31 protein-coding genes and 2 pseudogenes (1 of these 33 only partly in view) are annotated in these 57,671 nt (G+C 72.6%); 11 read left to right on the top strand and 22 right to left on the bottom strand.

Annotated features, from left to right (window positions below; translation table 11 throughout):
* The 7 genes from ACRAS8_RS07580 to ACRAS8_RS07550 all read right to left on the bottom strand — a co-directional run.
* Positions 1–3,222: the 5' portion of an amino acid adenylation domain-containing protein gene (locus tag ACRAS8_RS07580; RefSeq protein ID WP_438485065.1), read on the bottom strand. Its footprint begins 30 nt before the window's first position; only the first 3,222 of its 3,252 coding nucleotides appear in the window; it begins with the start codon at positions 3,220–3,222; its stop codon lies beyond the left edge, outside the window.
* 15 nt (positions 3,223–3,237) lie between these two features.
* Positions 3,238–12,060 carry an amino acid adenylation domain-containing protein gene (locus tag ACRAS8_RS07575; RefSeq protein WP_438485064.1) on the bottom strand — a complete coding sequence of 2,941 codons (8,823 nt, stop codon included), beginning with the start codon at positions 12,058–12,060 and terminating at the stop codon, positions 3,238–3,240.
* A 57-nt stretch (positions 12,061–12,117) separates the two neighbouring features.
* The gene (locus tag ACRAS8_RS07570; RefSeq protein ID WP_438485063.1) at positions 12,118–20,250 is read right to left on the bottom strand and encodes a condensation domain-containing protein; all 8,133 of its coding nucleotides are present in this window, start codon (positions 20,248–20,250) and stop codon (positions 12,118–12,120) included.
* Positions 20,247–24,731: a MupA/Atu3671 family FMN-dependent luciferase-like monooxygenase gene (locus tag ACRAS8_RS07565; RefSeq protein WP_438485062.1), complete on the bottom strand. Its 4,485-nt coding sequence runs from the start codon at positions 24,729–24,731 to the stop codon at positions 20,247–20,249. Before ACRAS8_RS07565 ends, ACRAS8_RS07570 begins: the two co-directional genes overlap by 4 nt.
* Positions 24,732–24,759: 28 nt before the next feature.
* On the bottom strand, positions 24,760–26,772 hold the full coding sequence (locus ACRAS8_RS07560) for an AMP-binding protein (protein ID WP_438485060.1): 2,013 nt from the start codon (positions 26,770–26,772) through the stop codon (positions 24,760–24,762).
* A gap of 49 nt (positions 26,773–26,821) precedes the next feature.
* Complete coding sequence (locus ACRAS8_RS07555; protein WP_438485059.1) at positions 26,822–27,064, bottom strand: MbtH family protein; 243 nt, start codon at positions 27,062–27,064, stop codon at positions 26,822–26,824.
* 456 nt (positions 27,065–27,520) lie between these two features.
* The gene (locus ACRAS8_RS07550; protein ID WP_438485057.1) at positions 27,521–28,102 is read right to left on the bottom strand and encodes a response regulator transcription factor; all 582 of its coding nucleotides are present in this window, start codon (positions 28,100–28,102) and stop codon (positions 27,521–27,523) included.
* Between the two features lie 192 nt (positions 28,103–28,294).
* Here ACRAS8_RS07550 and ACRAS8_RS07545 point away from each other — a divergent pair, with 192 nt between their 5' ends.
* Positions 28,295–30,955, top strand: coding sequence for a penicillin acylase family protein (locus tag ACRAS8_RS07545; RefSeq protein ID WP_438485055.1), 2,661 nt, complete (start codon positions 28,295–28,297; stop codon positions 30,953–30,955).
* Positions 30,956–31,057: 102 nt separating this feature from the next.
* Complete coding sequence (locus ACRAS8_RS07540) at positions 31,058–32,608, top strand: MFS transporter (protein ID WP_438485053.1); 1,551 nt, start codon at positions 31,058–31,060, stop codon at positions 32,606–32,608.
* Positions 32,609–32,633: 25 nt separating this feature from the next.
* Here the strand turns inward: ACRAS8_RS07540 and ACRAS8_RS07535 are convergent.
* A pseudogene (locus ACRAS8_RS07535) lies at positions 32,634–32,729 on the bottom strand (peptidyl-tRNA hydrolase); the annotation flags it as partial.
* 32 nt (positions 32,730–32,761) lie between these two features.
* On the opposite strand from ACRAS8_RS07535, the pseudogene ACRAS8_RS07530 reads away from it, so the two are divergent.
* The 3 genes and pseudogenes from ACRAS8_RS07530 to ACRAS8_RS07520 all read left to right on the top strand — a co-directional run.
* Positions 32,762–32,926, top strand: a pseudogene (locus tag ACRAS8_RS07530) (macro domain-containing protein); the annotation flags it as partial.
* Positions 32,927–33,138: 212 nt separating this feature from the next.
* Entirely contained in the window at positions 33,139–34,611 is a 1,473-nt protein-coding gene (locus tag ACRAS8_RS07525; protein ID WP_438485051.1) for an AlkA N-terminal domain-containing protein, read from the top strand.
* Between the two features lie 8 nt (positions 34,612–34,619).
* Complete coding sequence (locus tag ACRAS8_RS07520) at positions 34,620–35,204, top strand: methylated-DNA--[protein]-cysteine S-methyltransferase (protein WP_438485049.1); 585 nt, start codon at positions 34,620–34,622, stop codon at positions 35,202–35,204.
* Positions 35,205–35,390: 186 nt separating this feature from the next.
* Here the strand turns inward: ACRAS8_RS07520 and ACRAS8_RS07515 are convergent, their stop codons facing one another.
* Positions 35,391–36,050 (bottom strand): TetR/AcrR family transcriptional regulator, encoded by a 660-nt coding sequence (locus tag ACRAS8_RS07515; RefSeq protein ID WP_438485048.1) that lies wholly within the window; start codon positions 36,048–36,050, stop codon positions 35,391–35,393.
* Between the two features lie 137 nt (positions 36,051–36,187).
* Between ACRAS8_RS07515 and ACRAS8_RS07510 the strand changes: the two genes are divergently transcribed.
* Positions 36,188–36,823 carry an NAD(P)-dependent oxidoreductase gene (locus ACRAS8_RS07510; RefSeq protein WP_438485046.1) on the top strand — a complete coding sequence of 212 codons (636 nt, stop codon included), beginning with the start codon at positions 36,188–36,190 and terminating at the stop codon, positions 36,821–36,823.
* Positions 36,824–37,134: 311 nt separating this feature from the next.
* Here ACRAS8_RS07510 and ACRAS8_RS07505 read toward each other — a convergent pair whose 3' ends face one another.
* Both ACRAS8_RS07505 and ACRAS8_RS07500 read right to left on the bottom strand, forming a co-directional pair.
* Positions 37,135–37,950, bottom strand: a complete 816-nt coding sequence (locus ACRAS8_RS07505; protein ID WP_438485045.1) for a nucleotidyltransferase domain-containing protein — start codon at positions 37,948–37,950, stop codon at positions 37,135–37,137.
* 125 nt (positions 37,951–38,075) lie between these two features.
* The gene (locus tag ACRAS8_RS07500; RefSeq protein ID WP_438485043.1) at positions 38,076–38,573 is read right to left on the bottom strand and encodes an NUDIX domain-containing protein; all 498 of its coding nucleotides are present in this window, start codon (positions 38,571–38,573) and stop codon (positions 38,076–38,078) included.
* Between the two features lie 335 nt (positions 38,574–38,908).
* On the opposite strand from ACRAS8_RS07500, the gene ACRAS8_RS07495 reads away from it, so the two are divergent.
* Entirely contained in the window at positions 38,909–40,033 is a 1,125-nt protein-coding gene (locus ACRAS8_RS07495; protein ID WP_438490373.1) for a glycerate kinase, read from the top strand.
* A gap of 181 nt (positions 40,034–40,214) precedes the next feature.
* Here the strand turns inward: ACRAS8_RS07495 and pssA are convergent, their stop codons facing one another.
* From pssA to ACRAS8_RS07450, 9 genes are all read right to left on the bottom strand, one after another.
* Positions 40,215–41,075, bottom strand: coding sequence for a CDP-diacylglycerol--serine O-phosphatidyltransferase (gene pssA / locus ACRAS8_RS07490; protein WP_018537480.1), 861 nt, complete (start codon positions 41,073–41,075; stop codon positions 40,215–40,217).
* Positions 41,062–41,709, bottom strand: a complete 648-nt coding sequence (locus ACRAS8_RS07485; protein WP_026247163.1) for a phosphatidylserine decarboxylase — start codon at positions 41,707–41,709, stop codon at positions 41,062–41,064. Before ACRAS8_RS07485 ends, pssA begins: the two co-directional genes overlap by 14 nt.
* Before the next feature lie 170 nt (positions 41,710–41,879).
* Positions 41,880–43,085, bottom strand: coding sequence for an acyl-CoA dehydrogenase family protein (locus ACRAS8_RS07480; RefSeq protein WP_438485040.1), 1,206 nt, complete (start codon positions 43,083–43,085; stop codon positions 41,880–41,882).
* Between the two features lie 4 nt (positions 43,086–43,089).
* The gene (locus ACRAS8_RS07475) at positions 43,090–43,614 is read right to left on the bottom strand and encodes a MaoC family dehydratase (protein ID WP_438490372.1); all 525 of its coding nucleotides are present in this window, start codon (positions 43,612–43,614) and stop codon (positions 43,090–43,092) included.
* 136 nt (positions 43,615–43,750) lie between these two features.
* Entirely contained in the window at positions 43,751–45,763 is a 2,013-nt protein-coding gene (locus ACRAS8_RS07470) for a protein meaA (protein ID WP_438485038.1), read from the bottom strand.
* A 13-nt stretch (positions 45,764–45,776) separates the two neighbouring features.
* Positions 45,777–47,147: a crotonyl-CoA carboxylase/reductase gene (ccrA, locus tag ACRAS8_RS07465; protein ID WP_438485036.1), complete on the bottom strand. Its 1,371-nt coding sequence runs from the start codon at positions 47,145–47,147 to the stop codon at positions 45,777–45,779.
* A gap of 428 nt (positions 47,148–47,575) precedes the next feature.
* Positions 47,576–50,068 (bottom strand): AAA family ATPase, encoded by a 2,493-nt coding sequence (locus ACRAS8_RS07460; protein WP_438485034.1) that lies wholly within the window; start codon positions 50,066–50,068, stop codon positions 47,576–47,578.
* Positions 50,069–50,147: 79 nt separating this feature from the next.
* The gene (locus ACRAS8_RS07455; protein WP_438485032.1) at positions 50,148–50,963 is read right to left on the bottom strand and encodes a TetR family transcriptional regulator; all 816 of its coding nucleotides are present in this window, start codon (positions 50,961–50,963) and stop codon (positions 50,148–50,150) included.
* 145 nt (positions 50,964–51,108) lie between these two features.
* Positions 51,109–52,971, bottom strand: coding sequence for a 3-hydroxyacyl-CoA dehydrogenase family protein (locus tag ACRAS8_RS07450; RefSeq protein ID WP_438485030.1), 1,863 nt, complete (start codon positions 52,969–52,971; stop codon positions 51,109–51,111).
* 443 nt (positions 52,972–53,414) lie between these two features.
* On the opposite strand from ACRAS8_RS07450, the gene ACRAS8_RS07445 reads away from it, so the two are divergent.
* Positions 53,415–54,095: a HEAT repeat domain-containing protein gene (locus tag ACRAS8_RS07445; RefSeq protein WP_438485028.1), complete on the top strand. Its 681-nt coding sequence runs from the start codon at positions 53,415–53,417 to the stop codon at positions 54,093–54,095.
* A 49-nt stretch (positions 54,096–54,144) separates the two neighbouring features.
* Here ACRAS8_RS07445 and ACRAS8_RS07440 read toward each other — a convergent pair whose 3' ends face one another.
* Positions 54,145–54,429, bottom strand: coding sequence for a hypothetical protein (locus ACRAS8_RS07440; RefSeq protein ID WP_438485026.1), 285 nt, complete (start codon positions 54,427–54,429; stop codon positions 54,145–54,147).
* A gap of 300 nt (positions 54,430–54,729) precedes the next feature.
* On the opposite strand from ACRAS8_RS07440, the gene ACRAS8_RS07435 reads away from it, so the two are divergent.
* Positions 54,730–55,521: an SDR family NAD(P)-dependent oxidoreductase gene (locus tag ACRAS8_RS07435; RefSeq protein WP_438485024.1), complete on the top strand. Its 792-nt coding sequence runs from the start codon at positions 54,730–54,732 to the stop codon at positions 55,519–55,521.
* 80 nt (positions 55,522–55,601) lie between these two features.
* Entirely contained in the window at positions 55,602–55,970 is a 369-nt protein-coding gene (locus tag ACRAS8_RS07430; RefSeq protein ID WP_438485022.1) for a MerR family transcriptional regulator, read from the top strand.
* A gap of 26 nt (positions 55,971–55,996) precedes the next feature.
* Here ACRAS8_RS07430 and ACRAS8_RS07425 read toward each other — a convergent pair whose 3' ends face one another.
* Positions 55,997–57,034 carry an Rv2578c family radical SAM protein gene (locus tag ACRAS8_RS07425; protein ID WP_438485020.1) on the bottom strand — a complete coding sequence of 346 codons (1,038 nt, stop codon included), beginning with the start codon at positions 57,032–57,034 and terminating at the stop codon, positions 55,997–55,999.
* A gap of 175 nt (positions 57,035–57,209) precedes the next feature.
* Here ACRAS8_RS07425 and ACRAS8_RS07420 point away from each other — a divergent pair, with 175 nt between their 5' ends.
* A complete protein-coding gene (locus ACRAS8_RS07420) occupies positions 57,210–57,653 on the top strand; it encodes an SRPBCC family protein (protein WP_438485018.1) in 444 nt (147 codons plus the stop codon).
* The last annotated feature ends 18 nt before the right edge of the window (positions 57,654–57,671 follow it).

The raw sequence follows: 57,671 nt of genomic DNA, 5'->3' as shown, positions 1-57,671 counted from the left end.
CCGATCGAGCCGGCTCCGTACGGAGCCGAATGCCGGTGTGTTCTCTGCTTCGGTGAGGTGCCGGGCGAGGGCGGAAATGGTGGGGTGCTGGTAGAGGTCGGTCATCACGACCTTGCCCGGGAAGGCGGCCTTCACCCGGCCGAAGACCCGGGCGAGCAGGAGGGAGTCGCCGCCGAGGTCGAAGAAGCCCTCATCCGTTCCCGGTCGTTCGACGCCCAGGATCTCCGACCAGATCGCCGCGATCGTCTTCTCGGCCGCGGTCCTCGGCGCGCGGTGGGTGCGCCGTGCCCGCGCCGGTTCGGGGGAGGGCAGCGCCGCCCAGTCGACCTTGCCGTTGGGGGTGAGCGGAACGGTGGGCAGGGCGACGAAGGCCGCGGGGACCATGTAGTCGGGAAGCGTCGCCCGCAGCGCCCGCGCCGCCTCGCCGCCGTCGAGGGCCTCGGCGCCCTCGGTCACGACGTAGCCGACCAGGCGTCTGGTACCGGGCTGGTCCTCGCGGACGACCGCGACGGCCTCGCGCACGCCGGGAAGCCTGCGAAGCGCGGCCTCGATCTCGCCCAACTCGATGCGGAACCCGCGCAGCTTCACCTGGCGGTCGTTGCGGCCGAGGTAGTCCAGTTCACCGTGCGGGAGCCAGCGCGCCAGGTCTCCGGTACGGAACAGCCGCCCGCCGGGCCGCGACCCGTACGGATCGGGGACGAAGCGCTCGGCGGTCAGCGACGGCCGGGCGTGGTAGCCCTGGGCGACGCCCTCGCCCCCGAGGTACAGCTCGCCCACGATGCCGACGGGCACGGGGTTCATGTGGTCGTCCAGAACGTACGCCTGGGAGCCGGTGACGGCCCGTCCGATGAGCGGTTTGCCGCCGCTTTCGGGGACCAGGGCGAACGTCGAGTACACCGTGTCCTCGGAAGGGCCGTACAGGTCGTAGACCTTGCGGACGCCGTCGTGCGCGTAGAGCCGGTCCGCCAGGTCGCGCGGGAGCGGCTCACCGGCGAGGTTGACCACCCGCACCCGCGACGGCAGCTCGCCCAGGCGCAGCAGGGTGTCGATCGCGGAGGGGACGGTGTTCACCAGGGTCACGCTCTCCCTGGCCGGCAGCGACGGCAGCAGCAGGGCGTTGCCGGCGAGGACGACGGTGGCGCCTACCGACAGCGGCAGGAAGAGTTCGAACACCGAGAGGTCGAAGCAGATCGAGGTGGAGGCGAGCGTGCCCGCGAGCTCCTCGCGCGAGAAGACGCCCTGCGCCCAGCTCAGCAGGGCGACGACGTTCCCGTGGGTGATCCGTACGCCCTTGGGCCGGCCCGTCGACCCCGAGGTGTAGATCACCAGCGCGACGGACTGGTCGTGGAGCGGCGGGCCGGCCAGAGCGCTCGGGACGCCCGCCTCCTGGGGGACGCCGTCCGCATCGTCCGCGTCGACCAGCAGCAGCCGGGCCGAGGAGCGGGCCAGCACCTCGCGCGTCGTCTCCTGCGCGAGCACGACCACCGGCGCAGCGTCGCCGAGGATCTGCTCGATGCGCGAGAGTGGATACGCCGGGTCGAGCGGTACGTAGGCGGCGCCCGCCTTCAGCGTGGCCAGCAGCGCCGCGGGCAGGTCGGCCTCGCGGTCCAGGCAGACGCCCACGAACGCGCCGGGTGTCACGCCGGCCCGGCGCAGCTGTGCCGCGAGGTGCTCGGCACGGGCGTCCAGCTCCCGGTACGTCAGCCGGTCCTCGCCGGCGATCAGCGCCGTCGCGTCGGGTGTCCGTGCCGCCTGGGCCTCGAACAGCTGGTGCACGCCGCGTGGGTGGGATCGCGCGGCGGGTGTGCCACCCGTTCCGGCGGGCTCCTGCTTCCCGGCGGTGTTTCCGGCGGTGTTCCAGTCGACGAGCACGCGCCGGCGCTCGTCCTCCGTGAGGACCGGCAGATCGCGGATCCTGCCGGGTGCGTCGGCGAGACCGGTGAGGAGCACCTCGTAGTGGTCGAGCATCCGCGCGACGGTGTCCGCGTCGAACCGGTCCTCGTCGTAGGCGATCTGCACCGTCATCGGGTCACCGGGGGCGACGGTGAGGGTGAGGGGGAAGCTCGTCTGCTCCGCCATGCGAATGTTCTCGACCTCGAACACTCCGGTGACCGAGCCCAGTTCGGCGTCGAGTGGGAAGTTCTCGAACGCCACCAGCGACTCGAAGAGCGGAACGTCGCCGGGTAGCCGGGCCCAGCGCCGGATCCGGGAGAGCGGGGCGTAGCCGAACTCCTCGCGCTCGACCTGCGCGGACTGGAGCGCCCGCAGCCAGTCCGCGACCGGTGCCTCGTCGTCGACGTGGACCGGTGCGGGAAGGGTGTTCAGGAAGGGACCGACCATGGCCTCCACACCGGGGAGGGACGGCGGCCGCCCGGACGCGATCATCCCGAACAGAACGTGCGGCTCGCCTCCGTAACGGCGTAACAGGAGGGCCCAGGCGCCCTGGGCGTAGATGCTCAGGGTGAGGCGTTCGCGTCTGGCCGCGGCCTGGAGGGCGGCCGTGGTCCGGGCCGGCAGGGCAACTCGCCGCTTGGCGACGGTGCGCGGCGCCGGGTAGCCGGCCGCCGGCGGACGCCCGACCCCCAGCGGGGTGGGCCCTTGTACTCCGGCGAGTGCGCCGCGCCAGTACTCCTCGGCCTTGGCCTCGTCCTGGTCGCGCAGCCACGCGATGTACTCGCGGTACTGGGTGGCCGGGCCGGGCGGCACCGTCCCGCCCCCGGCGCGGCGCCGGTAGCCGGCCAGGACCTCGCCCATGACGACCGGCATGGACCAGCCGTCGGACACCGCGTGGTGGCGGGTCCACAGAAACCGGTGGCACCGGTCGGAGAGCCGGATCAGGACGCATCGCATCAGCGGTGCGCGCGCTGGGTCGAAGTCGGTGGCGCGGTCGTCCGCCAGCAGCGCCTCGAAGCGGTCCTGCTGCTCCGGGGCCGGGAGGGCCGACCAGTCCTCCTCACGCCATGGGAGCTGCACGCCGCGCCGCACGACCTGGAGGGGCTGGTCGTGGTCGACGTGCGCGAAGAGGGTGCGGTGGATCGCATGCCGCGCGATCACGTCGTCCCAGGCGGCGCGCAGCACCCCGGTGTCGAGGCGGCCGCGGATGTCGAAGGACAGTTGCAGGACGTAGACGCCGCTGCCCGGCGCGAGCTGGGAGTTGAGCAGCATCGCCTGCTGGAGCGGAGAGGCCGGGTAGATGGCCTCGATGTCACGGGTGGTGTTCATCGTGTCCCTTGGTTCCTAGCCCTCAAGTTCCTCGAAGAGGTCGGCCAGCTCCTGTTGCGTGAGGTCGACGTCGGGGAAGTCGGACGGGTCGAGCCGCATCTGTCCCGCCCGGCAGTCGTCGAGGATCTGCCGGACGGCGGCGGTGAACCGGGCCGCAAGGGCCTCGATCGTCCGCGCGTCGTGCACGGCTTCGCCGTAGGTGAACTCGGCGCGCAGGCGCCCGTCCGCGACGATCGCGTTGATGTTCAGCAGGTGCCTGCGGCGCTGTGCCGGGCCGTGCGAGGCGCCGACCGGGTCGTCCGAGAGCGTGAAGAGCGCCCCAGGCACGTGCGAGGCGTCGGCCTGCCCCAGGTAGTTGAAGACGATCTCGGCCTGCCGGCCGTCGCCCAGGCGGGCGCGCACCGCCCCGTCGGAGCTGAGGTAGCGCAGCAGTCCGTAGCCGATGCCGCGCCGGGGGACGTTCCTGACCTGTTCCTTCACGGCGGGCAGGGCCTCAGCCCCGCCGGTCGGCGGCACGTCGAGGCGCAGCGGGTACATCGCCGTGAACCAGCCGACGGTGCGCGAGATGTCCACGTCGTCGAAGAGCTCCTCGCGGCCGTGTCCCTCGATGTCGACGAGCAGGGCGCCGGGGCCGGTCCACGGGGCGCAGGCCGTGGCCAGGGCGCTCAGCAGCACCTCGTGCACGTCGGCCCGGTGGGTGGCGTGCACGTCCCGCACCAGCGTCGTGGTCTCCTCGCGGGTCAGCTCCGCGAGGACGGTGCGGGCGCCCGCCTCGGTGTTGTCGCCGTCGTGATCCCGGGGCAGCGGCACGACAGGGGGCGCCATCTGCCCTGCCCAGTAGTCCAGTTCGGCCCGGGTCGGTTCGGCGTCGGCGTGCTCGGTGAGCCGGTTGATCCATTCCTTGTACGAGGTGGTCTTCGGCGGAAGGTGGACGTCACGGCCGGCGCGCAAGGCCTCGTAGGTGCGCTGGAGGTCTTCCATGAGGATGCGCCAGGAGACGCCGTCCACGGCCGTGTGGTGGATGACGGTATAGAGCTGGTCCGCCCGCTGCCCGCCGTGGTCGAGGTAGACCATGCGCAGCAGAGGCCCGTCCGTGAGGTCGAGGGAGCGCTGGGCGCGGTCCTGCACGGTCGCGACGGCGCCGGCCCGGGCGGCCGGCTCCAGGCCGGCCAGGTCGAGGCGTTCGACGGGGACGCTGTCCTCGTCGGGCGGGCCCGTCCGCTGGCGGCGTCCGTCCGGGCCGTCGGTGAAGCGGTTGCGGAGGGCGTCGTGGTGGCGTACGACGGCGTCGCGGGCCCGGGCCAGCACGTCGAGGTCGAGCGCTCCGGCGGTGATGTCGACGAGCACGGCCTGGTTGTAGTGGTGCGCGTCGGCGAGCCGCTGCTCGAAGAACCAGTGCTGGATGGGGGCCAGGCCCGCTTCGCCGAGGACCAGCCCCTGCTCGGCGGTCGGCCCGGCGGCCTCCTTGGCGACCGCGGCGAGCCCGGCGAGCGTCTGGTGCCGGAAGAGGTCGCGGGCGGACAGGGAGATCCCGGCCTGCTTGGCGCGCGAGACCATCTGGATCGCGACGATCGAGTCGCCGCCGAGGGCGAAGAAGTTGTCGTCGGTGCCGACCCGGTCCAGCCGCAGCAGTTCGCCCCAGATCGCCGCGAGCCGCTGCTCGGTCGGGGTCCGCGGCGCCACGTAGGAGCCGGCGGGCGCGGTCTCGGTACCAGGGGCGGGGAGGGCCTTACGGTCCACCTTGCCGCTGGGCAGCAGCGGCATCGCGGTGAGCTCGACGAACAGCGCGGGGACCATGTAGCGGGGCAGCCGCGCCGTCAGGTGGTCGCGCACTCGGGCGACGTCGAACTCCCGTTCCGGGACGACATGGGCCACCAGGCGCCTGCCGCCGTGCCCGTCGTCGTCCGCGACGACCGCGCACGCCGCCACGCCCGGGGCGTCGGCGAGCACCGCTTCGACCTCGCCCAGCTCCACCCGGAAGCCGTGCACCTTCACCTGGTGGTCGCGGCGGCCGATGAACTCCAGTGTGCCGTCGGGCCGGTAGCGCACGATGTCGCCCGTCCGGTACATGCGCCCGGGCCCGTCCGGCCCGTCCGGTGCGTACGGGTCGGTGACGAACCGTTCGGCGGTCAGCTCGGGCCGGTGCAGGTAGCCGCTCGCCACGCCGTCCCCCGCGAGGCACAGCTCACCGGGGACGCCGATCGGCACGGGGCGCAGCCGCTCGTCCAGGACGTAGGCCCGGGTGTTCGACAGCGGACGGCCGATCGCGTGGCCGGGGCCGGTCACCGGGTGGCTGGTGGACCAGATCGTCGCCTCGGTCGGGCCGTAGACGTTCAGGACCCGGCCTCCGACGGCGGTGGACAGCGTGCCGGCCAGCGCGGGCGGCAGGGCCTCGCCGCCGACGAGCATCCACGCGAGGCCGCGGAGCGCGGCGCGGGCCTCGTCGTCGGTGGTCAGCAGCGCCGCGAGCGAGGGGGTGCACTGGAGGTGGGTGACGCCGTGCGCGGCGATGAGCCCGGCGAGGTCCTCCCGGCCCGTTCCCTCCGCCGTCGCATTGGCCAACTGCCGCAGCCTGTCGAGGTGTTCGAGGCTCGCCAGCACCTCGTCGGTTCCGACGCCGAAGTCGATCAGGCAGGCGATCTCGTCCACCCCGCTCTCCCGCAGCCGGTCGACGAGGACGGCGCACTGCTCGGGGGTGCCGAAGAGGCCGCTGGTGTCGTAGTAGCGGTCGAAGGCGTGGTCCAGGAGCGAGTCGAGGTCACGCTCGTCGAAGTCCTCCAGCTCCAGGCCGCGGGAGCGCGCGACGGGCCGGACCAGCTCGGTCGACTCGCGCAGGTAGTTCTTGAACGGTTCGCGCACCGTCCGCCGGACGTGGTCCTCGGCGTCTGCGACGAAGGTGTGCAGCATCAGCGTGACGTGGCCCTCGCCGGGGTGTCCGGCCTCCCGCCAGGCGGTGCGGTAGACCTCGACGGACGCGGCGAGTTCCTCGGCCGACTGCCCGAGGAGGTGGGTGAGCAGGTGGGCGCCGACGGCACCGGCCCGGCGGAAGGTGTCCGGGTTGCCCGCCGCGGTGATCCACACCGGCAGTTCGGGCTGTACCGGGCGCGGCAGGGTGCGCACCTCGATGTCCTGGCCGGTGCCCGAGGTCATACGGACCGCCTCGCCGCGCCACAGCCTGCGGACGACGTCGAGATCGCGGAACATGATGTCCCTGCGGTCTGCGAACTTCTCCGGCGCGAGCGCGAAGTCGTGTGGCTGCCAGCCCGAGGCGAGGGAGAGCCCGACCCGCCCGCCGGAGAGGTTGTCGATCATCGCCCAGTCCTCGGCGACCCGGACGGGGTGGTGCAGCGGCAGGACGAGGCTGCCGGTGCGGATGCCGATGCGGCGGGTGGTGGCGGCCAGCGCCGCGGCGGTCACGGTCGGGTTGGGGTACAGCCCGCCGAAGGTTCCGAAGTGCCGCTCGGGCGTCCACACGGCGGCGAACCCGTGCTCGTCGGCCCAGCGGGCGCCCTCCAGCAGCAGCCGGTATTTGTCGCCGCCGCGCTCTCCGGCGTCGCTGGCGAAGTAGAAGAGGCTGAAGTCGACGGGCCGGGTGGCGGCCGGCTTCCGGGCGCCGCTGAGCACCAGGTCCTCGCCAGCGAGCACGACCTTGAAGCCGCGGGTGAGGGTCCACAGCAGCTCCAGGACGGAGATGTCGAAGGTGTAGTGCGTCACCGCCAGCCAGGTGCCCGGCGTGCCGTCGCCGAACCGGTCGTCCATGGCGGCGAAGAAGGAGGCCAGATTGCGGTGGGCGACGACGACGCCCTTGGGGCGCCCGGTGGAACCCGAGGTGTAGATCACGTATGCGGGGTGCTCCGGGGCGGTGGTGCGCTCCGGCGCCGCCCCGGCCGAAGCCCCGGCCGGCGTCGCGACCGCCGCTGCGTCCGTCCCGGGATCGACGAGCTCGACTCCGTCGGGCAGTTCCGCCGCGCGGGCACCGGGCGCGATCACATGGCGCAACCGCGCGTCCTCGATCATGTACCCGACCCTGGCGGCGGGGGCGTGCGGGTCCAGCGGAACGTACGCGGCACCCGCCTTGAGGACGGCGAGCATGGCGACGACCATCCCGGCCGACCGCTCCAGCCACAGGCCGACGAGGGCGCCCTCGGCCACGCCCCGCGCACGCAGCCCGTGCGCCAACCGGTTGGCCGCGTCGTCCAGTTCGCGGTAGGTGAAGGCCCGGTCGCCGCAGACCAGCGCCGTGGCGTCGGGGCACTTCTCGACCCGCTCCTCGAAGGCGTCGGCCACGAGCGGGGCGCCGGGCCGGGGCACATGGCCCTCGTTCCAGCGCGTCAGCAGCAGCTCCCGCTCCTCCTCCGTCAGGTAGCCGAGCTCGCCGACCCTGGCCGCCGGGTCGCGGACGATCGCCCGCAGCAGCTCGGTGTAGTGGCCGGCCAGCCGCCGGATGGTCTCGGCGTCGAAGAGGTCGGTGCGGTATTCGATGCGCCCGGTGATGCCGTCGGGACCGTCGAGCAGGTCGAGGGTGAGGTCGTACTTGGCGACGGCGCCGGGCAGGGGCAGCGGCTCGATGCCCAGCCCGTCCATGTCCAGGCCCGCGCCGGGTTCGGTCTGGTAGACGAACAGGGTCTGGAACAGCGGGGTGTGCCCGGGGTCACGGGGCGGGTTGAGGGCCTCGACCAGGCGCTCGAAGGGCAGGTCCTGGTGGGCCTGCGCGGCCAGGGTCGTCTCCCGCACCCGGGCGAGGAGTTCGTCGAAGGAAGGGTCGCCGGACAGGTCGGTGCGGATGACCAGGGCGTTGAAGAAACAGCCGATGAGGTCCTGCACCTCGGCGCGGGTGCGGTTGGCGACGGGCGTGCCGACCGCGATGTCCTGCTGCCCGGTGTAGCGCGCCAGCAGCACGTCGAACGCGGCAAGTAGCGCCATGAACATCGTCGACTGCCGCTCGCCGGCGAGCGCGCGCAGCGCGTCAGCGGTCTCCCGGTCGAGGGTGAGCGGCTCGGTGGCGCCCGCCACCTGCTGGACGGCGGGACGCGGCCGGTCGGTCGGCAGTTCCAGCAGGGCCGGAAGGTCGCGCAGCTGGCCGGTCCAGTACTCCAGCTGCGGGCGGATCTCCTCCCCTTCGAGCCACGCGTTCTGCCAGGAGGCGAAGTCGGCGTACTGGAGGGGGAGTTCGGGGAGCTGGGACGGCCGGCCGGCGCGGAAGTCCGTGTACAGCGTCACGACCTCCCGCCAGAGCACGGCGGTCGACCATCCGTCGGAGACGATGTGGTGCAGACACAGCAGCAGGACGTGTTCCTCGTCGCCGACGCGCAGCACCTCGGCGCGGAACAGCGCGTCCCGCTCCAGGTCGAACGTGCGAGCCGCGAAAGCCAGGGCCCGGGGCAGCACGTCCGCCGCGGCCACGTCCGCCACCGGCACGTCCAGGTCGAAGGGCTCCCGGACGATCTGCATCGGTACGGCGTCCACGCTCACCACGTTGGTGCGCAGGGCCTCGTGGCGGCGGACGACCTCGCGCAGCGCACGGACCAGCACCGCGACGTCCAGCGCACCCGTCAGGCGCAGCGCGGCGGGGATGTTGTACGCGGCGTTGGCACCGTCCACTTGGGAGAGCACCCAGAGGCGGCGCTGCGCGTAGGACAGCGGCAGCGGCCCGGTGCGCGCGACGGGCGCGATGACGTCGGCGTTCGCCCCGGCGGGGGCGTCGGTGCGGGCGGCATCGATCAGCTGCGCCAGCCGCGCCACCGTGGGGGCCTCGAACAGCGTGCTGACCTGGAGCCCGACGTGGGTGGCGGCCCGTACGCGGGCGACGACGCGGGTGGCGCCCAGCGAGTTGCCGCCCAGCACCTGGAAGAAGTCGTCGTGCACGCCGACCTTCTCGCAGCCCAGGATGTCCCCCCACAGCTCGGCGAGGAGAGCCTCGGTCGCGGTACGCGGCGCGACGTAGCTCTCGGCGCGTGAGGCGTCGGGGTCGGGCACCGGTAACGCACGGCGGTCGACCTTGCCGTTCGGGGTGAGCGGCAGGGCGGGCAGGGTCACGACGGCGCCCGGGACCATGTACTCCGGCAGGTGGGCGCGCAGGTGGTCGGTGAGTTCGGCGATGCGCAGGTGGGCGCCGCGCCGGGGGACGACGTACGCCGCCAGGTACGGGTCGCCGCCGTCGGTGCGGACCGTGACCGCGGCATCGGCCACCCGCTCGGCGCGGCGCAGCAGCGTCTCGATCTCGCCGAGCTCCACCCGGTGGCCACGGATCTTCACCTGCCGGTCGGCACGGCCCAGGAACACCACCGAGCCGTCCGGCCGCTGCCGCACGACGTCGCCGGTGCGGTACATCACGGCGCCCGGCTCGTCGGCGAAGGGATCGGGCAGGAACCGCTCAGCCGTCGCTCCCGGCTGTCCGGCGTAGCCGCGGGCGAGGCTCCGGCCCGCGAGGTACAGCTCGCCGGGCGCGCCCTCCAGGACGGGGCGCAGTCGCGCGTCGAGCACGTAGACGCGGTAGTTGGCCAGCGGCAGCCCTACGGGGACCGGCCCGCCGGCGTCGCGGCCGTCGGCGACGGCGGCGGTCAGCGCACCGACGGCGGCCTCGGTGGGCCCGTAGTGGTTGACCACCCGCAGTCCCGGGCGGAGCGCGCGGACTCGCTCGACGAGCGGCGCGGTGAGCTCTTCGCCGCCGAGCACGAGGCAGGTGGTGGGCAGCAGTTCGGCCGCGTCCGGCGCGTCCAGCAGCGCGGCGAGATGCGAGGGGACGATCTTCAGCAGGTCGACGGGCTGTTCGCGGAAGCGGCGTACGAGGGCGTCCGGGGCCAGTACCTCGTCCGGTGCGGCGAGGAAAAGCGACCGGCCGGTGCCCAGGGCGCCGAAGACCGCGGTGTGGCCGAGGTCGGCGGCGGTGGTGGCCAGCGTGCCCAGAACGGCGGTCCCGGGCAGGTCGAGCCGGGCCAGGACGCTCTCGGTGTAGTTGTGGATCGCGCGGTGTGGTACGCCGACTCCCTTGGGGCGGCCGGTCGATCCGGAGGTGAAGACGAGGTACGCGAGGTTCTCCGGGTGCACGGGTACCTCGGGTGGGGTGTCCGGGAACCCGGCCGTTTCCGCGCTGTCGTCGGTGCCGTCCAGGTCGATGACGGGGATGCCGTCCGCCGCTCCGGGGGCGAGCAGGCCGCGGTGGGTGACGACGGCCGCCGGGCGGGCGTCCTCGATCATCCCGGCCAGCCGCCCGGCGGGCAGCGCCGGGTCCAGGGGGACGAACGCACCACCCGCCTTGAGGACGGCGAGCAGGGCGACGATGTAGTCGGTGGAGCGCTCGATCACGAGCCCCACCGGCACGTCCGGACCGACCCCGTGCGCCCGCAGCGCGTGGGCCAGCCGGTTCGCGGCCGTCTCGGCCTCCCGGTAGGTCAGCCGGTGTCCGCCGCAGACCACGGCCGGCGCGTCGGGCCGGGCGGCGGCGTGCCGTGCGAAGCGCGCGTGCACGAGTTCGGGAGCCGGGCGTGGCGCGCGCTCCCCGCCGCCGTGTGCGAGCACCCGCGCGGTCTCCTCGGCGCCGGCCAGTCCGAGGTCGCCGAGCGGTGCCTCGGGGGCGTCCGCGACGGCGCGCAGGAGCGCGGCGAGCTGCTCGGCCAGGCGCCGGGCGTGCCGAGGAGAGACCCGACGGGAGTCGTGGTGGAGGCTCATCCGCAGTGCGCCGTCGGTCCCGTGAACCAGATCGAGGTGGAGGGCCGACGCCACCGGTCCGACGCTGAGGTCCGTCAGGGTCAGCAGGGCGTCCCGGGCCCGTACGGGGGCGGGCAGTGCGGTGCCGGCGCAGGTGTACGGCAGCGGCCCGGCCGCCCGCGTACCGTCGAAGGAGAACTGGTCCACCTCGGCGTCGGCCAGCGCCGCGTCCAGCTCCCGGGCGGTTTCGGCGAAGGGCGCCCCGGCGTCCATCGAGGCGAGCCGCGGCACCGCGCTCTCGAAGTTCCCCACCACACCCTGGAGTTCGTCCAGGCCGCGGGAGGTGGGAACGAGCGCCATGGCGACCTGGTCGTCGCCGGTGAGCCGCCACAGCAGCACCTGCCAGGCACCGAGGACCACCGCCGTGGGCGAGCAGCCGAGCCGGGCGGCGGCCTCCCGCACCGCCGCGGCCCGGTCCGCGCCGAGGTGGACCGGCACCGCGCCGGGGCCGGTGTCCGTGCCGGGCTCGAAGGGCAGCGTGGCCTCGCGCGCGGCGGGCAGCTCCCGCCCGAGCCAGTCGTCCATCCGCCGGCGCGCCGCGTCGTCGGCGACCTGCTCGTGCAGCCATTCCGCCGCATCCAGGTACTGGAGCGGTTCCCCGTCTTCCCCGTGTTCCCCTTCTTCCAGGTCCTCCCGGTCCTTCTGGTCCTCCTGCGGCCGGCCGCCGAGCTCGGCGGCCAGTTCCGTGAAGAGCACGCACAGGGAGCGGCGGTCGGCGAACAGACCGGAGACCGTCAGGACGAGCACCGCCCGGTCCGCGCCCACCAGCAGACGGGCGCGCAGCGCGCGGCCGTCCGGGCGCCGGGTGTCCTCCTCGGCCGCCCGCCCGACCGCCGCGCCGGCCGCGTCGCCGTCCGGGAGGAGGTCCTCGATCCACTCCGGCTCGCCTGCGTCGTCCACCCGTTGCAGCGGGGCCGCGAGGCCGGGCACCGGCACCAGGCGGGAGCGCAGCGATTCGTGGCGCCCGACGACGGTACGGACGGCGCGCGCGACGTCGGAGGGCGGTATCGCGCCGTCTAGTTCTATGCGGCACTGCGCCCACCGTTCGGCGGAGTGGGTCCACGCGTGAAGCTGCGGCGGGGAAAGGCGGAATCCGGCCGTGGCCGTGCCCGCGAGATCGGCGTCGTTCATCGAAAGCGACTCTCCATTGCTCATCAGCTGATTCGGTCGGGCGCGTACCAGCTCTGCTCAGCTCTTGCTGTGCTCAGCTTTTTTTCCGGCGGCGAATTCCGTGGCGCTCATCATGTCGCCGAGCGCGACCACGATCTTTCGCTTCCCGGTGAACGGGCGGCGCGCATGCGCGACGAGCATGTTGTCGATGACGAGGACGTCGCCCTCCTGCCAGGTGAACGCGAGCGATGCGCGGTCCATGACCTCCCGCACCTCGTCCACCACTTCGTCCTCGATCACCGAGCCGTCGCCCCAGTAGACATTGCGCGGCATTCCCGCCTCGCCGTACAGCTCGACGAGCGACGCGCGGGTCTCGGGGTCCAGGCACGAAATGTGGTGCAGGGCGAGCTGGTTGAAGAAGACCGGCTCCCCGGTCCGGGGGTGGCGCAACACCGCATCGGCGACCCGCCAGGTTTTCAGGGTGCCGTCGGGACCCCATGCGCATCCCATACCGGCCTCGGCGCATTTGCGCTCGACCTCCGCCGGGTCGTCGGTGCCGTAGAAGCGCTGCCAGCTCACATCGACGGACTCGATGAAATTGCGGACGTAGCGGAGCTTCTTCCGCTCGAACTGCTCGACGAGTTCGGGGCGGAGCGCGCTGTACACCGTGCGGCAGTCGACGATCGGCGTCTCACCGCCCTCCTGCGGCGCCACGATGCAGGAGAAGAACTGACGCATGGGCCAGGTGGGCAGGTGGGAGCTCTCATTGTGGAAGAGGATCGACTGGTCGGCGGGATAGGGCGTCGACTTGTAGATCCGGGCTGACTCGCCCTCCCTGGGCAGATCGCCGTACTCCCTGAAGAGGGTGGGGCAGATGGCGCCCGCGGCCGCCTCGAATTTCTCCACCGACCCCTTGTGGAACCCCCTCAGGAGGATCGCTCCGTGACGGTGCAGAGACGACTCGACGAGTTCCTTGTTCGTGCTCAGCCAGCCGGGCAGATCGGCTCCGTCGCCGGCGGGCTCCACCACGAGCGGGGTCTGCGGGAACCCGGGCAGAAAGCCGGTCCGCACCGGATTGATATCGGTGATCTCCACCGAGCGCCGCTTCGCGCTGCGCAGGGAACGGAGCTTGGACGTCCTGGAGTTCGCTTCGGTCATGTTGCGCATCCTCGCCTCGTCGTCGGTCTCCATCCGCAGCGCGCCGATGCGCGCGTCCGGCGCCTCGACCGCACTCATCAGGAGCTGTACCAGATGCGCCGACATGCCCTCGACCGTGGACGCATCGAAGAGTTCCGCGTTGTAGATGAAGGTCCCGGTGATTCCCTCTTCGCCTTCTTCCATGAACAGGGTCAGGTCGAATTTCGTGTGCAGCGCGTCGACTTCGATCGTGTGCGCGGAAATTCCCGGGAGTTCGAAGGTGATGTTCAGCTTCTGCAGCAGGAACAGGACCTGGAACAGTGGCGTGTGGGAGGGGCTGCGTTCCTGGCGCAGTTCGTCCACCAGCGTGAGGAACGGCAGGTCCTGGTGGGCGTAGGCGTCGACCGCCGTGGTGCGTACCCGGGCCAGCAGTTCGCGGAAGGCCGGATTCCCGGCGAGGTCCGTGCGCAGCACCAGGTTGTTCACGAACATGCCGATCATCTGCTCGAACACCGCCCGGGTGCGGTTGGCGTTCGTCGTGCCGACGGCGATGTCGCTGGTGCCGGCGTACCGCGAGAGCAGCACCTTGAACGCCGTCAGCAGCACCATGAACAGGGTCGCCCCCTCGGCACGGCCGAGCGCGTCGAGACGCCGGGCCAGATCCGCGGGGACGACGAACCGGTGGACGGCGTTGCGGATCCGCTGCCGGTCCGGGCGCGGCCGGTCCGTCGGCAGCGGGAGCAGCGGCGGCAGTCCCGCGAGCTTGCGCCGCCAGTACGCCAGCTGCGTCTCGAAGACCTCGCCTTCGAGCCAGCGCCGCTGCCACTGGGCGAAGTCGGCGTACTGGTGGTCGAGCACCGGCAGGGGCGACGGCTCGTCGCGGACGAACGACGCGTACAGCGTGACGAGTTCATGGACCAGGACGCCCAGCGACCAGCCGTCGGAGACGATGTGGTGGATGTTGACGAGGAGCACGTGGTCCTCGTCGTCGATCCGCAGCAGCGCCACCCGGATCAGCGGCCCCTGTTCCAGGTCGAAGACGCTGCGCGCGTGTTCCTGCGCGAGGTCGTCGATCTGTTCCTGTGACACCTCGCGCACCGGCAGGTCGACGGCGATGTCCTCGTGGACCCGCTGGACGGGGACGCCGTCCACGTCGTGAACGGTCGTCCGCAGCACCTCGTGCCGCTGGATCACCTCGCGCAGGGCGCGGCGCAGCGCCTCGGTCTGCAGCCGGCCCACCAGGCGCACCGCGCCGGGGATGTTGTAGGTGGCGCTCGGCCCGTGGAACTGCTCGGCGAGCCACAGCGCCTGCTGGCCGAAGGACAGCGGCAGCGCGCCGTCGCGCGGCACATGCAGCAGGGGGACGTCGGCGGGCGCGCCGCCGGCCGGGCCCCCGCCGTGCGCCTCGCGGACCTTCGCGGCGAGCCCGGCGGCGGTCGGCGCGTCGAACAGCACGCTGACCGGCAGGTCGACGTCGAACCGCCGCCGGATGCGGGCGATCGCCTGGGAGGCCAGCAGCGAGTCGCCGCCCATGCGCTGGAAGTCGTCGTCGGGGCCGATGCCGTCGGTGCCGAAGAGCTGCCGGAAGATGACCAGCAGTTCGGCCTCGACGTCGTCGGCCGCGACCACCGGTGCGCCGCCGCCCGCCTGCGGCCCGCGCCGACGTTCGGTGCGGGCGGCCAGGGCCGCGGCCGGGTCCTCGGGGGAGACGACGACGATGCCGGTGCGGCCGAGGGCGCCCAGCGCCACGTCCGCGTCGCCGTCCTCATCCCAATGGACCGAGTGGACCGAGCAGCTGCGGCCGTCCGCCCGCCGGGTCGCGGCGAGGGCGTCGAAGAACGCGCCGAGGGCCGCGGACCGCGGCCCACCCGCCCCGTCGGTGACCGCCGCACGCCCCGAGAACAGGGCGAGACGGCGCACGCCGGCCTCGGCCGCGGCGGCATCGACGGCCAGGGCCGCACGGGCCCGTGCGGACACCTGGGAGCGCAGCTCCGCCGGACCCGCCTCCGACTCGGCTCCGTCGCCGGCCGGTCGGGCGGCGTGGAGGATGCCGTCCACCGTGCCGAAGCGGGCCCGGGCCGCCGCCAGGGCGGCGGCGAGCTGCTCGCGTGAAGCCGGGTCCGCGCGGACCACCAGCACCTCGGCGCCCTGCTCTTCGAGCGCGCGGACGGCGTCGATGTGCGCCCGGCGCGCGGCGAGGATCTCCGTGGCGCGGCGCTCCAGGTGGGCACGGTATTCCGGGGTGTCGAGGTGCACCGGCTGCTGAGCGAGGACGAGTCCGTAGTCCGTGGCCGCCCGGGCGGCCTCCTCCCGCGGGAAGGACACCACGTCCGCGAAGGGCTGCTCGCCCAGGACCCGGTCCCAGGTGTCCAGGGACACCAGCGGCGAGCGCGTCCTGACCTCCTCGTCCTCGAAGAGCCACCAGCCCTCGGCGAGCCCCCAGAGCATCTCCACCCAGCGCAGCGACACCACGGCCTCGACCAGGCACAGCAGGCCGCCCGGCGCGAGCAGTCCGCGCAGGTTGGCGGTGGTCTCGCCGATCCGCGGCGTGGCGTGCACGACATCGAAGCCGATCACCGCGTCGAACGCGTACGGGTCCAGGCCCTGGGCGGCCGGATCCCGGGAGATGTCGAAGACCTGGCAGCGCAGCTCGGCGAATCCGTGGTCGGCGGCCGCCTGGCGGGCCCGCCGCACGAACGAGCTGCCCAGGTCGGTGAAGGTGTACCGCACCTCGTGGCCGCGCAGGTGCGGGGCGATCAGCCGGGTCAACTGCCCGTTGCCGCCGCCGACTTCCAGGATCCGCAGCGGCCGGTCCGGGGTGCGTTCGGCGATCCGGGCGAGCGCCCGGCCCAGCAGCTCGGCGTGGACGCCGTAGTTGCTGGCCGCCAGCAGCCCCAGGAACGCCGTCTCCAGCGGCTTGGGGTCGCCGTCGGGGAAGAGCACGCCGACGGCGTCGGCGTCGCCGCTCAGGGCCGCCGGATAGTGGCGCACGCAGTGGTCGAGGAAGGTGATGGTGTCCTCGTGCTCGGGGAGCAGCGCCAGCGCGTCCGGCGTGTCGAGGAAGTCCGCGGCCTCGGGCCCGGCGACGACCTCGATCCGGTCCGGGTCCGCCGCGGCGCCGCCGCGCCGGATGATCCCGTCCTCCTGGAGCACGTCCAGGAAGAAGTCCAGGAACTTGTCGAACGCGGGCAGCAGCCGCATCCGCGCGGCGATCTCCGCACGCCGGTAGGTGCGCCCCGGGGTGAGGTCGACGCCCGCCGCGACCAGGGTGCGGTACACGTGGCCGCCGCAGAGCCGGTTGAGGGTGGGCTCCACGAGCTCCCGGTCGGGCCCCGGCCGGGCCGAGGCCGCGGCGGCCCGCTCGACCGCCCGCAGCGCCTCGACGTCGTCGCGCACGGGTGCCGGGGCGGCGCCCGCTTCCGCCACGGCCTCGGCACGGGCGTGCTCGGGCCCGGTGGTGGCGTCGGACCAGTGGGGCCAGTCCGCTCGCTCGGGCACCGGACCCGGCTCCACGAGGGTGAGCCGCGCCTGATGCGCCGTCGCCAGCCGGCGGGTCAGTGCCGCCGAGGCCCCGTCGAGGCCCCCGGTGACGGCATAGCTGCCCCGCTCGCGGACGGCGCCGTCCCCGGGCCCGTCCGGTGCGGCCTCGTACGCCTCGGTGTGCCGCACCCCGGCGCGGTAGGCGACGACGGGGTCCGTGAGGCCGGCGGCGGTCTCCGCGACGACCCCGGCCGCCGCCTCGGCGGCGGCGTCGGCACGGGCGTCGAGGTCCAGGCAGCCGATCGCCAGCTCCGGGTGGTCCTCTGCCGCGGCGCGGCAGTATCCGCCCAGCGTGGCCTTGGCGGGGACGGGGGCGTCGCCGGGCACCACCGCGTGCAGGCGGTCCGAGACGACGGCCAGCCGCACCGGCCGCCCGGCCGCGTGCGCGACCAGTGCCTGGGCCCAGGCCGCGGCCGTCTCCAGGCCGTCCCGCTGGGCCGCCGCGAAGTCCTCTCCCGTGCCGCGGGCGCAGGCCAGGACGACGGCGTCCGGGAAGCGGCCTTCCTCCTCCAGCGTCGTGAGCAGTCCGTCGATGTCCGCGGCGCGCGCCGGGTCGAGCACAAAGCCCGTGTCCCGTGGGTCCAATGACGTCCCCCGGCATGCCGGGACGGCCTCCTGCCCGGCCGCTGCCAGCCGTCGCAGCAGGGCCTCCGCGAACCCGTCGGCGTCCCCCACCACGAGCCACCTGCCGCGTTCCCGCAGCGCCTCGCGGACCACCGCGTCGTCCAGCGGCGCCGGCCGCCACACGGGCACGTACGGCGTCGCGTCGCCGGTGGCCGCCGCGGTGCCCTCTTGCTCCGCGGACGCGGCGGGGGCCGGGTCGATCCAGTGGCGGCTGCGCTCGAACGGGTAGCCCGGCAGCGGGACGCGGCGGCGCCGCCGACCTTCCCAGAAGCCGTCCCAGTCGACGGGGACCCCGGCGCAGTGGAGCGCGCCGAGCGCGGTCAGCAGCGCCTCCCCGTCGGTGCGCGGATCGTTGCCGCTCCGGCCCGAGGTCACGATCCGCTCGGCGTCGACTCCCGTACGCCGCACCATGGGTGTCAGGGTGCGGCCGGGGCCGGCTTCGAGGAACAGGTGCTGCGGGTCCTGGGCCGCGGTGCGCACGGAGTCGGCGAACCGCACCGTGCCGCGCATCTGGCGCGCCCAGTACCCCGGATCGCACACCTCGTCGGGGCCGAGAACCCGGCCGGTCAGGCAGGACACCATCGGGATGCGCGGCGTGCTGCGCGGCACCTGCGCGACGCGTGCCTCGAAGGCCCGGGCGACATCGTCGAGCATCCAGGAGTGGAAGGCGTGCGAGGTCCGCAGCCGCCGGTGCTCCACGCCCCGTCGCGTCAGGGCCCGCTCCAGTTCTCCGATCGCCTCTTCGGGGCCCGAGGCGACGCACTGCTGCGGGTCGTTGACGGCGGCCAGCGAGCAGTCGCCGAGCAGCGGGGTGAGCGTGTCCTCGTCGAGGGTCGCCGCGAGCATCGCGCCGGGGGGCATCTCGTGCATGGCCCGCGCCCGGTGGATGACCAGGTCGAGGGCGTCCTCGGTGCGGAAGACGCCGGCCACGGCCGCGGCGGCGTACTCGCCCAGGCTGTGCCCCAGCAGCGCCGAGGGCGCCACGCCCCATGCCTGCCAGAGCCGCGCCAGCGCCAACGACGCGGTGAAGAGGGCGGGTTGGGCGATCCAGGTCTCGTCCAGCAACGCCCGCTGGTGCTCCTCGTCCCCCGCGGGCGGGTAGATCACCGCACGCAGGTCGATGCCGAGCTGCGCCCGGGCGTGCTCGGCGCAGCGGTCCACCTCCCGGCGGAAGACCGGCTCGCCCTCGTACAGCGCCGCGAACATGCGCAGCCGTTGTGCGCCCTGCCCGGGGAAGAGGAAGGCGACCCGGGGCGGATCGGTGTCGTGCACCCCCGACACGACGGCGGCGGACCCCTTCCCTTCGAGGGCGGCGATCGCCTCCGTGCGGTCGCGGCAGACCACAGCGCGGCGGTGGGGGTAGGCGCGGCGTCCGCTGCTGAGGGTGAAGGCCAGATCCGGCAGCGCACTGTCCTCCACGGCGCGGAAGGCCGTTGCCAGGTCGGCGCCGAGGCGGTCGAGCGCCTGCGGCGAGCGGGCGGAGACGACGACCAGCTGCTCGGGGCGGACCGGCCCGGGATCCTGCACGGTGTCCTCGCGGGGCGGGGCCTCTTCGAGGACGACGTGCGCATTGGTGCCGCCGATGCCGAAGGAGCTGACGCCGGCCCGCCGTGGCCCCTCGTCGGCGGGCCAGGGGCGCAGCTCGGTGTTCACGTAGAAGGGGCTGCCCTCGAAGTCGATCGCGGGGTTGGGCCGCCGCCAGTTGAGGCTGGGAGGCAGTTCCGCGTGCCGCAGCGCCTGGACGGTCTTGATCAGCCCGCTCACCCCGGCGGCCACGTCGAGATGCCCGACGTTGGTCTTGACCGAGCCGAGCGCGCAGAACCCGCGCCGGTCCGTCTTCTCGCGGTAGGCCCGGATCAGGCCCGCGACCTCGATCGGATCCCCGATGACCGTGCCCGTGCCGTGCGCCTCGACGTAGCCGATGGTCTCGGGCGCGGCCCCGGCGAACGCCAGCGCCTCCGCGATGACGGCGGCCTGCCCGGTCACGCTCGGCGCGGTGAAGCCGGCCTTGGCGGACCCGTCGTTGTTGACGGCCGAGCCCCGGATCACCGCGTGGATGTGGTCGCCGTCGGCCAGCGCGTCCCGGAGCCGCTTGAGCAGGACGAGCCCGACCCCGCTGCCGAAGAGCGTCCCTCCGGCGTCGGCGTCGAAGGCGCGGCAGTGCCCGTCGGGCGAGGCGATGCCGCCCTCCTCGTAGAGGTAGCCGACTCCGCTGGGAAGCACCGCACTGGCGCCTCCCGCGACCGTCAGGTCGCAGTCGTACGCCAGTAGCGCCCGGCACGCCTGGTGGACGGCGACGAGCGAGGTCGAGCAGGCCGTGTCCACCCCGATGCCGGGGCCGGTGAGGTTGAACTTGTGCGCGATGCGGGTCGGCGCGAAGCCCTTGTCGGTGGCGAAGAACACCCGCTGCATCCCGGCCTGTTCGAGGACGTCGGGCCGCTTGAGGAGGTTGTGCACCAGGTACGAGGGGAAGCCGACGCCCACGTAGACCCCGGTGAGGTCCTTGAGGGTGTCGGGGTTGTAGCCGGCGTTGTCGAACAGGGCCTGGGTGCACTCCAGCAGCAGCCGGTGCTGCGGGTCGAGGATCGCCGCCTCCATCGGCGTGAGCCCGAAGAACCCGGCGTCGAAGCGGTCCAGGTCCGCGAGGACGCTGGCCGCCCGGACGTAGTGCGGATCGCGCAGCTGCGCCTCGTCCACCCCGGCCCGCCGCAGGTCGTCCTCCGAGAGCCGGGTGATGGACTCGACTCCCTGGGCGATGTTGCGCCAGAACTCCTCCGGGTCCCGTGCCCCGGGAAAGCGGCCGGCCATCCCGATGACGGCGATGCTCTCGGCGTCCTCGTGCGCCCCGCCGTCGCTGCCGTGCGCGTTGTCCGTGCCGTGGACGCCGTCCGTCATGTGCTGGTTGCTCACGAGCCCTGCCTCCTGCGCTGCCGCCGCCGGACGGCGGCCTTCTGCCGGTCAGCCCGGCTCTCGACGGTTGTGCTCAGCTGCCGGGCGCCGCCGTCCGCGTCGGCGCCGAGGTGCGTGGCGAGTTGGGCGATGGTCGGGTAGGTGAAGAGGTCCACGAGCTCGACGTGGCCGAGGTCCGCGGCGGCGATGCGGGCGTGTGCCTTCGCCGCGAGCAGTGAGTGGCCGCCGATCTCGAAGAAGTTCTCGTGGATGCCGACGCCCTCGCGGTCCAGGAGCTCCTGCCAGATCCGTTGCAGCGCGTCCTCGATCCGGTTGCGCGGCGCGACGTACGCGACCTGGCGGCCGCCTTCGACGTCGGAGGCCATGGCGGTGAGCCGGCCGCGGTCGACCTTCCCGTTCAGGGTCAGCGGCAGGCTGTCCACCGCGACGATTCGGGAGGGCATCATGTACTCCGGCAGCGTTTCCCGCGCCCGCTCGCGCACGCTCGCCTCGTCGTACGGAGCGCCTTCGTGCGGCCGGACGAACGCCACGAGGGAGGCGTCCCCGTCGTGACCGGGGCGGGCGACCACCGTGCACCCCGCGAGCGCCGGGTGGGCGCCGAGCACGGCCTCGATCTCGCCGAACTCGATCCGGAAGCCGCGGACCTTGACCTGGTGGTCGGCACGGCCGAGGAACTCGAAGCGGCCGCCGCCCAACGGCCGGACGATGTCACCGGTGGCGTACATCCGGGCCCCCGCCCGGTCGGTGAACGGGTCGGGCCGGAAGCGTTCGGCCGTCAGGGCCGGGCGGTTCCAGTAGCCGCGCCCCACGCCCGTCCCGCCGATGTGGAGCTCGCCCGGAACGCCGGCCGGCACGGGGCGGAGCGCCGCGTCGAGCACGTACAGCGCGGTGTTGGCGAGGGGACCACCGAAGGTGACCCGGCCGTGGCCGTCGGCCTCCAGGGGCTGGACCGCCGACCAGACGCAGGTCTCCGTCGGCCCGTACATGTTGAAGACGTCCGCCACCCCGGCCTCTCGCAGCCGGGCGGCGAGCTCCGGGGGAGTGGCGTCCCCGCCGACGAGGAGCCGGCGCAGCGGGCCGCCCGGCGCCGTGCCGCGCTCCCGCTCCAGCAGCAGGTAGCGCGCGAGAGCCGGCGTGCACTGCAGGTGTGTCACACCGTGCCGGACGAGGGATTCGGCGGGAGTGTGCGCGGGCGCGGTCGGCTCCTGGGCCAGGCCGCGCCTGAGGTGGGCGAGGTGCTCCAGCGCCTCGGTGGTCAGGGCCTCGTCGACGCCGAAGTCGATGAGGCAGGCGATCTCGTCCACGCCGGCTTCGGACAGCTCGCGGACGAGCCCGGCGCAGGATTCCGGCGTCCCGAACAGCGCGCTGGTGGTGAAGTAGCGCTCGAAGGCGTGGTCGACGATCACCTCGCGGTGCAGCTCCGGGTCGAGCCCCAGCGCCTGGGCCAGTCCCCGCATCAGGTCGATCGAGGTGCGGAGGTAGTTCTTGAACGGCTCGCGCACGGCCTCGCGCACCACGTCCATGTCGGGGTGGACGAAGGTGTGGAGCATCAGCGTCACCACCCCCTCGTCGTGCCCGGCAGCGGCGCGCGCCGCGCGGTAGACACCGATCTTGCGGGCCAGTTCGCGGACGTTCTGGCCCAGCAGGTGGGTCAGCAGGTGCGCGCCGTTCTCGCCCGCGCGGCGGAAGGTCTCCTCGCTCCCCGCAGCCGTCGCCCACACCTGCAGTTCCGCCTGCACGGGCCGGGGCAGCGGGCTGACCTTGACCTCGTCGCCGAGACCGTTCCGGCGGAGGATCTCCTCGCCCTCCCACAGCCGGCGGACGGTGTCGATGTCGCGCCACATCGACTCCTTGCGGTCGGCGAACCGTTCGGGCGCCAGCACGAAGTCGTCCGGCTGCCACCCCGAGGCGAAGGACAGCCCGACGCGGCCGTCCGAGAGGTTGTCCACCGCGGCCCACTCCTCGACGACCCGCAGCGGGTCCTGGAGCGGCAGGACGACACTCCCGGCGCGGATCTCGACGCGGTCGGTCACCGCGGCGACGGCGCCCGCGAGGACCGAGGGGTTGGGGTAGGCGCCACCGAACGCGTGGAAGTGCCGCTCCGGCACCCATACGGCACGGAAGCCGTTGCGGTCCGCGAAGCGCGCTCCGTCCATCAGCAGGCGGTACAGCGCGCTGCCCTGGCGTTCGCCCGTCTCGGCGGCGAAGTAGAAGAGGCTGAAGTCCACCGGCCGCACCGCCTTCCGGGCGGCCTGCGGGGCGGTGGCCTCCGGGCGGGAGGTCCAGCGCGCGTTCTCGACGACGACCTTGTAGCCGCGGCACAGGGTCCACAGGAGTTCGAGGACGGAGATGTCGAAGCACACGCTCGTCACGGCGAGCCAGACCGGTTGCCCGTCCCCGGCGGGCGGTTCGCCGCCCACCGCCTCGTCCAGGCCGGCGAAGAGGTTGGCGACGTTGCGCCGGCTGATCATCACGCCCTTCGGGCGTCCCGTCGACCCCGAGGTGTAGATGACGTAGGCCAGCGCCTCGGGCGAGGCCGCGGGCAGCGGCGCCGGTGCCGACTGCGCGGCCTCGGCGGCGAGGGCGTCCAGCGCGACGACGGTCCCGCCGTACGACCGCAGTGCGCGGCTCCCCGCCTCGTCGGCGACGCACAGCGCGACGCGGGCGTCGTCGACCATGTACGCGACGCGGTCCGGGGGGTAGGCCGGGTCCAGGGGCACGTAGGCGCCGCCGGCCCGGGCGATCGCGAGCATTGCCACGACCAGGTCGACCGAGCGCTCGGCGCACAGCCCCACCCGGGTCTCCTCCCGTACGCCCCGTGCGCGCAGCGCGGCGGCGAGCCTGCCGACGCGCTCGGCGAGCCGCTCGTAGGAGAGTGACTCCTCGCCGCACACCAACGCCGGCGCCCGGGGCGTGCGCCGCACCTGGGCGTCGAACTCGGTGAGCCACGACTCCTCGCCGAGCGGCACGACCGGGCCGCGCGCGTCCCGCAGCAGGGTCTCCCGCTCACCGTCGGAGAGCACCGGGAGCGCGGAGACCGGAGCGTCGGGGCGGTCGGCGAGGGCGCCGAGCAGGGTCTGCAGGCCCCGGGCGAGGCGCTCGACGGTGCTCCGTTCGAACAGCGCGGTGTTGTACGTCCAGGTGCACACATACCGCCCGTCCTCCTGGTGCACCGAGAGCACCAGGTCGTACGGGGCGCCCCGCTGCCCCGAGGCGTGCAGGACGTCGAGCGGCGCGTCCCGGCCCCACCGGCGGGTCTGCTGCCAGACGTACATCACCTGGAAGAACGGCGAACGGCTGGGGTCCCGTTCGGGGTTGAGGCGCTCGACGAGCAGCGGGAACGGGTAGGGGTGGTCGAGCGCGCGGAGCACCTCGGTGCGCGTCGCGTCCAGGACGTGCGTGAAGGCGGGGTCCCCGGCCAGGTCGGCGCGGACCACGACCGGGTCGGCGAAGAAGCCGACGGTGTCCTGGTGGTGCGGGGTGCGCGGCCCGGCGGCCGGGGTGCCCACGATCACCTCGTCGGATCCGCCGTACGTACGCAGCAGTACCTGGAGGGCGGACAGGAAGAGCATGTTGGGCGTGGCGTCCGCGTCCCGCGCGAGGCGTTCCAACCGCCTCGACAGCGCCGGGTCGAGCCCGGCCGAGAGGCGGTCGCCGCGGAAGGTCTGCGCCGCGGGGCGCGGCCGGTCCAGCGGCAGGTTGGTCACCGGCACGCCGCCGCCCAGCCGCTCGCGCCAGAAGGCGAGGTTCCGCTGCGCCCCGGCACCGTTCAGCCAGGCGGCCTCGGCGTGCACCTGGGATGCGAACTGCCCCTCTACGGGCTGTAGTTCGACTTCCTGGCCGGACAGGCGGGCCCGGTAGGCCGCCAGCCACTCCTCGACGATCACATCGATGGACCACAGGTCCGAGGCGATGTGGTGGACGACGAGCACCAGCACCGGCCGCCGGTCCTCCGGCGAGGTGCGCAGGAGCAACGCCCGTACCGGCAGGTCGCCTTCCAGGTCGAACGGACGGTCCATGAACGCCTCGACGGCTCCGTCGACCATGCCCACGCCGACGGTCTCCACGTCCAGGACGCGCTCGGGCACCCGGCCGGCGCGCTGGGTCGGCTCGCCGTCGCCCCAGGTGTACGTGGTGCGCAGCACCGCGTGCCGGGCGAGCACCGTGCACAGCGCGCCGTCGAGCGCCTCCTCGTCGACGGGCCCGTGGTGGTGGGCCGCGAAGGCGAGGTTGTAGGCGGGACTGTCCGGGGTGAGGCGCTGGTGCAGGAGGAGGCTGCGCTGGCCCGCGGTGAGCGGGTGCGGGCCGCCCTCGCCGTCCAGGTACGCGATGATCCCGTCCTTGTGTGCGCGCACCTCCTCCAGCAGCGCGGGTGTCAGGACGTCCCGGGATCCGCGGCACTGGAGCCGGCCGTGCTCGGCGAAGACCCGTACGCCGCGTGCGGTGAGCGTCCGCACAAGTGCGGGGACGCTTTCCGACATCGTTATCTCCTTGCCCCGTTCGGGCCGGTCAGCCGAGCGCAACGTGGACCTCGTCGCCGGCCTCGCCGCCCCGCGCGCGGCGGCGGACGACTTCGGCGAACTCCTCGACGGTGTGCGCGTCGGCTACGTCGGACAGGCTGAGTTCGTAGCCGCTGGTGGCGTGCAGATGGGCGAGCAGCGCGGTGGCCTTGAGGGAGTCCCCGCCGAGTTCGAAGAACCGGTCGCGGATGCCGACCCGTGCCACCCCGAGGGCTCGGCTCCAGGCGTCGGCCACGGCCCGCTCGATCTCGTCCCGCGGCGCGGTGTACGGAGCGCGGGACCGCTCCTCGGGCTCGTACTCGCCCGCGAGATAGGCGGCCCGGACCGCGGACCGCATGAGCTTGCCGCTGGACGTGCGGCGGATGCCGCCGCGCGGTGCGAAGGCGATGTCGTGCACGGCCAGTTCGTGGTGTTCGCCGATGCGGTTCCGGATCGCCTGGGCGATCGTCCGGCGGTCCGCGGCACTGGTCTTGGCGGACGTCTCGACGGCCAGGACGAGTTCCTCGGCTCCGTCGGCCTCCACGGAGAAGGCGGCGCACCGGCCGATCCGCTGGGCGGCGCACGCCTCCTCGGCGGTGCGCTCCAGGTCGTGCGGGTAGTGGTTGCGCCCGCGGAGGATGATGAGGTCCTTCAGCCGGCCCGTGACGAACAGTTCGCCGGTGCGGAGGAACCCGAGGTCGCCGGTGCGGAGGAACGATCCCTCGCCGGTGTCGGCGACCGTGGCCCGGAAGACGGCCTCGGACTCCTCGTCGCGGTTCCAGTACCCCCGTGCGGCACTCGCGCCACTGACCCATACCTCGCCGACGACGCCGTCCGGGCAGCGCAGCCGGGTTCCGGGGTCGACAATGGCGATGCGCTGGTCGGGATCGGCGCTGGGACCGCAGCCGACGACTGCCCGGGTGGTCTTCCCGGGCGTCGTCTCGCGCACCCGGCCGTGCTCCAGCTCCGCCGCGTCCAGATGCACGAGGGAGGCGCCCTTGGGGGCCGTGGTCACCACGAGGGTGTTCTCCGCGAGACCGAAGGATGGGTGGAAGGCGTCACGGTCGAAGCCGGCGGGTGCGAAGGCCCGGGCGAACCGGTCCATGGTCGTGGCGCGGACGGGCTCGGCGCCGGAGATCGCCACCCGCCAGTGGGACAGGTCCAGTTGGGCCACCTCGTCCGGCGCGGCGGCGGCCGCCCGGGCACACATGTCGTAGGCGAAATCGGGGGCGGCGCTCACATACGCGCCGTACCTCGCCAACGCGCGCACCCAGCGCATCGGGTCGCGCAGGAACGCCAGCGGTGCGAGCAGCTGCGCCTGCCCGCCGCAGAAGAGGGCCATGAAGATCCCGCCGATGAGGCCCATGTCGTGGTACGGGGGCAGCCAGAAGACGCCGTGCATCCGGCCGGCCAGGCCGTACACGTCCCGCTCGGTGCGCAGGTTCGCCAGCAGGTTCGCGTGCGAGAGCATGACGCCCTTGGGGCGCCCCGTCGAACCCGAGGTGTACTGGAGCACGGCGAGGTCGTCGGGCCGTGTGGGCAACGGCCGCCACTCCGGGGCGAGTTCCACCCCGACGCTCGGGGTGGTGATCCACTCGACCGTGGCGAGTGCGCCGTCGAGTGCGTCCCCGAGGGCGAGCGCCGTGTCGTCGTCGACGAGCGCGCAGCGCGGCCGGCAGTCCTCCACGATGGCGCGGATGCGTTCCAGCCCGCGGCCGATCCGCGTCTTCTCCGGCGGGTACGCGGGCACCGCGACCGTCCCGGCCAGCATGCTGGCGTACACGCCGACGAGGTAGTCCAGCCCCGGCTGATTGAGGATCAACGTCCGCTCACCGGGCCCGGAGACGGCCTGGATGCGGGCCGCCAGGGCCCGGGCCCGCAGGTGGAGCTCCTCGTTCGTCAGGGCGTGTTCGTGCCACGCGTCCCCGTCCTGGAACTGGTCGAGGAAGGTGTACGTGATGCCTGTTGGATCGTCTTCCGCACGCTTGCTCAGCACAGTGTTCAGATCGTTTTCTTCGGCCACGACGTCCTCGACGCCCCTTCCCGGCGAGTAGAGAGTCACGTTGTCGCGCTCAGAGCTGTCCGGTGCCCGGCTGCCCCGGCAGGGCCGGGCCGTCGTCCATGGCCCTGCGCAGGCCGAGCGGCCTCATGTCCGTCCAGACCTCGTCGATATGCGCGAGGCAGGCATCCTTCGGGCCCGTGAAGCCGGTCGTCTCCCAGCCGGCGGGCAGCTCCCGGTCCGCCGGCCAGACGGAGTACTGCTCCTCGTGGTTGCGTACCACCGCAAAGGATTCCCGCACGGTTTCTGCTGTCACTTGTCCAACTCTCCTAGGCACTTGGCGGCGATTTATCCGGCGGCGACTCCGGGGCCGGCTGCGGACGCACCGGGATATGGCCCGGCGCCGCCGGGCCATATCCAATAATTCGTGGATCGAGCTGCAAAACGGTGAGACGGAACATGTCGTGGGCACGGCTCACCATTCAGCAAGGACGATGCACGGGAAATAGACGACTATGCGTTGGTCGAATTCCGCGAAACCGGTCAACCGTCTCCCTCGACGGCGCCGACCGCGCGAACTACGAGAACCCGGACCCGGTCGCACACCGCATGAGAACGTTGTGCCCGGACCGACGAACAGAATGTTACTCGCGCCATGATCCAGAGTCCTGTCACCAGAAGAGGTGACATCCGGAACGGCGAACACCAGGTAGTCTCGCGCCGGTCACCCTTATCACCGCCGCCACCACCGAAGCCATCGCCCTCGATCTCGCTACTCGGGGCAGGGCGCGACACGGAGCGCTGCCCGCGTGAGATCCGCCTTATTCCCCAGATTGAGCTTGGCCCGTACCCGCTTGATGTATGTGTTCACCGTGTTCGTGCTGATGCTGAGCCGGCGCGCTATTTGGGCATGGGTGAGGCCGTCGGCGATGAGCCGCAGCACCACGCGTTCGCGGGACGACAGGGAAGTCCCCCCGCGCTCCGAACTGTCCTGGGTTTCCCGGGACTTGCCCGCCACTGCCCCGCGTACCGTCTCGACGAAGCACTCCAGGGCACCGTTCTTGGACACGTGTGCCACCGCCCCGGCCCCGAAGCACCGCTCCACGTCCGCGGCGTCGCAGTCGCCGGAATACACCACCACGCGCACCGACCGGGAGAGTGCCGCGATGCTCGAAAGGCAGGGCCCGTCCGATCCCGGACAAGCCTCCATTAACACCACGTCAACACGTTTCAGATCCAATGATTCAGGTATTGCGCCAACGGCCGTGACGGATATCTCGCCGGCTGACTCCAGGGCTCTCTCCAGCCCCAGCAGCACTACCGGATGCCTGTCGACGAGTCCAACGCGAATCATGCTACCCCCACGCCGATCACGATGCAGTTAGGTGATACATACATACGTCTCGCGCTTAATAAACATGTACATCGCGTTTGGTTTGAGTAAAGTCGCGCAACCCGCCCCGGCGATGTTGCCGCTTAAACAATTGACATCGGGCGGGCGAAATGCGCAACGACAACCACTACCGACAGGGAAGGTGAGGCATACGTGGACGAGGCGCGAACCCCGCCGGAAAGGCCGGAAGCCGGCGCGCAGACGCCGGACCGGGAGACGGTGGAGCGGGTGTCCCCGCAGCAGACGAACCCGGAAAAAGGCAAACGGCGCCGGCGGCTGAAAATCGTCGCCGCAGTGCTGGCCTTTGCGCTCGTCATCAGCGGCGGCGCGGCCACGTGGTACGCCTACCACACCGTTCACGCCGCGTTCCCGCAGGTTTCCGGAACGCTTCGGCTGGACGGCCTGAACTCCCGGGTCGAGGTGAACCGCGATGAGCGGGGCATCCCCCAGGTCTACGCCGGCACGTCCCATGACCTTTTCTACGCACAGGGCTACGTCCAGGCGCAGGACCGCTTCTGGCAGATGGACGTCTATCGGCACACGACCGCCGGCAGCCTGTCCGAGATGTTCGGGCCGGGCCAGATCGGCACGGACACCTTCATACGCACTCTGGGCTGGCGCCGCGCCGCCCAGCGCAATTACGACACGCTCTCCCCGGCCACCAAGCGCTATCTCGCCGCCTACACCGCCGGCGTCAACGCCTATCTGTCCGGACGTTCGGGCGCGGCACTGGGCGTGGAGTACGAACTGCTGTCCTTCCAGGTCTCGTACCGGCCCCGGCGCTGGACCCCGCTGGATTCGGTGGCCTGGCTGATGGCGCTCGCCTGGGACCTCCGCAACAACGTGCAGCAGGAGATCGACCGTTCGCTGGCCGCCGGAAAGCTGACCCCGCGCCAGGTCGAGGAGCTCCATCCGCCGGACCGGCTTGACGCCCATCCGCCCATCGTGTCCCGGGAGGCGGCCGCGAGCGCCGGCGCCGCGGAGCGGAAACCGGCCTCGGCGCCCGCTCTCCCGGCGGGCGTCCGCACCCAGCTCACGCACGTCACGCGGCTCATCCGCTCGATGCCGGCGGCGACGCTCCCGGTGAACGACGGCGCCGGATCCAACTCCTGGGTGGTGTCCGGGCGGTACACCACAACCGGCAAGCCACTCCTGGCCAACGACCCGCATCTGGGACCCGAACTCCCCTCCATCTGGTACCAGATGGGCCTGCACTGCACCAGGACCGGTCCCAACTGCCCCTTTGACGTGACCGGTTTCACCATTCCCGGCATGCCGGGTGTGCTCATCGGCCACAACGACCGCGTCGCCTGGGGATTCACCAACGGCGCGGAAGACGTGGCAGACCTCTACCTGGAGAAGGTGCGGGGCAACTCCTACCTGTACCAGGGCCGGTGGTACCCGCTCGAAGAACGCAAGGAGACCCTCACCGTCGCAGGGCGGAAACCGGTGACCGTCACTGTGCGTGCCACCCGGCACGGCCCCCTGGTCTCCGACGCCGACGGCGCCCTGAGGAAGGTGGGCGCCGGCGCGCCCGTGCCGGCCGCGGAACGCGCTGCCCCGCCTGGCGGGGGCAGCGGCTACGCCGTGGCCCTGCGCTGGACGGCACTGAACCCCAATCGCACCATGGACTCGCTGTTCGAGCTGGACACGGCACGGAACTGGACCGAATTCCGGTCGGCCGCCGCCGACTTCAGCGTCCCGTCGCAGAACATGGTGTACGCCGACGTCGACGGGAACATCGGCTATCAGGCACCGGGTCAGGTCCCGATCCGGAAGAAGGGCGACGGCGCCTGGCCGGTGCCGGGCTGGACCGGCGCGTACGAATGGACGGGCTACATCCCCTTCGGCGAACTCCCGCACGCCTACAACCCGCCCGCCGGATACATCGCCACGGCCAACAACACCATCACCGGCCCGCCGTACCCGTACCTCCTCTCCAAGGACCCCGACTACGGCTACCGCAGCACGGAGATCCTCCGGCAGCTCCAGCAGGCCACGAAGAACGGCAGGAAGATCTCGCCGGCCGGCATGAGCCGGATCCAGAACGACCAGTACAGCCCGCTCGCCGCGTCCCTGGTCCCCTACCTGACGAAACTGAAGGTCAACGACCGCACGGCCAAGGCCCAGGACCTGCTCAGGGGGTGGGACTTCACCCAGCCGGCCTCCTCGGCACCCGCGGCGTACTTCAACCAGGTCTGGGCCCTCGTGCTGCGCCACGCGTTCGCCGGCAAACTGCCGAAGGACGTCCGCGTCGACGGCGGGTCCCGCTGGTTCGCCGTGATCCAGAAACTCCTCCCGGACGCCGACAGCGCCTGGTGGGACGACCCCGACACCCCGCGGCGCGAGAACCGCGACCAGTTGCTGACCAGCGCCATGGAGGAAGCCGCCGCGCAGTTGGGCCGCGCATACGGCACCAACCCGAAGGCATGGCGCTGGGGCACCCTGCACACCCTCACCCCGACCAACCAGACCCTGGGCACCGCGGGCCCCGGCATCGTGAAGTGGCTCCTGAACGGCGATCCGCTGCCCGTCGGCGGCGGCACGGCCATCGTCGACGCGACCGGCTACAACGCCGAGAAGGGGTTCGCGGTGACGATGGTGCCGTCGATGCGGATGGTCGTGGACGTCTCCGCGTTCGACCGCTCGACCTGGATCAACCTCACCGGTGCCTCGGGGCACGCCTTCCACCCGAACTATCTCGACCAGGCGCCGCTGTGGCAACAGGGCCGCACCCTGCCCTGGCCGTACTCCCGCACCGCGGTCCGCGCCGCCACCAAGCACACCCTCGTCCTGCTGCCGCGCACGACGTAGTACGCAACGCCGTGCTCCGACGTGCGCCGGCCATGCCCGCAGCCGCCGGCAGCCGGCCGTTCCCCGGCCGTCTGCCCCACGAGAGCCAGAGGTGGGTGCCCTGTGCCCGACACCATCCCTTCCGCCCCCGCGTCCGCGCCGGAGACCCCCGACGGCCGACGCTGGACCGCGCTCGTCTTCATCGCTCTCACCCAGCTCATGACCGTGCTCGACTCGACCATCGTGAACATCGCACTGCCCGCCGCTCAGCACGACTTGGGCATCTCCGACGCCGACAAACAGTGGGCCATCACCGCCTACGCCCTCGCCTTCGGCGGTCTCCTCCTGCTGGGCGGCCGCATCGCCGACCTGTGGGGCCGCAAGCGGGCCCTGGTGACGGGCCTCGTCGGCTTCGCCCTGGCCTCCGCCCTGGGCGGTGCCGCGCCGGGCGAAGCGACGATGTTCGGTGCCCGCGCCCTCCAAGGCGTCTTCGCCGCGCTGCTCGCCCCAGCCACCCTGTCCCTGCTCGCCGTGATGTTCACCGACGCCAAGGAACGCACCAGGGCCTTCGGCATCTACGGCGCGATCACCGGAGTCGGTGGCGCGCTCGGCCTGATCCTCGGCGGCTTTCTCACCGAGTACCTGAGCTGGCGCTGGACCTTCTTCGTGAACATCCCGTTCGCCGTGGTCGCGGCGACGGGTGCGCTCTTCGTCATCCGTGAGCCCGCCGGCGGCCGCCACCGCGCACCACTCGACATACCGGGCGTCATGCTCGCCACCACCGGCCTGGTGGCGCTGGTGTACGGCTTCACGCGTGCCGGGTCCGCCGGCGGGCCGGACACCCTGACGGTGTACGTGTTCGTCGCCTCAGCCGTGCTGCTCCTCGCCTTCGTGCTCACCGAGGCGAAGGTACGCTTCCCACTGCTCCCCTTACGCGTCCTGACGGAGCGCAACCGCGCCGGTGCCTACCTCGTGCTCGGACTCGCCGCCGTCCCGATGTTCGGTCTCTTCCTGTTCCTGACGTACTACCTCCAGCTCGTGCAGGGCTACTCTCCCGTCCGCACGGGCTTCGCGTTCCTGCCGGTGATCGCCGGCATGATCATCGGCTCCACGCAGCTCAGCCCCCGCCTGACGACCCGCTTCCCGCCCCGCCTCGTCATGGCGCCGGCACTACTGCTCGCCGCGGTCAGCATGCTGCTCCTGACCCGGCTGGAGGTGGACTCGGCGTACGCGGATCTGCTCCTGCCCACGCAACTGACGTTCGGCGTCGGCATAGGCACGGCCCTCACGCCCGCCATGTCGCTCGCCACGCACGGCATCGAGCCGCACGACGCCGGGGTCGCCTCCGCCATGGTGAACGCCTCGCAGCGGGTCGGCGGCGCCGTCGGCACCGCCCTGCTGAACACCGTTGCGGCCTCCGCCACGACGGCCTACCTCTCTGCACACCCGGCAGACGTGACCACTCCGGCCGCACACCAACTGCTCCGGGCCCAGGCCCTGGTCAACGGCTGCACCCAGGCCAGCTGGTGGGCGACCGGCATCCTCGTCCTGGCCACCCTGACGTCCACCGTGCTCGTCAACACCGGTGTCCCACACGGCAGTCCGTCCCCCTCACCCGGCAACGCGACCAGCACTGCGGACACCGAAGGCGCGGCCCAAACGCCCCAGCGATGAGATTCCCGAACGGCGGGGACCGGGATCAGCGGGCCGACGGCAGCGAGCAGCGGCGCAGCGCCGGGTGGTCGGCGACGACCGCCGCCGAACCCGGGGCGATCTCGGTGAGCCAGGCGTCCCGCTGGGCGCGGCGCTTCGACAGCTGGGTAAAACGTCCACACCGTCGGCCCCGTTCACTCGGCCTCCGAGGACCGCACCGAACTCCTGGCCTCCTGCTACCGCGAGTCTCTGCGCACTGCCGAGGAACTGGGCGCCCGCGCCGTCGCCTTTCCCGCCATCTCCACCGGCGTCTACCGCTGGCCGATCGCCGACGCCGCCTACGAGACCGCCCTCGCCGAGTGACGGCCGCGCCGCACGCCCACCCCTGTGCCGCACGCCCACCCCTGTCCAGAGCAACGGGCAGACGAAGGCGGATCGGCGTCGGGACTGACGAACCGAGGCGGTGGGAGGCAGTATCCGGGCTGACGAGCCGAGGTTGATGTCGGATTTCCGCCAGCCTGTGCCTCGTCGGCTGAGGAATCCTGGAGGACATGCACACCGACACCGAGCGCTGTCTGCGCGCCGTGCAGTCCAAGGACGCCCGCTTCGACGGATGGTTCTACACCGCCGTCGTCACCACCGGCATCTACTGCCGGCCCAGCTGCCCGGTGGTGCCCCCCAAACCCGAGAACATGCGCTTCTACCCCAGCGCGGCCGCCGCCCAACAGGCCGGCTTCCGGGCCTGCAAACGCTGCCGCCCGGACGCCAGCCCCGGCTCCCCGCAATGGGACGAGCGCGCCGACCTGGTCGCCCGCGCCATGCGGCTGATCGCCGACGGCATCGTCGACCGCGAAGGCGTCCCCGGCCTCGCCGCCCGCCTCGGCTACAGCCCCCGCCAGATCGAACGCCAACTCCGCGCCGAACTCGGCGCCGGCCCGCTCGCCCTGGCCCGCGCCCAACGCGCCCAGACCGCCTGGCTCCTGATCGAGACCACCACCCTCCCGATGGCCGAGATCGCCTTCGCCGCCGGATTCGCCAGCATCCGCTCCTTCAACGAGACCGTCCGCGAGGTCTTCGCCCTCGCGCCCACCGAACTCCGCGGCCGCGCCCGCCCCGGCCCCCGCGCCACCACCCCCGGCACCCTCACCCTGCGACTCCCCTTCCGGCAGCCGCTCAACCCCGACAACCTCTTCGGACACCTCGCCGCCACCGCCGTCCCCGGCGTCGAGGAATGGCGCGACGGCGCCTACCGCCGCACCCTCGACCTCCCCTACGGACACGGCATCGTCGCCCTCACCCCCCACCCCGACCACATCGACTGCCGACTCTCCCTCACCGACCTCCGTGACCTCGCCGGCGCCATCGCCCGCTGCCGCCGGATGCTCGACCTCGACGCCGACCCGGAGGCCGTCGACAGCCTGCTCCGGAAGGACCCGCAGCTCGCGCCGCTGGTCGACAAGGCCCCCGGCCGCCGGGTGCCGCGCACCGCCGCCGCCGACGAGTTCGCGATCCGCGCCGTCCTCGGCCAGCAGGTCTCCACCGCCGCCGCCCGCACCCACGCCGGCCGCCTGGTCCTCGCCCACGGCGAACCGGTCGACGACCCCTGCGGCGGCCTCACCCACCTCTTTCCGACCCCCGCCGCCCTCGCCGCCCTCGACCCGGACACCCTCGCCATGCCCCGCACCCGACGCGCCACCCTCACCGGCGTCGTCGCGGCCCTCACCGACGGCACCCTCCAACTCGGCGTCGGCAGCGACCGGGACGAGGCCCGCGCCCGCCTCGCCGCGCTCCCCGGCATCGGCCCCTGGACCGTCGAATGCATCGCCATGCGCGCCCTCGGCGACCCCGACGCCTTCACCCCCACCGACCTCGGCCTGCGCCGCGCCGCCGCCGGCCTCGGCCTGCCCGCCACCCCCGCGGCCCTCATCCGTCACTCCGCTCGCTGGCGCCCCTGGCGCGCCTACGCCGTCCAGTACCTCTGGGCAACCGACGACCACCCCATCAACCGACTCCCCACGAATTGAGCCCCACCATGCCCACACCCACCACCGCCACCCCCGCGGCCACCACCGGTACCAAAGCCACCACAGGCCCCTCCGGGCCGGTGACCCACACCGTCCTCGCCGACACACCCGTCGGCCCGCTCACCCTCGTCGCCCACGGCGAAGCCCTCAGCGGCCTCTACATGACCGACCAGCGCCACCGCCCGCCCCAGGAGACCTTCGGCACCCCCGCCGACACCGACGAACCGCCCTTCGCCGTGGCCATCGCCCAGCTCCGCGCCTACTTCCGGGGCGAACTGACCACCTTCGACCTGCCGTTCGCGCTGCACGGCACCCCCTTCCAGCGCCGCGTCTGGGCCGCCCTGCGCACCATCCCCTACGGCGAGACGATCTCGTACGGGCAGCTCGCCGCCCGCCTCGGCGCCCCGAACGCGTCCCGCGCCGTCGGTCTGGCCAACGGCCGCAACCCGATCGGCATCATCGTCCCCTGCCACCGCGTCGTCGGCGCCAACGGCAGCCTCACCGGCTACGGCGGCGGCCTCGACCGCAAGCGCCGCCTGCTCACCTTCGAACGCGCCGCCGACGGGCTCTTCCCACCGGACGACTGCGCCTGAGCGGTGTCCGGGGCGCGTCGGAGTGATCGGGGGGGCGGCCCCGAGCAGGCATGGCCGACGACTGACGGACCGCCCACCCGGCGACAGGCGCGTCCGCCCGGGGACAGGGGCACGCGCCCGGACGGGGCCCGCCCGGCCCGCCCCTGGTTGACCCGCCCCCGACCTGGTTGACCCGCCTCCGACCCGTTACGCGTCGCCCGACGGCGCGAGCCCGCCCAGCAGCGCCCGTACCGTCTCCGCCGCGAACTCCTCCTCGCCCTCGGGCCGCAGCGCTCCCGCCGGCGCCTCCCCGTCGAAGAACAGGTCGAGAAAGGCCCGGTGGAAACAGGCGCCGATCAGCAGATTGGCCGCCGCATACGGATCGGCTGCGGCCGAGACCCGCCCCAGCTTCTGTTCCGCCGCCAGATACGCCGCCAGCTGTCCGCTCGCATTGTGCGGCCCCATGGCGCCCAGCTCGTCCAGCCTGCGCCGATGCGTCGCCAGCAACTCCGGACTGGCGAACAGCGACGCCGCGATCGGGAACGACCTCCGGTAGAACCGCAACGCGGCCAGCACCACCTCCTCGAGGTGCCCGGCCGGACCGCGTTTGTCGCCCACCCGCTCCGGCAGCTCGGCCAACGCGTCGGAGAACTGCGGCACCCGCTCGTGCAGCACCCGCACGAAGATCTCCTCCTTGTTGCGGAAGTGCTTGTAGAGCGTCGCCTCGGAGCACCCCGCCTCCTTGGCGATCTGCTTGGTCGTGGTGTGGGTCAGGCCCACGCTCGTCATCAGCGCGGCGGCGGCGTCCAGGATGCGGGAGCGCGTCAACGCCCCTCCGGACAGCGGGGCATGGGCTTCAGGACTCATGGGGACGACTCTACATTGACAGGTGAGTGAACACTCACCCACACTGGTGGGTAAGTGCTCACTCACCCATCCTCGCCCGCTTCCCTCTCTTCCCTCTCCCTTCTCCGCTCGGGCCGGGAAAGACCACCGGAGGACCCATGAAGATCACCGTCGTCGGAGCCTCGGGAGGCATCGGCCGACACCTCGTCCGGCAGGCACTGGCCGACGGGCACGACGTGACCGCCGCACTGCGCAGCCCCGGGAAACTGACCGACCGCCACCCGCGCCTCACGATCGTCCGCGCCGACCCCCTCGACGCCGCCTCCGTCGAACCCGCCGTCGAGGGCGCCGACGCGGTCCTCTCCGGCATCGGCCAGGCAGGCCGCCATGATCCACTGCGTCCCGCCTCGACCTCGGCCCGCGCGGTGACCGAGGCCATGGCGACAGCCGGCGTGCGCCGCCTTCTCGTTGTCAGCGCCGGCCCGCTCAACCACACCGGCGCCGGCCAGCCGTTCCTCACCCACCGGGTCTTCGGTCCGCTGCTCTGGGCCATCCTCAAGGAGCTCTACACCGACCTGGAACGCATGGAGGCCGTCCTTCGCGAGACCGACCTCGACTGGACCTCCGTCCGCCCGCCCCGTCTGCTCGACAAGCCGGGCACCGGCCGCTACCGCCACGCTGTCGAAGCCGGCCCGTCCGGCAGCTCCATCCCCCGCGCCGACGTCGCCCGCGCCATGCTCGACCTCATCCCCGACCCCACCACCTACCACCACACAGTCGGCGTCAGCAGCTGAACCCCATGGCCCGCCCACCAGCCAAGTAGGGCTGGCCGCCCTGCCCAGCAAGCGGCGCCAGCTCGCCCCACCCAGTAACCAGGGCTGGTCCGCCCCATCTGACAACCGGCCCCGGCCCGCCCCACCCGCGACCGGGGCCAGCCCGACTCACCCGGCACCGCGCGCCGCCGGGGGCTCCCCCCCGCCCCCCCCGCCCCCCACCACCCCCGCCCTGCCCCTACGTCACATCACAGCTCGCCCCCACCCCCCCACCCCCCCACCCCCTCACCCCTCACCCCTCACCCCTCACCCCTCCACGCCCCACTCTCCCGTCACTCCTCTGTCGTGACCGCCTCCCTCACCTCCGCAACCAGGTTTTCCGCCTGGGTGAGGGTGTGGTGCAACTCGGCCTGAGTGCGGCCCAGTTCGCCGAGGAGTGCGGTGGCGCGGGCGGTGAAGTCCGGTGGGGTGTGGGGGAGGGTGGCGACCGTCGCCAGGGCGCCCTTTTCGTTGAGGCACCAGATGCGGTGGTGGGCGTGCAGGGCCTGGACGAGGGCGCCGACCGCACGGGACAGGCACAGCGAGGCGTGCAGGACGTCCGCGGTCGCCGATGACTTGGCCGCCATCGCCACCGAGAAGCCCGCGTCCCAGACGGCGGCACCGGTCAGTGCCTTGCGCAGCGGCTCGGGATACGTCCCGGTCTCCTCCTTGAGGCGGCCCAACTCCCCTGAGCCGTCGGCCAGTATTCGGCCGAGGGCCACCTCGCCCGGATAGGCGGGGGACCAGAAGCCGAGGGGGTGGCCGGCCTGCATGCCGGTCTCGAAGCGGCCGGTGCGGCAGTCCTCCCACACTCGCCGCACCCGGTCCAGGTCCCGGAAGATCCAGTCCAGATGGCTGCCGTCGGGCAGGACCAGCCACGCCCCGCCGTTCACCCATGGCCCCCAGGCACCTGGCGGGTGTATCTCGACGGGGCCGCCGGTCACGTCCGCTGCCAGTGCCTGCAGCGCGGGCAGATCCAGTGAGCCCCGGTAGTAGACGCCCAGGTCCCAGTCGGAATCCGGGCGGTTGGTTCCTCGTGCGCGGCTGCCCCCGAGCATGACCCCGACGACTCCCGGCACCCGCGCGATGCGTGCCGCGATCTCTTTCATGAGAACGAGGCTAGGGGGCGGGCGGGGAGAAGAAATCAACCCACGGTTCTCAAACCCAGGTATGACAGGTAGAAGGCGCCCGGCGTTCAGCCCCGCCCGCCCCCTCGTCCCTCACGCCTCATCCCTCAGTCCGGCCGTAGTCCATCCTCCAGTTCCACCGGGCCGTGGCCGTTCTCCAGGGCGTCCAGGGCGCCGCGGATGCGCAGGCGCAGGTCCTTGGCCAGCAGGGTTTCGGCCTCGTCCCAGTGGACCAGGCGCCAGGAGAGGAGTTCCTCCTCCTGCAGGCGGACGGCGGCGAGCTGCGTCGCGTCCAGTACTCCGCCGTCGAAGAGGTACGAAACCAGTGGGGGATGGGCCTCCCCGCGAACCCAGTCGACGGCGAGCAGCCGGCCCGGTGCCACGTCCAGGCCGATCTCCTCCAGGGTCTCCCGGCGGGCGGCCTCGCGCGGGGATTCCCCGGCGTCGGACTCGATGGTGCCGCCGGGCAGCACCCAGGTGTCCCGGTAGTTGGGTTCCACGAGCAGCAGGCGGCCCTCCGCGTCGCGGAAGATGACCCCCGCGCCGGCGAGCACCCGGGGCAGTCCGGCGAGGTAGGTGGCGTAGTCGTCGTCCATGGTCGTCACGGGCGTGAGCCTAGGCGGTGGCCGGCGGCGCGGAGAAGCACGGGCCAGAGGCTGACGGGAGGCTGACGGGGAGATGACGGGAGTGAGGGCACGGCAGGGGAGGGCCCGGCAGCAGGGGAGGGCCCGCGAGGTCAGGTGAGGACGGGGCGGGTGATCTCCGTCCAGTCCGTCCGCTCCATCCGCCCCGTCCGCCCCATCCGGTCCACCCGCTCCGTCCGCTCCGTCCGCTCTGTTCGGCGGGGGCGTCGGGCGGATATGGTCTCAGCGGCGCGACTGCCAGTTCGAAAGCAAGGGGAAACACGGTGGCGGACGCAGCAAGGACGAACACAGCACATGTGCTGATCGCCGCGGACAAGTTCAAGGGCTCGCTCACGGCCGTCGAGGTCGCCGAGCACGTCACGGCCGGTCTGCGGCGCGTGGTCCCCGGTCTGGACGTGGCGGCGGTCCCGGTCGCGGACGGTGGTGACGGGACGACCGCGGCGGCCCTCGCGGCCGGTTTCACCCGGCACGAGGCACGGGTCACCGGGCCCACCGGCGATCCGGTGACGGCCACCTTCGCGCTGCGCGAGGACGGCACGGCGGTGGTGGAGATGGCCGAGGCGTCCGGCCTCCAGCACCTCCCGCGGGGCGTCTTCGCACCCCTGACGGCCACCACCTACGGCACCGGTGAGCTGCTGCTCGCGGCGCTGGACGCGGGGGCGACGTCGATCGTCTTCGGGGTCGGCGGCAGCGCCACCACCGACGGCGGCGCGGGCATGCTGGCGGCGCTGGGCGCCCGCTTCCTGGACGCCGACGGGGCGCCGGTCGGGCCGGGCGGCGGCGGGCTGCGGGAGCTGGCCACGGCCGACCTGTCGGGGCTCGACCCGCGGCTGGCCCGTACGGACATCGTGCTCGCCAGCGATGTCGACAATCCGCTGACCGGCCCCAAGGGCGCGCCGGCCGTCTACGGGCCCCAGAAGGGCGCGAGCGAGGAGGACGTGGCCGTCCTGGACGCCGCGCTGGCGCACTTCGCCGAGGTGCTGGAGCGCGCCGTCGGCCCGAAGGCGGCTGAGCACGCGCTGGCCCCGGGGGCCGGGGCGGCGGGCGGTATCGGCTACGGCGCGCTGGTCGGGCTGGACGCCGCGTTCCGGCCGGGGATCGACGTGATGCTGGATGTGCTGGGGTTCGCGCCGGCGCTGGCCCGGGCCACGTTCGTGATCACCGGTGAGGGGTCGCTCGACGCGCAGACCCTGCACGGCAAGGCGCCGGCCGGGGTCGCGGCGGCGGCGCGGGCGGCGGGCATCGAGGTGGCCGCGGTCTGTGGGCGGCTGCTGCTGCCCGAGGAGGCGCTCGCGGCGGCGGGCATCCGCCGTGCGTACGCCCTGACGGACCTGGAGCCCGACCCGGTCCGCTGCATGGCCGAGGCGGGTCCGCTGCTGGAGCGGGCGGCGGAGAGCCTGGCGCGGGACTTCCTGGTCTGAGGGTCCTCTGAGGGCCGGTCTCCGAGGACCGGGGGCCGAGGCGTCCTGGCGGAAATGCCCGAGGGGCGCGCCGGGCGCCCGCCCCACACACGAAAAGGTCCGGAGACACACGAAGAGGCCCCGAGCGGAGTGTTCCGCTCGGGGCCTCTCTGCGTTCTCCGGGGGCCGCCGCCCGGGCCCGTCAGGGCTGGTGCGCGGCGCGCGACTCGGCGCGCGACTCGCGGCGGTTGTCGCGGAAGGTGTTGACCCTCCGGGCCGTCGCGAAGACCGGGATCATGGCGCCCAGCACGATCTGCAGGGAGCAGCCGGTCTGGAGCAGCAGCTGACCGCCGGGGGCGTCCAGCGCCCAGGCGGCGAGCATGCCCATGCTGAGCACGATCCAGCTGAGCATCGCCACCGCGAGCCGGCCCCGCGGCTTGGGGTACTCGACCCGGCTCACCATCAGCCAGGCCACCCCGATGATCGCCAGCAGCGTCGGCAGGAACGGCAGCTCCAGCAGGACGATGGCGACGACGGTCAGGGCGCCGAAGGGGCTCGGCATGCCCTGGAAGATGCCGTCGCGCAGCGTGACGCAGGAGAAGCGGGCAAGCCGCAGCACCACCGCCAGCAGCACCACCACCGCCGCCACCACCGACACCCGCTGGTGCGCGTCCTGGGCGACCATGCCCCAGGTCACGACGAAGTACGCGGGTGCCAGGCCGAAGCTGATCAGGTCGGAGAGGTTGTCGAGCTCGGCCCCCATCGCCGAGGCCCGCAGCTTGCGCGCCACCAGCCCGTCGAAGAGGTCGAAGACCGACGCCAGCAGCATCAGGATCACGGCCATCGCGGCGCTGTGCCGCGCCATTCCGCCGTCCTCGGTCCCCGTCAGGTGGGGGATGAGGACGCCGGTGGTGGTGAAGTACACGGCCATGAAGCCGCAGATGGCGTTGCCGAGCGTGAGGGTGTCCGCTATTGACAGCCGCGTGGACAGCGGCATGTCATCGTCGTCCTCGTCGGTTTCGGGCGCCCAGCCCGCCTGGGTCTCGGGATCAATCACGGTCAAGGCGAGTCACCCCCGCGGTTGTGGCCTGGCCGACCTCGACGGCCGGCTCGACGCCCTCCGGGAGATAGACATCCACCCGCGAGCCGAAGCGGATCAGGCCGATGCGCTCACCCTGCTCGACCTTGGTCCCCTGGGGCACGTAGGGGACGATGCGGCGGGCGACCGCGCCGGCGATCTGCACCATCTCGATGTCGCCCAGCTCGGTGTCGAAGTGCCAGACGACCCGCTCGTTGTTCTCGCTCTCCTTGTTGAACGCCGGAACGAAGCCGCCGGGGATGTGCTCCACGGACGTCACGGTGCCGGCCAGCGGCGCGCGGTTGACGTGGACGTTCAACGGGCTCATGAAGATCGCGACGCGGGTGCGGCCGTCCTTCCACGGCATGATGCTCTGCACCACGCCGTCGGCCGGAGAGATGACGCGGCCCTGAGCGATCTCTCGCTCGGGGTCGCGGAAGAACCACAGCATGCCCGCCGCGAGTGCGGTGGTGGGCACGGCAACGGCGGCCCAGCGTCCCGACCGGCGGGCGCGGGCCACGCTGAGCGCCGCCGTTGCCACGGTCGGGAGGAGCCACGGCGACGCTCCGCGCGCGAGGCGGACGCGACCGCGTTGTGCAGAGGATTGGCTGTGGGGCATGGATGACCTTCGTAGCGGAGGATGCCGCGTATGGATACGGGGGACGGCGGCTTTCCTGGGATGCTATCGGTTGCGAGCGGCAACTGGCCAAGAGCCAGAGCCAATCCGTGGCCGAAGAACGATGACAGGGTGTGATCTTTATCTACCGGAAAACGCCCCAAAAGGGATGTTCAGCCCTGGATGCGGTACTCCTCAAGTAGCCGGCGACCGATGATCATTTTCTGGATCTCGGCCGTGCCCTCGCCGATCAGGAGCATCGGGGCCTCCCGGTAGAGGCGCTCGATCTCGTACTCCTTGGAGAAGCCGTAGCCGCCATGGATGCGGAAGGAGTCCTCGACCACCTCCTTGCAGTATTCGGAGGCCAGGTACTTTGCCATGCCCGCTTCAAGGTCGTTTCGTTGTCCGGAGTCCTTTTTGCGTGCGGCATTAACCATCATGGCATGCGCCGCCTCCACCTTTGTCGCCATTTCCGCGAGTTTGAACTGGATCGCCTGGTGCTGGGCGATCGGCTTGCCGAAGGTGTGCCGCTGCTGCGCGTAGGCCACGCCCAGCTCGAAGGCCCGCTGGGCCACCCCGCAGCCGCGCGCGGCCACATTGACCCGGCCCACCTCGACGCCGTCCATCATGTGATAGAAGCCACGCCCCGTCTCGCCGCCGAGGACCCGGTCCGCCGGAATGCGCAGACCGTCCATGATCAGCTCGGTGGTGTCGACGCCCTTGTAGCCCATCTTCTCGATCTTGCCCGGAATGGTCAGGCCCGGCCGGACCTCGCCGAAGCCCGCCTCCTTCTCCACCAGGAAGGTCGTCATCGACTTGTGCGGGGCGGTGCCCTCCGGGTGGCCCTCGTCCGTGCGACACAGCACCGCCACGAGGGTGGACGAGCCGCCGTTGGTCAGCCACATCTTCTGGCCGTTCAGGACGTACTCGTCGCCGTCCCGCACACCCTTGGAGGAAATGGCCGACACATCGGATCCCAGCGCCGGCTCCGACATCGAGAAGGCGCCCCGGATCTCACCGGCCGCCATCTTCGGAAGGAAGTAGTCCTTCTGTTCCTGGGTGCCGTGCTGCTTGAGCATGTACGCCACGATGAAGTGGGTGTTGATGATGCCGGAGACGCTCATCCAGCCGCGGGCGATCTCCTCGACCGTCAGCGCATAGGTGAGCAGCGACTCGCCCAGCCCGCCGTACTCCTCGGGAATCATCAGCCCGAACACGCCGAGTTCCTTCAGGCCCTCGACGATCTGCGTCGGGTATTCGTCGCGGTGCTCCAGCTCCGTGGCGACAGGGATGATCTCCTTGTCCACGAAATCCCGGACGGTGGAGAGGATTTCCCGCTGGATGTCGGTCAGGCCCTCGGTCCGTGCAAGACGCGCCATGGGGTCACTTCTCCTTCCGGGCCGCGGGGGCCTTGAGTTCGGGGCGGCCGGGCTGCTCGCCGCCGCGCTCCTTGATGTAGGTGGCCGTGGGGACCATCACCTTGCGCCGGAAGACGCAGACCAGGGTGCCGTCCTGCTTGTAGCCCTTGGTCTCGACGTACACGATGCCCCGGTCCGACTTGGACTTCGACGGCGTCTTGTCGAGCACCGTCGTCTCGCCGTAGATCGTGTCGCCGTGGAACGTCGGCGCCACGTGCTTCAGCGACTCGATCTCCAGATTGGCGATGGCCTTTCCGGAGACGTCCGGCACCGACATGCCCAGCAGCAGCGAGTAGATGTAATTGCCGACGACCACGTTCTTTCCGAAGTCGGTGGTCTGCTCCGCGTAGTTGCTGTCCATGTGCAGCGGATGGTGGTTCATGGTCAGCAGACAGAAGAGGTGGTCGTCGTATTCGGTCACTGTCTTTCCCGGCCAGTGCTTGTAGACGTCGCCGACGGTGAACTCTTCGTAGGTACGGCCGAACTGCATTGCGCTCATGCCTCCGGGGCTTCGGATGTGGACGTGCGGGCGAGGGCCTGGAGGGCGTGGGCGTGGGTACCGGCCGCCGCGCGGGCGGGGACCGCCGGGCACGGACGGCACGGACGCGCCCGCCGCACGGGCGACGTCATGCGAGGACCTCCAGGGGATCGAGCTTGTTCGCGGTACGGATCTCGTCGACGATACGGCCGATGATCTCCGTGATCCCGAAGTCCTTCGGGGTGAAGACGGCGGCGACCCCCGCCTCGCGCAGCTCCGCGGCGTCCGCGGACGGGATGATGCCGCCGACGATGACCGGCAGGTCGGGGGCCCCGGCGCGGCGCAGCCGCTCCAGTACGTCCGGCACCAGCGCGGCGTGTGACCCGGACAGGATCGACAGCCCCACGCAGTGCACGTCCTCGGCGACCGCCGCGGCCACGATCTGCTCCGGGGTGAGCCGGATGCCCTGGTAGACCACCTCGAAGCCGGCGTCCCTGGCCCGCACCGCGATCTGCTCGGCACCGTTGCTGTGCCCGTCCAGGCCGGGCTTGCCGACCAGCAGCCGCAGTCGGCCGCCGCCCAGGTCGGCCGCGGTCCGGGCGACCTTCTCGCGGACCGCCGCCAGCGGCGAGCCGGCCTCGGCGGTGACCGCCACCGGCGCTCCCGAGACGCCCGTGGGAGCCCGGAACTCGCCGAAGACGTCCCGCAGCGCCCAGGCCCACTCGCCGGTCGTCACCCCGGCGCGGGCGCACTCCAGGGTGGCCGGGAAGAGGTTGGTGTCGCCCGCCGCGGCCTTCTTCAGGGCCGACAGCGCCTCCTGGGCCCGCAGCTCGTCGCGGTTGTCCCGCCACGTGTGCAGGGAGCGCACCACCCGCTCCTCGTTGGCCGGGTCCACCGTCATGATGGCGGTGTCCAGGTCGGCGGTGAGCGGGTTGGGCTCGGTGCCCTCGAAGCAGTTGACGCCGACGATCTTCTCGTCGCCGGACTCGATCCGGGCCCGCCGCTCGGCGTGCGCGGAGACCAGCTGCGACTTCAGATAGCCGGACTCCACGGCCGCCATCACGCCGCCCATCTCCTCGATCCGGTCGATCTCGACCAGGCAGTCGGCCACCAGGGCCGCCACCTTGGCCTCGACGACATGCGACCCGGCGAAGATGTCCTCGTACTCCAGCAGGTCCGACTCGTGCGCGAGGACCTGCTGGATACGCAGCGACCACTGCTGGTCCCAGGGCCGCGGCAGCCCCAACGCCTCGTTCCAGGCGGGCAGTTGGACGGCGCGGGCGCGGGCGTCCTTGGAGAGCGTGACGGCCAGCATTTCCAGGACGATCCGCTGGACGTTGTTCTCCGGCTGCGCCTCGGTCAGCCCCAGGGAGTTGACCTGGACGCCGTAGCGGAAGCGGCGCTGCTTGGGGTCCTCGATGCCGTAGCGCTCGCGGGTGATCTTGTCCCAGATGCGGCCGAAGGCGCGCATCTTGCACATCTCCTCGACGAAGCGGACGCCCGCGTTCACGAAGAACGAGATACGGGCCACGACATCGCCCCGCCGCTCCTCGGGCACCTGGCCGGAGGCGAACACCGCGTCCAGCACGGCGATCGCGGTGGACATCGCGTACGAGATCTCCTGGACCGGCGTGGCGCCCGCCTCCTGCAGGTGGTAGCTGCAGATGTTGATCGGGTTCCACTTGGGGATGTGGTTGACCGTGTACGTGATCATGTCGGTGGTCAGCCGCAGCGACGGTCCCGGCGGGAAGACGTGCGTCCCGCGCGAGAGGTACTCCTTGACGATGTCGTTCTGCGTGGTGCCGGACAGCTTGGCGATGTCGGCACCCTGCTCCTCGGCGACCACCTGGTAGAGCGCCAGCAGCCACATGGCGGTGGCGTTGATGGTCATCGAGGTGTTCATCTGCTCCAGCGGGATGTCCTGGAACAGCCGCCGCATGTCACCGAGGTGGGACACCGGGACCCCGACCCGGCCGACCTCGCCGCGGGCCAGTACGTGGTCGGGGTCGTATCCGGTCTGCGTCGGGAGGTCGAACGCGACCGACAGGCCGGTCTGGCCCTTGGCGAGGTTGCGCCGGTACAGCTCGTTGGACGCCTCGGCGGTGGAGTGCCCGGCGTACGTCCGCATCAGCCACGGACGATCCTTCTGACGCTCAGTCATGTAGTCCCGATCCTCAGGCGTTCCGGTCGGGTGCGCCGGCCTGCGGCGCCGTGTCGCGGAACAGGTTGATCGCATCGATGTGCTTCGCGCGCAGCTGCTCGTCGCGCACGCCCATGCCCTCCTCGGGGGCCAGGCACAGCACGCCGACCTTGCCCTGGTGGAGGTTGCGGTGCACGTCGTGGGCGGCCTGGCCAGTGTCCTCCAGGCGGTACGTCTTGGACAGCGTCGGGTGGATCTTTCCCTTGGCGATCAGCCGGTTGGCCTCCCACGCCTCCCGGTAGTTGGCGAAGTGCGAGCCGACGATCCGCTTCAGCGACATCCACAGGTAGCGGTTGTCGTACTCGTGCTGGTAGCCGGAGGTTGAGGCGCAGGTGACGATGGTGCCGCCCTTGCGGGTGACGTACACCGAGGCGCCGAACGTCTCCCGGCCCGGGTGCTCGAAGACGATGTCCACGTCCTCGCCGCCGGTCAGCTCGCGGATGCGCTTGCCGAAGCGCTTCCACTCCCTGGGGTCCTGGTTGTGCTCGTCCTTCCAGAACCGGTAGCCCTCGGCGTTGCGGTCGATGATCGCCTCGGCGCCCATCTTCCGGCAGATCTCCGCCTTCTGGTCGGAGGAGACCACGCAGATCGGATTGGCGCCGCCGGCCAGCGCGAACTGGGTCGCGTACGAGCCGAGGCCGCCGCTGGCGCCCCAGATCAGGACGTTGTCGCCCTGCTTCATCGCCGCGCCGTTCTGCGAGACCAGCTGCCGGTAGGCGGTGGAGTTGACCAGGCCCGGCGCGGCCGCCTCCTCCCAGCTGAGGTGCTGCGGCTTGGGCATCAGCTGGTTGGACTTGACCAGCGCGATCTCCGCCAGGCCGCCGAAGTTGGTCTCGAAGCCCCAGATCCGCTGCTCGGGGTCGAGCATGGTGTCGTTGTGGCCGTCGGAGGACTCCAGCTCCACGGAGAGGCAGTGCGCGACGACCTCGTCACCGGGGTGCCAGGCGTTGACGCCCGGACCGGTGCGCAGCACCACGCCGGCGAGGTCCGAGCCGATGACGTGGTACGGCAGGTCGTGGCGCTTGGCGAGCGGCGAGAGCCGCCCGTAGCGCTCCAGGAAGCCGAACGTGGGCAGCGGCTCGAAGATCGAGGTCCACACCGAGTTGTAGTTCACCGAGGAGGCCATCACGGCCACCAGCGCCTCGCCCGGCCCGAGTTCGGGCACCGGCACGTCCTCGACGTGCAGCGACTTGCGGGGGTCCTTCTCGCGGGTGGACAGGCCGGCGAACATCTCGGCCTCGTCCTTGTGCACGGTGACCGCGCGGTAGGACTCGGGGAGGGGGAGGGCGGCGAAGTCCTCGCGCGTACTGTCCGGCGCGAGGATCGCATCGAGTATCTGGTTCACGGTATGCCTCCGGCGGGAGGGGGCTCCCCTGCTCGATCGCAGTTGAGAGCTTGGGGAAACGTTGCGGAACGGCTTGAGGGAACGTCGGGGGTGGTGCGGGGGCGGTGCCGTCGGTTCGGCCGGTGGTGCTCGGCATTGCGCCGGTGAGCGCGAGGGGTGCCTGTGACGCAGGCGTCCGGGCGCGCAAGGTGCTTGCGGGGACAGTCGGCACGCCACGGTTGGGTGGTGCGCCGGCCGCCCGGACACCCACAACGTATGACACCGCGTGCCAGCCGACAAGACACTGAGTGCCAAGAATTTCTCTCAGATGTCATGCGCTGGGCACGCATGAGCAAAGAACGGGCCGATGGAGGTGGTATTTGTTCCGATATGTATCGGCTCGCATGCGGACGGTAGGAGTGCGTCCCTTACGCCATTCGGGTGAGGCGTCAGTCGGAACGCGGGCGATACCGACGGAGCCGCCGGGTCCGCGACGCCGGCCAGTGTTGGGCGAGGGAGTGCAGGCACAGGAGGGCCGCGGGGACGGCGGCGGCGGTCCGCGGGGCCCCGGCCCAGGTGCCCACGAGAAGCAGGGCGACGGCCACCTCCGCGTGCCGCCGGTGCGCGACGGCCGCGACGAGATCGCCCGTCCGCCCGCCCGAGCCGCGCAGCCACACCCGCCGGGCGGCCCAGGCGGTGACCCCGGCCAGGCCGAGCTGCGCCAGCGACAGCGCGACCGGCGGCGGCCCTCCTCCGGGCGCCGCGAGACACCCGGCGGCCCACAGGGCGGCACAGAGCGGGAGCGCGAAGAGGCGGAGGAGTACGGGGCGGATGTGGGCCGCGGGCCGGACCGGGGGAGCGGGGACCGCGGGGGCCACCGGCGGCTCGGAGTCGCCGAGTTCGGACCGCAACTCTTCCGCGGCCGTCAGGTCCCCCGCCAGCTCCAGCCGGGACGCCTCCAGGGTCAGCAGCCGGACCCGGAGCAGCAGGAGGTTGTTCTCGTCGGCCAGGTCGCGGGCCTCCTTGAGCAACGGCTCGGCGTCCGCCGGCCGGCCGTTCTCCATCAGTGCCGTGCCCTGTGCGGCCAGCGCCTCGACCGTCGCGCGGACGTCACCGGCCTTCCGTGCCGCGTCCAGACCGGCCTGGATCAGGCGCAGCCGGCCGTGCGGATCGTCGGCCCGTCGGGCCAACTGCAGCCAGACGTACGCCTGGACCGTGTGGTCGCCGGCGCCGAGGGCGGTCCGTCCCGCCAGCCCGTAGGCCATGGCCGCCGCGTCCGCGTGACCCAGCCGCTCCAGGGCCTCGCCCAGGGCGCTCAGGGACGCCGCCGCCCGCCGCGCCTCGTGCTGCGGCCACAGCGCCCGAGCCCGTTCCAGATGGTGGACCGCGGCAGCGAAGTCCCCCAGGTCCGCTGCCTGTTCCCCCAGGTCGTCGTGGAACGCGGCCGGTCGCACACCCGCCCGCACCCAGGCCAGATGCCCCGCCTCCGCACACGCCCTGGCCTCCGTCGGCCGCCCCACGGCGCGGTACTGCTGCCGCATCGCGCGCAGCAGCTCCGCCTCCTGCTCGTGGTCGGCACGCCGCTGCGCGGCCCGCACCCCGGACTCCAGTACGGCCAGCGCGTCCAACACCAGCCCGCGGCGGGCGAGAGAGGCGCCCAGCGGGCGGGCGATCGGCCCCACGTGCCCGTCCAGCCCTCGCTCCACCGCCCTCGCCAGGGCTGCCGTCAGCGTCTCGTGCTCGCGGGCGAACCACGCGTCGTCCTGGGCGGCATCGGCGTCGGCGGCGGAGCGCTCGTAGTGGTCCAGCAGGCAGTCCAGCGCTGCGGCACGGACGGACTCCGGTTCACCGGCGGCCAGTTCACCCGCGTAGAGCCGGAGCAGGTCGTGGAAGCGGACCCGGCCGTCCGGACCCGCGGGGCGGAGCAGGTGCGCCCGGGTGAGGCGGCGCAGCGCACGGTCGGCTTCGGCCTCCGGGACGTCGGCCAGGGCGGCCGCGGCCCCGGCCTCGATCCCGGTGCCGGGGTGCAGGCCCAGCCGGCGCAGCATCCGTGCGTCGTCGTCGCTCAGGGCCTCGTAGGACGCGGTGAACGCCCGCCGTACGGGACCGAGTTCGGCCAGCCGCTCGCCCGGTGGGCGTAACGAGGCCAGCACCCGCTCGGCGCTTTCCGCGGCGTGCCCCAGCCGCGCCGCGACGACGTGCAGGGCGAGCGGCAGGTGCCCGCAGAGCCCGGCGATCTCGGCGAGCCGGGCGCGCGGCACCGGGGCGGCGGTCATGGACTCCAGCAGCGCGACGGAATCCTCGGGAGCGAGCGAGTCCAGCGGGAGGACGGTGACGGCCGGGTCGGTGGGCGCGGTGCGGACGGTGACCAGCAGCAGGTGGCGGCCGTCGGGCGGTACCACTGAGGCGATGTGGTCCTCGGCTGCCGCGTCGTCGAGCAGGATCAGCATCGGGTCGGGTGCCTCACCGAGCTTGGTGTGGAACTGGCTTTTTAAGCCGCTCCGGTGGGGCTCGAGCTGGTCCCCGGGGATGCCGATCGCCCGCAGATACGTCCCCAGCAGTTCCTCGGCGGTCAGTGCATCCCGCCGGCTGTGTGCGCCCGCGTCTGCGGCGAGCACACCGCCGGGAAACCGGGGCCGCGCCGCGTGAGCGGCGACGGCCAGCAGGGCGGTCTTGCCCACTCCTCCCTCTCCGGCGAGTGCGATCACCCGCGGTGGTTCGTCATGCTGGCCGGGCGCCAGGAGGGCGAGGAGTTCGGCGAGTGCTCCGGAGCGGCCGAGGAAGGCGGCGGGACGCGGGGGCAGAGCGTTCAGTGCGACGTGGCGGGCGGGACCGGGGAAGCCTATGGATGCCTGCCCGGCCTGGATGATGAGCCCTGCCGTTCCGCCGCCGATCGTGTTGTGCGTGCCCGGAGTTGGCCCCGCCCCGCTCGCGTCCTCCACGTCCCGTGGATAGCACGAGCGGGGCGGGCCCGTCAGCCGCTCCGCGGATCTTGCCCGGGCCCGCCGGCGCGGCAGGCGGTCAGGGCGTGTCCGAGTGCCGTTCCTTGAGGGCCTTGCGGATGGTGCGCATGACCTCGTCGAGCGGGGCGTCGGTGCGGGCGACCGCGACCAGTACCTCGCCCTCCCGGGAGACCGTCGCCGAAGGCGTCTCCGCGGAGGTCGCCCGGCCCGCGCCGATGCCCGCGCCGAAGGTCTCCCGGACGATCTCGAAGGCGTGGTCCAGCTGCGTCTCGACGTCGCCCTCCGCGCCGGCCCGCAGCCAGCGGCGCAGGACGTGGTTGTGCGCGGTGACCACGGCGGACGCGGCGACCTCGGCGAGCAGCGGGTCGTCGTCGCCCTCGCGGTGCGCGCCCTCGTCGAAGTGGCCCAGGAGATAGCGGGTGAACAGCCGCTCGTAGCGGGCCACCGAGGCGATCTCGGCCTCCCGGAGGGTGGGTACCTCGCGGGTGAGGCGGTAACGGGCCACGGACACCGCCGGGGCGGACGCGTACATCCGCATGACTTCCTTGATGCCGCGGCAGACCGTGTCGAGGGGGTTCTCGTGCGGCGGGGCGGCGTCCAGGACGGCCTCGGCACGCACCAGCGTGTCGTCGTGGTCGGGGAAGATGGCCTCTTCCTTGGAGCGGAAGTGCCGGAAGAAGGTGCGCCGGGCGACGCCCGCGGCGGCCGCGATCTCGTCGACCGTGGTGGCCTCGTAGCCCTTGGTCGCGAACAGTTCCATGGCGGCGGCCGACAGTTCGCGGCGCATCTTGAGCCGCTGGGCGGCCGCCCGGCGGGTGCCGGGAGTGGGCGGGTCGGAGGCGTCGGAGGACGGCGGGCGCGCGGGCTGGGACATGTGGGGAAGGTACTGCATATTCTCGCGGCCTGCGGCATGAGATACCGCTCGGGCCCCCGTGACCTGCGGCGGGACGCCGGGGCGGGCGCCCGGTGGCTCCAGCAGCCCGCCCCACCCGCCCCGGTCCCGGGGGCGCCGCCGCGCGTCAGCGCCGGGCGTACTCACGGAAGCCGCGACCGGTCTTCCGACCCAGGCAGCCCGCCGCGACGAGGTGCTCCAGCAGCGGCGCCGGGGCCAGCCCCGGGTCGCGGAACGCGGCGTGCAGCACCTTCTCGATGGCGAGCGAGACGTCCAGCCCCACCACGTCCAGCAGCTCGAACGGCCCCATCGGGTAGCCGCCGCCCAGCTTCATCGCGGCGTCGATGTCGTCCAGCGAGGCGTAGTGCTCCTGGACCATCTTGACCGCGTTGTTCAGGTACGGGAACAGCAGCGCGTTGACGATGAAGCCGGCCCGGTCGCCGCAGTCCACCGGGTGCTTGCGGACCTTGGCGCACACCGCGCGGACCGTGGCGTGCACCTCTTCGCCGGTCAGGACGGTGCGGACCACCTCAACCAGCTTCATGGCCGGCGCCGGGTTGAAGAAGTGCATCCCGATGACGTCCTGCGGGCGCGAGGTGGCGCGGGCGCAGGCGACGACCGGCAGGGACGAGGTGGTGGTGGCCAGCACGGCGCCCGGCTTGCAGACCTTGTCCAGCGTGCGGAACAGCTGCTGCTTGACGGCCAGGTCCTCGGCCACCGCCTCCACCGCCAGGTCGACGTCGGCGAAGGCGTCCAGCGAGCCGGCCGGGGTGATCGCGGCCAGCGCCGCGTCGCGCGCCTCGGCGGTCAGCCGGCCCTTGTCCACCGAGCGGGCCAGCGACTTCGCGATCCGCTCCTTGGCCCGGTCGGCCTTCTCCTGGCCGCGGGCGGCCAGCACCACGGTGAAGCCCGCCTTGGCGAACACCTCGGCGATGCCTCTGGCCATCGTCCCGGAGCCGGCGACGCCGACGCTGCGGACCGGGCGGCCGGCCGCCGCGCCGCCGCCGGCATCGTCCGTCGGGGTCTGGGCATCCGGCACGACCGTCGCGGAGCCGGGCGCCTCGTAGGTGTAGAAGCCGCGGCCCGCCTTGCGGCCGGTCAGGCCCGCGTCGGCGAGCTGGCCGAGGATCGGCGCGGGCGCGTGCAGCCGGTCGCGGGACTCGGCGTACATGGCCTCCAGGACCGTGCGGGCGGTGTCCACGCCGATCAGGTCGAGCAGCGCCAGCGGGCCCATCGGCAGGCCGCAGCCGAGCCGCATCGCCGCGTCGATGTCCTCGCGGGTGGCGTACTTCGACTCGTACATCGCGGCGGCCTGGTTGAGGTAGCCGAAGAGCAGTCCGTCGGCGACGAAGCCGGGGCGGTCGCCCACCGCGATCGGGTCCTTGCCCAGCTCGTGGGCGAGGGCGGTGACGGCCGCGACGGCGGTCGGCGCGGTCAGCACCGAGGAGACCACCTCGACCAGCTTCATGGCCGGCGCCGGGTTGAAGAAGTGGACGCCGAGCACCCGCTCGGGGCGCAGCGAGTCGGCGGCGAGCCGGGTCACCGACAGCGCGTTGGTGCCGGTGGCGAGGATGGTGTCGGGGCGGACGATGCCGTCCAGCGCGGTGAAGACCTCCCGCTTGAGCTCGTAGTCCTCCGGCACCACCTCGATGACGAGGTCGGCGTCCCGGGCGGCCTGCAGCTCGCCGAACGTGCGGAAGCGGGACAGCACGTCCTGCCGTTCCCGTTCGGTCATGCGCTCGCGCCGCACGGCGCGGGCGGTGCCGGCTTCGAGGGCGGCGCGGGCCCGGCGCGCCGCGGCCTCGTCGGTGTCGATGCCGACGACCTCGCGGCCGGCCCGGGTCAGCACCTCGGCGATGCCGGTGCCCATGGTGCCCAGGCCGACGACGGCGATGGTGGCGAGAGCCGGGGAGGCGGGCGCGGCGGACGGCGCCGTGGCGGATGCGGCGGAGGGGGCAGTGGCGGGATCAGGGGTGGACTGACGGCCCATCGCGAGACTCCTGAAGGTGTTCCCCTGCGGCAGGGGAGAACGTGACGACTGAGGGCTGAGGCGCACCGGCGCGTCCTTGCGGCGGCACGTGGCCGGCCGGCGGCGGAAAGGGCCGCGGAATGCCACGGCACTGCGGGCAGCGCCTGCGGTGGAGGAGCGCTGCGGGCCCTGTCCCGAGGCCGTGGCGCTTCCCCCCTGAGGGGCGTGCTGTGAGGATGTCGTCGCGCGGGCTGCCGTGCCCGCGCGGACGGTGGTGCTGGGTGGTGTGCCGAACCGACGACACACTCCGGCGGCTGCGTCACCAGGCCGCCCGAGCAGGGGTGCTGCTCCTTCCAGCAGGTTAACCGGTGGGTAACCGTAGCGCCAGGGGTAATGCGGGTCATTAGGTTGTGGTGCCGGCCACGCCCTGCGAACCAGGGCGGCCGGCAGGAGGGGAGCGGCAAATGGAAGACGAATTCCACGAGTTGACGGACCGGGTGCGGGCCGAACTCCGTTCCCCGCAGGATCTGGTCGCCTACGAGCGGCTGCTCGGGCTGGCCCGCAAGAACAGCCCCGCCGGACGCGAGGAACTCGCCCGGATGCTGACCGCGGTGGAGCGCCCCCTGTGGGCCCGGGAGATCGCCGCCTTCATCCTCGGCTGCGCCGGCGACAAGCGCGCCTTCGAGACCCTGGTCTTACTGCTCAACTACCGCGAACCGGTCCGCTGCGCCACCGCCGCGCACGCCCTCGGCAGGCTCAACGACCCCCGCACCGCCCGCGCCGCGGCCGCCCTCGCCACCAACCCGCTGCGCACCGCCTACGCCCTGCACCCCGTCCGGCTGCTCGTCGAGCTCCGCGCCCCGCAGTCCGTCCCCGCCCTGATCGCCACCCTGGAACGGCTGTTGACCCCGCACACCCCGTACTGGCGGGTGGCGCTGGCCTGTGTGGAGGGCCTGGGCGCCCTCGGCGACAAACGGGCGGTCCCGGCGCTGCGGGCGGCCACCGGCCACCCCCGGCTCGCCGCGGCCGCCGCCGCGTCCCTGGCCCGGCTGGGCGTCCACGAGGACCCGCCCGCGGTGGGCCCGGGCGGTCCGGCGGCCGAGGGCGCGGCGGGAAGGGCGGACGGCACCGGTCCGGCTGGTTGAAGGCGCGGGAGCGGACAACCGGCCGGGAGAGCGGACGCGGACAACCGGCTTACGGGAGCGGGCGCGGGTAGCGCACCTCCGGGACGCGCCACCCGCCCACGTCGTACGCCTCCTCGGACCCGTCCGGCACGAAACCGGCGCGCTCGGAGAAGCGCCGGGCGCGGGCGTTGCCCCGTACCACCCACAGAGCGAGCGCGCCGAACCCGCGGGCCGCGGCCCGGGCCGTCCCGGCCGCCGGCAGCGCCCACGCCCCGGGCCGACGGCGCGCGAACCGCTCCCGGCGCTTACGGGCGTCCTCCGCCACGCTCAACGCGTCCGGATACGCCTGCGGCATCAGCTCCTGCTACGCCGTCTGCCGGCCTCGGACCCGCACCGCCGAGACCCCGTTGACATCGGCCTCCGCCATATCCCGTATCCGCACTCCCCGCGGCGGCCGCCCGTCCGTCCCCTCACGAGCCCTGTCCGCACCCCACACTTCCGCCCCTGCCATGTCTGCCTCCCGCGGTCCGGTCCCTGCCACAGAGGGCCGAAGTCCCGGTGGACACCGGTCAGTCGGATACCCCACCGGACGGCCGCCCCGCCCTGGACGCGGTGCTTGACCTTGTCCCTGGGGGCAGGGTTCGAGACTTCCCGCATGGCACAGACACCTCTGAAGACCACCCACGCCCCGCGCACCCCGCACCGGGTCGTCGTCATCACCGGGGCCGGCACCGGCATCGGCCGGGCCACCGCCCGCGCGTTCGCCGCGGAAGGCGCGCGCGTGGTGGCCGTGGGCCGCCGCCCCGGACCGCTGGCGGAGACCGCCGCCCTCGCCGCCGGCACCGACGGCGAGATCAGCCCGTACCCCGCCGACATCACCGAGGACGGCGCTCCCGAGGCCGTCGTCCGGCACGCCGTGGAGACCTACGGCCGGCTGGACGTCCTGGTCAACAACGCCGCGGTGGTCGGCAGTGGCGCCCTCGGCAGCCACACCAAGGAGTCCATGGCGCCCCAGATGGCGACCAATCTGATCGCGCCCGTCCTGCTGACCCAGGAGGCGCTGCCCTCTCTGGAGCGCGCCGGCGGCGTCGTGGTGAACATCAGCACCTCGGTCGGCCAGCGCGGCTGGCCCGGCAACTCCGTCTACGCCGCCACCAAGACCGGCCTGGAACTCCTCACCCGCAGTTGGGCGGTGGAGCTGGCGCCGCGCGGCGTGCGGGTGGTGGGCGTGGCACCCGGGGCGGTCGACACCCCGATCGCGGACCACCAGGGCTGGACCCCGGAACGCCGGGCGGCGGTGCGCGCCTGGCAGATCGAGCACACCCCGATGGGCCGCGTCGGCCGCCCCGAGGAGGTGGCCTGGGCCGTCACCCGCCTCGCCGCCCCGGAAGCGGCCTTCGTGACCGGGGTGATCCTCCCGGTGGACGGGGGCGCGGTGGTCGGCTGAACGGGGCCGGTAGCGTACGTCCGGGCCGGGAGGAGCGGCCGGACGCGGCGCGGACCGGCCCGGAGGACAGGAGGCGATCCGTGCGGATCGGAGAGCTGGCGGACCGCACGGGGACGTCACCGCGGGCGCTGCGCAAGTACGAGAGCGAGGGCCTGATCGGCTCGCGGCGGGCGGCGAACGGCTACCGGGTCTACGACGACCGCGCCGCCGTCCGGGTCCGCAACATCAGGTATCTCCTCGACGCCGGCCTCACCCTCGCCGACGTCGCCTGCTTCCGGGGCTGCCTGGACGGCGACCTGTCCACCGCGCCGCCCTCCCCGGAGGGCCTGCGGATCGCCCGCGAGCGGCTCGCCGTCCTCGACCGCCGGATCGCCGCCCAGACGGCCGCCCGCGACCGCCTGGCCCGCGCCCTGGACACCGCCCCGGCTGCGGCCGCCACCGGCGCCTGAGGAGCCGGGAAGGCGCAGGAGCGGCGCTACAGCAGCGTCAACTGCGTGGCCTGCGACCCGTGTTGGACAGTCTCGTCGGGCCCGTCCGGTACCTCGGCCTTCGGCGGTATCCGCCGTGCCTGACCCGGCCGGAACGGCCCGAGGCCGTACTCGGCAGCCAGCTCGTGGACCTGCCGGGTGATCCGGCGCTGGTACCACGTGGGGGCGTAGGAGCCGCCGCCGTACAGCGCCTCGTAGCGGCGCACCAGATGCGGGTGGTGGCGGCCCAGCCAGGCCAGGAACCACTCGCGGGCGCCGGGCCGCAGATGGAGCACCAGCGGCGTGACCGAGCCGGCTCCGGCCTGCGCGACGGCCCGCACCGTGGCCCGTAGCTGCTCCGGCGCGTCGGACAGGAACGGGATCACCGGCGCCATCAGGACCCCGCAGGGGATGCCGTGGGCGGTGAGGGTCCGCACCACGTCGAGCCGCCGCCCGGGCGCGGGCGTGCCGGGCTCGACCGTCCGCCACAGTGCCTGGTCCAGGAAGCCGACGGAGACCGAGATGCCGACGTCGGTGACCTCGGCGGCCTGCCGCAGCAGCTCCAGATCGCGCAGGATCAGGGTGCCCTTGGTGAGGATCGAGAACGGGTTGGCGCGGTCCCGCAGGGCGGTGATGATGCCGGGCATCAACTGATAGCGGCCCTCCGCGCGTTGGTAACAGTCGACGCTGGTGCCCATCGCGATGTGGTCGCCGCGCCAGCGGGGCGCGGCCAGCTCCCGGCGCAGCAGCTCCGGGGCGTTGACCTTGACCACGATCTGCGAGTCGAAGCCGAGGCCGGTGTCGAGGTCCAGATAGCCGTGCGTCTTGCGCGCGAAGCAGTAGACGCAGGCGTGGCTGCACCCGCGATACGGGTTCACGGTCCATTCGAACGGCATACGGGAGGCGCCCGGCACGCGGTTGACGATCGAGCGGGCGCGCACCTCGTGGAAGGTGATGCCGCGGAACTCGGGGGTGTCCACCGTTCGAGTGACGACATCCGTGCCGAACAGCGCGGACGGGCCTTCTCCCAGATTGTCCCAGCGCATCGGGCCTCCTGTTGTGATCCTGGCGAGCCCCCACCTCGATAATAGAACATCTGTTCGCGTCGGGGATGTCAACCGGATTTGGGCCCGCTGCCCAGTGGTGGTTGGCTTGGCCGCGCGCACCGCAGGTTGGCGGCGCATCTCAGGTCCGGCAGCCGACTACTGGAGGAAGACACACATGGGGCAGGTAGAGGCCACCACGCAGCGCGAGATCGCGGCGGACCCGGAGGACGTGTTCGACGCGCTCGCCGACTACAGCGGCACGCGCCGGCAGCTGCTGCCCGAGCACTTCAGCGAGTACGAGGTTCGCGAGGGCGGCGACGGCAAGGGCACCCTCGTCCACTGGAAGCTCCAGGCCACCAGCAAGCGGGTCCGCGACTGCCTGCTGGAGGTGGACGAGCCCACCGACGGCCAGTTGGTGGAGAAGGACCGCAACTCCTCGATGGTGACCACCTGGATCGTCACCCCGGCCGGCGAGCAGCGCGCCAGGGTCGTCGTCACCACCACCTGGCAGGGCGCCGGCGGCATCGGCGGCTTCTTCGAGAAGACCTTCGCCCCCAAGGGGCTCGCCCGCATCTACGACGCGCTTCTCGCCAACCTCGCGGCCCACATGGAGAAGTGACAGCGGCCCACATCGAGA

This window comes from Streptomyces sp. S186 (assembly GCF_051603415.1).
GTDB lineage: Bacteria > Actinomycetota > Actinomycetes > Streptomycetales > Streptomycetaceae > Streptomyces.
Note: the sequence above shows the minus strand (reverse complement) of the source record. Positions and strands in the feature narration are given on the sequence as shown.

Bases quoted from the DNA above. Each gene is read 5' to 3' on its own strand.
- ACRAS8_RS07455 (WP_438485032.1), bottom strand. From the start codon at position 50,963: ATGTCCCAGCCCGCGCGCCCGCCGTCCTCCGACGCCTCCGACCCGCCC.
- ACRAS8_RS07435 (WP_438485024.1), top strand. From the start codon at position 54,730: ATGGCACAGACACCTCTGAAGACCACCCACGCCCCGCGCACCCCGCAC.
- ACRAS8_RS07440 (WP_438485026.1), bottom strand. From the start codon at position 54,429: ATGCCGCAGGCGTATCCGGACGCGTTGAGCGTGGCGGAGGACGCCCGT.
- ACRAS8_RS07425 (WP_438485020.1), bottom strand. From the start codon at position 57,034: ATGCGCTGGGACAATCTGGGAGAAGGCCCGTCCGCGCTGTTCGGCACG.
- ACRAS8_RS07515 (WP_438485048.1), bottom strand. From the start codon at position 36,050: ATGAGTCCTGAAGCCCATGCCCCGCTGTCCGGAGGGGCGTTGACGCGC.
- ACRAS8_RS07480 (WP_438485040.1), bottom strand. From the start codon at position 43,085: ATGGCGCGTCTTGCACGGACCGAGGGCCTGACCGACATCCAGCGGGAA.
- ACRAS8_RS07445 (WP_438485028.1), top strand. From the start codon at position 53,415: ATGGAAGACGAATTCCACGAGTTGACGGACCGGGTGCGGGCCGAACTC.
- ACRAS8_RS07520 (WP_438485049.1), top strand. From the start codon at position 34,620: ATGCCCACACCCACCACCGCCACCCCCGCGGCCACCACCGGTACCAAA.
- ACRAS8_RS07565 (WP_438485062.1), bottom strand. From the start codon at position 24,731: ATGTCGGAAAGCGTCCCCGCACTTGTGCGGACGCTCACCGCACGCGGC.
- ACRAS8_RS07510 (WP_438485046.1), top strand. From the start codon at position 36,188: ATGAAGATCACCGTCGTCGGAGCCTCGGGAGGCATCGGCCGACACCTC.
- ACRAS8_RS07525 (WP_438485051.1), top strand. From the start codon at position 33,139: ATGCACACCGACACCGAGCGCTGTCTGCGCGCCGTGCAGTCCAAGGAC.
- ACRAS8_RS07550 (WP_438485057.1), bottom strand. From the start codon at position 28,102: ATGATTCGCGTTGGACTCGTCGACAGGCATCCGGTAGTGCTGCTGGGG.
- ACRAS8_RS07420 (WP_438485018.1), top strand. From the start codon at position 57,210: ATGGGGCAGGTAGAGGCCACCACGCAGCGCGAGATCGCGGCGGACCCG.
- ACRAS8_RS07450 (WP_438485030.1), bottom strand. From the start codon at position 52,971: ATGGGCCGTCAGTCCACCCCTGATCCCGCCACTGCCCCCTCCGCCGCA.
- ACRAS8_RS07575 (WP_438485064.1), bottom strand. From the start codon at position 12,060: ATGAACGACGCCGATCTCGCGGGCACGGCCACGGCCGGATTCCGCCTT.
- ACRAS8_RS07475 (WP_438490372.1), bottom strand. From the start codon at position 43,614: ATGCAGTTCGGCCGTACCTACGAAGAGTTCACCGTCGGCGACGTCTAC.
- ACRAS8_RS07505 (WP_438485045.1), bottom strand. From the start codon at position 37,950: ATGAAAGAGATCGCGGCACGCATCGCGCGGGTGCCGGGAGTCGTCGGG.
- ACRAS8_RS07470 (WP_438485038.1), bottom strand. From the start codon at position 45,763: ATGACTGAGCGTCAGAAGGATCGTCCGTGGCTGATGCGGACGTACGCC.
- ACRAS8_RS07485 (WP_026247163.1), bottom strand. From the start codon at position 41,709: ATGCCCCACAGCCAATCCTCTGCACAACGCGGTCGCGTCCGCCTCGCG.